General features: G+C 60.2%; 54 protein-coding genes and 1 pseudogene. 26 read left to right on the top strand and 29 right to left on the bottom strand.

All coding sequences use genetic code 11. The features are described 5' to 3' along the window. Positions 1-41: 41 nt before the first annotated feature. Positions 42-605, bottom strand: a complete 564-nt coding sequence (locus IB254_RS12915; protein WP_192417537.1) for a helix-turn-helix domain-containing protein — start codon at positions 603-605, stop codon at positions 42-44. On the opposite strand from IB254_RS12915, the gene IB254_RS12910 reads away from it, so the two are divergent. The 7 genes from IB254_RS12910 (at position 600) to IB254_RS12880 (ending at position 8,728) form a co-directional block, all read left to right on the top strand. Beyond that, a complete protein-coding gene (locus tag IB254_RS12910) occupies positions 600-1,619 on the top strand; it encodes a DMT family transporter (RefSeq protein WP_192417536.1) in 1,020 nt (339 codons plus the stop codon). The genes IB254_RS12915 and IB254_RS12910 overlap by 6 nt on opposite strands. 1,045 nt (positions 1,620-2,664) lie before the next feature. Then, positions 2,665-5,583 carry a monovalent cation/H+ antiporter subunit A gene (locus tag IB254_RS12905; protein ID WP_192417535.1) on the top strand — a complete coding sequence of 973 codons (2,919 nt, stop codon included), beginning with the start codon at positions 2,665-2,667 and terminating at the stop codon, positions 5,581-5,583. Then, complete coding sequence (locus IB254_RS12900; RefSeq protein WP_003202835.1) at positions 5,583-5,927, top strand: Na+/H+ antiporter subunit C; 345 nt, start codon at positions 5,583-5,585, stop codon at positions 5,925-5,927. Before IB254_RS12905 ends, IB254_RS12900 begins: the two co-directional genes overlap by 1 nt. After that, positions 5,924-7,609, top strand: coding sequence for a monovalent cation/H+ antiporter subunit D (locus tag IB254_RS12895; protein ID WP_192417534.1), 1,686 nt, complete (start codon positions 5,924-5,926; stop codon positions 7,607-7,609). Before IB254_RS12900 ends, IB254_RS12895 begins: the two co-directional genes overlap by 4 nt. Continuing rightward, a complete protein-coding gene (locus IB254_RS12890; protein WP_192417533.1) occupies positions 7,606-8,094 on the top strand; it encodes a Na+/H+ antiporter subunit E in 489 nt (162 codons plus the stop codon). The genes IB254_RS12895 and IB254_RS12890 overlap by 4 nt, the downstream gene beginning before the upstream one ends. After that, positions 8,091-8,369 (top strand): K+/H+ antiporter subunit F, encoded by a 279-nt coding sequence (locus IB254_RS12885; protein WP_008029179.1) that lies wholly within the window; start codon positions 8,091-8,093, stop codon positions 8,367-8,369. The genes IB254_RS12890 and IB254_RS12885 overlap by 4 nt, the downstream gene beginning before the upstream one ends. After that, positions 8,366-8,728, top strand: a complete 363-nt coding sequence (locus IB254_RS12880) for a Na+/H+ antiporter subunit G (RefSeq protein WP_192417532.1) — start codon at positions 8,366-8,368, stop codon at positions 8,726-8,728. Before IB254_RS12885 ends, IB254_RS12880 begins: the two co-directional genes overlap by 4 nt. A gap of 102 nt (positions 8,729-8,830) precedes the next feature. On the opposite strand, the gene IB254_RS12875 is transcribed toward IB254_RS12880, so the two are convergent. Beyond that, positions 8,831-9,268: a DUF3995 domain-containing protein gene (locus IB254_RS12875; protein WP_192417531.1), complete on the bottom strand. Its 438-nt coding sequence runs from the start codon at positions 9,266-9,268 to the stop codon at positions 8,831-8,833. Between the two features lie 91 nt (positions 9,269-9,359). On the opposite strand from IB254_RS12875, the gene IB254_RS12870 reads away from it, so the two are divergent. Beyond that, positions 9,360-9,746, top strand: a complete 387-nt coding sequence (locus IB254_RS12870) for a DUF2946 domain-containing protein (RefSeq protein ID WP_192417530.1) — start codon at positions 9,360-9,362, stop codon at positions 9,744-9,746. Between the two features lie 85 nt (positions 9,747-9,831). Beyond that, positions 9,832-11,964, top strand: a complete 2,133-nt coding sequence (locus tag IB254_RS12865; protein ID WP_192417529.1) for a TonB-dependent receptor — start codon at positions 9,832-9,834, stop codon at positions 11,962-11,964. An 898-nt stretch (positions 11,965-12,862) separates the two neighbouring features. Here IB254_RS12865 and IB254_RS12860 read toward each other — a convergent pair. From IB254_RS12860 to IB254_RS12850, 3 genes are all read right to left on the bottom strand, one after another. Then, positions 12,863-13,876: an ABC transporter substrate-binding protein gene (locus IB254_RS12860; protein ID WP_008035842.1), complete on the bottom strand. Its 1,014-nt coding sequence runs from the start codon at positions 13,874-13,876 to the stop codon at positions 12,863-12,865. 116 nt (positions 13,877-13,992) lie between these two features. After that, positions 13,993-14,196 carry a hypothetical protein gene (locus IB254_RS12855; RefSeq protein WP_192417528.1) on the bottom strand — a complete coding sequence of 68 codons (204 nt, stop codon included), beginning with the start codon at positions 14,194-14,196 and terminating at the stop codon, positions 13,993-13,995. Then, a complete protein-coding gene (locus tag IB254_RS12850) occupies positions 14,196-14,666 on the bottom strand; it encodes a hypothetical protein (RefSeq protein WP_008035847.1) in 471 nt (156 codons plus the stop codon). The genes IB254_RS12855 and IB254_RS12850 overlap by 1 nt, the downstream gene beginning before the upstream one ends. A 413-nt stretch (positions 14,667-15,079) precedes the next feature. On the opposite strand from IB254_RS12850, the gene IB254_RS12845 reads away from it, so the two are divergent. Both IB254_RS12845 and IB254_RS12840 read left to right on the top strand, forming a co-directional pair. Then, entirely contained in the window at positions 15,080-15,328 is a 249-nt protein-coding gene (locus IB254_RS12845; protein WP_192417527.1) for a hypothetical protein, read from the top strand. A 158-nt stretch (positions 15,329-15,486) separates the two neighbouring features. Beyond that, positions 15,487-15,717 (top strand): hypothetical protein, encoded by a 231-nt coding sequence (locus tag IB254_RS12840; RefSeq protein ID WP_192417703.1) that lies wholly within the window; start codon positions 15,487-15,489, stop codon positions 15,715-15,717. Positions 15,718-15,890: 173 nt separating this feature from the next. On the opposite strand, the gene IB254_RS12835 is transcribed toward IB254_RS12840, so the two are convergent. Together IB254_RS12835 and IB254_RS12830 are read right to left on the bottom strand one after the other, a co-directional pair. Next, on the bottom strand, positions 15,891-16,469 hold the full coding sequence (locus tag IB254_RS12835) for a hypothetical protein (protein WP_192417526.1): 579 nt from the start codon (positions 16,467-16,469) through the stop codon (positions 15,891-15,893). Further along, a complete protein-coding gene (locus IB254_RS12830) occupies positions 16,462-17,094 on the bottom strand; it encodes a hypothetical protein (RefSeq protein ID WP_192417525.1) in 633 nt (210 codons plus the stop codon). Before IB254_RS12830 ends, IB254_RS12835 begins: the two co-directional genes overlap by 8 nt. 342 nt (positions 17,095-17,436) lie before the next feature. Here IB254_RS12830 and IB254_RS12825 point away from each other — a divergent pair, with 342 nt between their 5' ends. Then, positions 17,437-17,676 carry a DUF2789 domain-containing protein gene (locus tag IB254_RS12825; RefSeq protein WP_192417524.1) on the top strand — a complete coding sequence of 80 codons (240 nt, stop codon included), beginning with the start codon at positions 17,437-17,439 and terminating at the stop codon, positions 17,674-17,676. Here the strand turns inward: IB254_RS12825 and IB254_RS12820 are convergent, their stop codons facing one another. The 3 genes from IB254_RS12820 to IB254_RS12810 form a co-directional block, all read right to left on the bottom strand. Next, positions 17,677-17,880, bottom strand: a complete 204-nt coding sequence (locus IB254_RS12820) for a hypothetical protein (RefSeq protein ID WP_008035852.1) — start codon at positions 17,878-17,880, stop codon at positions 17,677-17,679. Between the two features lie 1,049 nt (positions 17,881-18,929). Further along, a complete protein-coding gene (locus IB254_RS12815) occupies positions 18,930-20,153 on the bottom strand; it encodes a methyl-accepting chemotaxis protein (protein WP_225602348.1) in 1,224 nt (407 codons plus the stop codon). Between the two features lie 581 nt (positions 20,154-20,734). After that, a complete protein-coding gene (locus IB254_RS12810) occupies positions 20,735-21,139 on the bottom strand; it encodes a TraR/DksA family transcriptional regulator (RefSeq protein ID WP_007907888.1) in 405 nt (134 codons plus the stop codon). A 372-nt stretch (positions 21,140-21,511) separates the two neighbouring features. Between IB254_RS12810 and IB254_RS12805 the strand changes: the two genes are divergently transcribed. Then, positions 21,512-22,123 carry a glutathione S-transferase gene (locus IB254_RS12805; RefSeq protein WP_008043540.1) on the top strand — a complete coding sequence of 204 codons (612 nt, stop codon included), beginning with the start codon at positions 21,512-21,514 and terminating at the stop codon, positions 22,121-22,123. Between the two features lie 206 nt (positions 22,124-22,329). Here IB254_RS12805 and IB254_RS12800 read toward each other — a convergent pair whose 3' ends face one another. Both IB254_RS12800 and IB254_RS12795 read right to left on the bottom strand, forming a co-directional pair. After that, entirely contained in the window at positions 22,330-23,262 is a 933-nt protein-coding gene (locus IB254_RS12800; protein WP_192417522.1) for a hypothetical protein, read from the bottom strand. A gap of 187 nt (positions 23,263-23,449) precedes the next feature. Next, entirely contained in the window at positions 23,450-23,785 is a 336-nt protein-coding gene (locus IB254_RS12795; RefSeq protein ID WP_318653016.1) for a hypothetical protein, read from the bottom strand. 148 nt (positions 23,786-23,933) lie between these two features. Here IB254_RS12795 and IB254_RS12790 point away from each other — a divergent pair, with 148 nt between their 5' ends. Continuing rightward, positions 23,934-24,617, top strand: a complete 684-nt coding sequence (locus IB254_RS12790) for a response regulator transcription factor (protein WP_008028105.1) — start codon at positions 23,934-23,936, stop codon at positions 24,615-24,617. Beyond that, complete coding sequence (locus IB254_RS12785; RefSeq protein ID WP_192417521.1) at positions 24,595-25,989, top strand: sensor histidine kinase; 1,395 nt, start codon at positions 24,595-24,597, stop codon at positions 25,987-25,989. Before IB254_RS12790 ends, IB254_RS12785 begins: the two co-directional genes overlap by 23 nt. A 645-nt stretch (positions 25,990-26,634) precedes the next feature. Here the strand turns inward: IB254_RS12785 and IB254_RS12780 are convergent. Genes IB254_RS12780 through IB254_RS12770 form a run of 3 tightly spaced genes read right to left on the bottom strand, consistent with a single transcriptional unit; the run spans position 26,635 to position 28,889 of the window. Further along, on the bottom strand, positions 26,635-27,045 hold the full coding sequence (locus IB254_RS12780; RefSeq protein ID WP_192417520.1) for an SRPBCC family protein: 411 nt from the start codon (positions 27,043-27,045) through the stop codon (positions 26,635-26,637). A gap of 27 nt (positions 27,046-27,072) precedes the next feature. Further along, entirely contained in the window at positions 27,073-27,870 is a 798-nt protein-coding gene (locus IB254_RS12775) for an SDR family NAD(P)-dependent oxidoreductase (RefSeq protein ID WP_192417519.1), read from the bottom strand. A 2-nt stretch (positions 27,871-27,872) separates the two neighbouring features. Continuing rightward, a complete protein-coding gene (locus IB254_RS12770; protein WP_192417518.1) occupies positions 27,873-28,889 on the bottom strand; it encodes an aldo/keto reductase in 1,017 nt (338 codons plus the stop codon). Positions 28,890-29,096: 207 nt separating this feature from the next. Here IB254_RS12770 and IB254_RS12765 point away from each other — a divergent pair, with 207 nt between their 5' ends. Together IB254_RS12765 and IB254_RS12760 are read left to right on the top strand one after the other, a co-directional pair. Beyond that, entirely contained in the window at positions 29,097-29,984 is an 888-nt protein-coding gene (locus IB254_RS12765) for a LysR substrate-binding domain-containing protein (protein ID WP_192417517.1), read from the top strand. Between the two features lie 257 nt (positions 29,985-30,241). After that, complete coding sequence (locus IB254_RS12760; RefSeq protein WP_192417516.1) at positions 30,242-31,162, top strand: LysR substrate-binding domain-containing protein; 921 nt, start codon at positions 30,242-30,244, stop codon at positions 31,160-31,162. Here the strand turns inward: IB254_RS12760 and IB254_RS12755 are convergent. The 3 genes from IB254_RS12755 to IB254_RS12745 form a co-directional block, all read right to left on the bottom strand. Next, positions 31,083-31,676, bottom strand: a complete 594-nt coding sequence (locus IB254_RS12755; protein WP_192417515.1) for a DinB family protein — start codon at positions 31,674-31,676, stop codon at positions 31,083-31,085. The two genes, IB254_RS12760 and IB254_RS12755, sit on opposite strands and share 80 nt — an antisense overlap. A 71-nt stretch (positions 31,677-31,747) precedes the next feature. Beyond that, positions 31,748-32,857 carry an NAD(P)/FAD-dependent oxidoreductase gene (locus IB254_RS12750; RefSeq protein ID WP_192417514.1) on the bottom strand — a complete coding sequence of 370 codons (1,110 nt, stop codon included), beginning with the start codon at positions 32,855-32,857 and terminating at the stop codon, positions 31,748-31,750. 24 nt (positions 32,858-32,881) lie between these two features. Further along, positions 32,882-33,670: an SDR family oxidoreductase gene (locus tag IB254_RS12745; protein WP_008043517.1), complete on the bottom strand. Its 789-nt coding sequence runs from the start codon at positions 33,668-33,670 to the stop codon at positions 32,882-32,884. Between the two features lie 96 nt (positions 33,671-33,766). Between IB254_RS12745 and IB254_RS12740 the strand changes: the two are divergent. Next, a pseudogene (locus IB254_RS12740) lies at positions 33,767-34,076 on the top strand (helix-turn-helix domain-containing protein); the annotation flags it as partial. A 39-nt stretch (positions 34,077-34,115) separates the two neighbouring features. Here IB254_RS12740 and IB254_RS12735 read toward each other — a convergent pair. After that, positions 34,116-36,815: a C2H2-type zinc finger protein gene (locus IB254_RS12735; RefSeq protein WP_318653015.1), complete on the bottom strand. Its 2,700-nt coding sequence runs from the start codon at positions 36,813-36,815 to the stop codon at positions 34,116-34,118. 214 nt (positions 36,816-37,029) lie between these two features. On the opposite strand from IB254_RS12735, the gene IB254_RS12730 reads away from it, so the two are divergent. Next, the gene (locus IB254_RS12730) at positions 37,030-37,347 is read left to right on the top strand and encodes a DUF2388 domain-containing protein (RefSeq protein WP_192417512.1); all 318 of its coding nucleotides are present in this window, start codon (positions 37,030-37,032) and stop codon (positions 37,345-37,347) included. 69 nt (positions 37,348-37,416) lie between these two features. Here the strand turns inward: IB254_RS12730 and IB254_RS12725 are convergent, their stop codons facing one another. Then, positions 37,417-38,346 (bottom strand): pyridoxal-phosphate dependent enzyme, encoded by a 930-nt coding sequence (locus IB254_RS12725; RefSeq protein WP_192417511.1) that lies wholly within the window; start codon positions 38,344-38,346, stop codon positions 37,417-37,419. Positions 38,347-38,448: 102 nt separating this feature from the next. Next, a complete protein-coding gene (locus IB254_RS12720) occupies positions 38,449-39,240 on the bottom strand; it encodes an SDR family NAD(P)-dependent oxidoreductase (RefSeq protein WP_192417510.1) in 792 nt (263 codons plus the stop codon). Positions 39,241-39,364: 124 nt separating this feature from the next. On the opposite strand from IB254_RS12720, the gene IB254_RS12715 reads away from it, so the two are divergent. Both IB254_RS12715 and IB254_RS12710 read left to right on the top strand, forming a co-directional pair. Then, on the top strand, positions 39,365-40,309 hold the full coding sequence (locus IB254_RS12715) for a GlxA family transcriptional regulator (RefSeq protein WP_192417509.1): 945 nt from the start codon (positions 39,365-39,367) through the stop codon (positions 40,307-40,309). Between the two features lie 396 nt (positions 40,310-40,705). Beyond that, positions 40,706-41,365, top strand: a complete 660-nt coding sequence (locus tag IB254_RS12710) for a methyltransferase family protein (protein WP_192417699.1) — start codon at positions 40,706-40,708, stop codon at positions 41,363-41,365. Between the two features lie 123 nt (positions 41,366-41,488). Here the strand turns inward: IB254_RS12710 and IB254_RS12705 are convergent, their stop codons facing one another. The 5 genes from IB254_RS12705 to IB254_RS12685 form a co-directional block, all read right to left on the bottom strand. Continuing rightward, entirely contained in the window at positions 41,489-42,157 is a 669-nt protein-coding gene (locus tag IB254_RS12705; protein WP_192417508.1) for an HAD-IA family hydrolase, read from the bottom strand. A gap of 76 nt (positions 42,158-42,233) precedes the next feature. Next, positions 42,234-42,641, bottom strand: coding sequence for a response regulator (locus tag IB254_RS12700; RefSeq protein ID WP_192417507.1), 408 nt, complete (start codon positions 42,639-42,641; stop codon positions 42,234-42,236). 271 nt (positions 42,642-42,912) lie between these two features. Further along, positions 42,913-43,176: a pentapeptide MXKDX repeat protein gene (locus IB254_RS12695; protein ID WP_192417506.1), complete on the bottom strand. Its 264-nt coding sequence runs from the start codon at positions 43,174-43,176 to the stop codon at positions 42,913-42,915. Between the two features lie 71 nt (positions 43,177-43,247). Further along, positions 43,248-44,027, bottom strand: coding sequence for a molybdopterin-dependent oxidoreductase (locus tag IB254_RS12690; protein WP_192417505.1), 780 nt, complete (start codon positions 44,025-44,027; stop codon positions 43,248-43,250). Next, positions 44,024-44,632, bottom strand: coding sequence for a cytochrome b/b6 domain-containing protein (locus IB254_RS12685; RefSeq protein ID WP_192417504.1), 609 nt, complete (start codon positions 44,630-44,632; stop codon positions 44,024-44,026). The genes IB254_RS12690 and IB254_RS12685 overlap by 4 nt, the downstream gene beginning before the upstream one ends. A gap of 189 nt (positions 44,633-44,821) precedes the next feature. Between IB254_RS12685 and IB254_RS12680 the strand changes: the two genes are divergently transcribed. Next, positions 44,822-45,757 (top strand): class I SAM-dependent methyltransferase, encoded by a 936-nt coding sequence (locus IB254_RS12680; RefSeq protein WP_192417503.1) that lies wholly within the window; start codon positions 44,822-44,824, stop codon positions 45,755-45,757. Positions 45,758-45,873: 116 nt separating this feature from the next. On the opposite strand, the gene IB254_RS12675 is transcribed toward IB254_RS12680, so the two are convergent. Continuing rightward, positions 45,874-46,647: a helix-turn-helix transcriptional regulator gene (locus IB254_RS12675; protein ID WP_192417502.1), complete on the bottom strand. Its 774-nt coding sequence runs from the start codon at positions 46,645-46,647 to the stop codon at positions 45,874-45,876. 111 nt (positions 46,648-46,758) lie between these two features. Between IB254_RS12675 and IB254_RS12670 the strand changes: the two genes are divergently transcribed. Both IB254_RS12670 and IB254_RS12665 read left to right on the top strand, forming a co-directional pair. Continuing rightward, the gene (locus IB254_RS12670; protein WP_192417501.1) at positions 46,759-47,862 is read left to right on the top strand and encodes a polyamine ABC transporter substrate-binding protein; all 1,104 of its coding nucleotides are present in this window, start codon (positions 46,759-46,761) and stop codon (positions 47,860-47,862) included. Between the two features lie 127 nt (positions 47,863-47,989). Beyond that, a complete protein-coding gene (locus tag IB254_RS12665; RefSeq protein WP_192417500.1) occupies positions 47,990-49,105 on the top strand; it encodes a P1 family peptidase in 1,116 nt (371 codons plus the stop codon). A gap of 1,671 nt (positions 49,106-50,776) precedes the next feature. Here IB254_RS12665 and IB254_RS12660 read toward each other — a convergent pair. After that, positions 50,777-51,394 (bottom strand): TetR/AcrR family transcriptional regulator, encoded by a 618-nt coding sequence (locus tag IB254_RS12660; RefSeq protein WP_008034573.1) that lies wholly within the window; start codon positions 51,392-51,394, stop codon positions 50,777-50,779. 162 nt (positions 51,395-51,556) lie between these two features. Here IB254_RS12660 and IB254_RS12655 point away from each other — a divergent pair, with 162 nt between their 5' ends. After that, entirely contained in the window at positions 51,557-51,997 is a 441-nt protein-coding gene (locus IB254_RS12655) for a hotdog fold domain-containing protein (RefSeq protein ID WP_008034574.1), read from the top strand. Between the two features lie 159 nt (positions 51,998-52,156). Here IB254_RS12655 and IB254_RS12650 read toward each other — a convergent pair whose 3' ends face one another. Continuing rightward, complete coding sequence (locus IB254_RS12650) at positions 52,157-52,849, bottom strand: GNAT family N-acetyltransferase (RefSeq protein ID WP_008034576.1); 693 nt, start codon at positions 52,847-52,849, stop codon at positions 52,157-52,159. 350 nt (positions 52,850-53,199) lie between these two features. On the opposite strand from IB254_RS12650, the gene IB254_RS12645 reads away from it, so the two are divergent. Beyond that, complete coding sequence (locus IB254_RS12645; protein ID WP_192417499.1) at positions 53,200-56,583, top strand: Ig-like domain-containing protein; 3,384 nt, start codon at positions 53,200-53,202, stop codon at positions 56,581-56,583. The last annotated feature ends 128 nt before the right edge of the window (positions 56,584-56,711 follow it).

The raw sequence follows: 56,711 nt of genomic DNA, 5'->3' as shown, positions 1-56,711 counted from the left end.
ATAACAGGTAGCGCATCATTTCAGATGAGCGGTATCCGAAATCAGATCACCACATTTCGCACAAATCGCGTCGCCACTTCCCCATCGTTGCGATAGGAATGAGGCTGGTTGCTGGCGAACATGAAAAACTCCCCCGCGCCGATGTTATGCGGCGTGTCGCGCACCATCAGCGTCAGGCAACCTTCGAACACGTAGATCTGTTCGCTCCAACCCTCTGCATCCGGTTGCGACGGATAAATCTCCCCCGGTTGCAGGCACCACTCCCACTGTTCCACCTCGCGGGTGGCGGTGGCTTTGGACAACAACACGGCTTTGCTGCCCGGAATCACCCCGGCCCAGGCCACTTCATTGATGCGGCTCGGGTCGCGGGCGTCCGGCGCCTGGATCAGGTCGCTGAAGGCCACGTCCAGCGCTTCGGCCACGCGGTCGAGGGTGGTCAGGCTGACGTTCTTCTCGCCGGCCTCGATGGCCACCAGCATCCGGCGGCTGACCCCGGACTTTTCGGCGAGCGTGGTCTGGCTCATGTCAGCGGCGTGGCGCAGGCGCCGAACGTTCAGGCTGACGTGCTGAAGGACCGAAGCCCGCTGCGTTGAATCTTTGTGCACTATATTGCTCACTTATCGGGGTTGGGCAGTATACTGCGCAACATTCGGCGCATTGTGCGTCGCCCTCAGGTAGCGCGCAAGGTCATGACGTCGTTGAATTCCTCCCCGGCTTCTTCCCGCAAATTCAGCAAGGCCGAGTGCGTGCTGGTGCTGATCACCATGGTCTGGGGCGGGACCTTCTTGCTGGTGCAGCACGCGATGACCGTCAGCGGCCCGATGTTCTTCGTCGGCCTGCGCTTTGCCGCCGCCGCGTGCATCGTCGCCCTGTTCTCCTGGCGTCATCTGCGGGAAATGACCCTGTTCGAACTCAAGGCCGGCGCCTTTATCGGCGTGGCGATCATGCTCGGCTACGGCTTGCAGACCGTCGGGTTGCAGAGCATTCCAAGCAGTCAGTCGGCCTTTATTACCGCGCTGTACGTACCCTTCGTGCCGCTGCTGCAATGGCTGGTGCTGGGGCGGCGTCCGGGGTTGATGCCGAGCATCGGGATCATGCTGGCGTTTACCGGGTTGATGTTGCTGTCGGGGCCGGCGGGCGCTTCGTTCAACTTCAGTCCGGGTGAAATCGCCACGCTGATCAGCGCCATCGCGATTGCCGCGGAAATCATTCTGATCAGCACCTACGCCGGCCAGGTCGATGTGCGCCGCGTGACAGTGGTGCAATTGGCGACCACCTCGGTGTTGTCGTTCTTGCTGGTGGTGCCGACTCAGGAAGTCATTCCTGACTTTTCATGGTTATTGCTGTGCAGCGTCCTCGGCCTCGGCGCAGCGAGCGCGGCGATTCAGGTGGCGATGAACTGGGCGCAGAAGAGCGTTTCTCCGACCCGGGCGACGTTGATCTATGCCGGTGAACCGGTGTGGGCCGGAATCGTCGGGCGAATCGCCGGGGAGCGGTTGCCGGCGATTGCGTTGGTGGGCGCGGGGTTGATTGTGGCGGCGGTGATTGTGAGTGAGTTGAAGACCAAGGGTAAGGCAGTTGCGGTCGAGGAAGAGTTGGAGCGCGAAACTCAGAGGTAAGTCTCAAGATTTGAAGCGCCTGATAAATCGTCTTCGCCCCTTGCGACCACGTCGACCTTCACCTCTTTGCCGTACAGCCCCGCATCCCGCTGCTCGACGCTCCGGAACATGCCAAACATATGATCGGCACCGCGCTCACGGGTACAGGCCTCTATTGACGGCATGCACGCCGCTCAAGCGGAAGGTGACGCATGAACCCGATGACCAACAATGATTGCGATATTCCGGTGTTGCTGGTCGCCATGTACACATCCCTCCTGTAGGAGCCGGCTTGCTGCGGGCGGCGTTCCGATGATAGTGGTGGGTCAATCAAGGCATCTATTGCCTGAAAGGACGCCATCGCCAGCAAGCCGGCTCCTACAGTTGATCGTATTTATCCAAACGCATATGCATTTCCCTTGTAGTAGCTGGCTTGCCGGCGATGGACGTTAACGATAACGCGGGCTGCCTGAATGAACGCGTTATCCGGTCGTTTTTCGCGGGCAAGCCTCGCGCCTACAGGGAATCGCGTTTGCTTTTGCTTTTCACCACTCATCAGGCCGAGCGTTAGCTCGCCTTCCGCTTTTGATCTGAGCGCCCCCTCGAGAGGCCAAGCGCAGGTTCTGCGCAGTGTGCAACCCGGCAAGGATGCCGGGTTAGCCGCCCCCGGCCATGGATGGCCGATGGCGGCGGGCCCACGGAGCAGGACCGGAGCGAGGGCATGCCGAGCCTAGGCGAGGCACCGAACGAAAGGGGCAAGAGCCCTTGGTTACTTGGGGCTTTTCCAAGTGACTCGCTGTAAAAGCGAAACCATAAGTGGCCGATACCGCAGCAATGGATATGTACACCATCAAAAAAACACGCCAGCCATAAGTACGCCATCGTCGGAACGCCGCCCACAGCAAGCCCGCTCGCAAAGGCTCCAGCCCCGCTGAACACAGCCCTCTGAAACAATGTGAATCAGGCATTTTCCGTCTACCTTGTAGGATTCTGCCACAGCTTGCCGTTTGGTGATCCGGGGACTGGCACGTATGATGCTTCACAAACTTCCGCAGATTAGAAGCCTATGTCCCTGATAGTTCTACTGCTTCTGCCCTTTGTCGGCAGCTGTCTGGCAGCCGTGCTGCCGCACAACGCGCGTAACACTGAATCTTTGTTGGCTGGCGTCGTTGCCCTCATAGGCACCGTCCAGGTCGCACTCCTGTACCCGCAGATCGCCGATGGCGGCGTCATACGCGAAGAATTTTTCTGGCTACCCAGCCTCGGCCTGAACTTCGTTCTGCGCATGGACGGGTTTGCCTGGCTGTTCTCGATGCTGGTGCTGGGCATCGGCACGCTGGTGTCGCTGTACGCTCGCTACTACATGTCGCCGGACGATCCGGTGCCGCGCTTCTTCGCGTTTTTCCTGGCGTTCATGGGCGCCATGCTTGGTCTGGTGATTTCCGGCAACCTGATCCAGATCGTATTTTTCTGGGAACTGACCAGCCTCTTTTCATTCCTGTTGATCGGTTACTGGCACCACCGCGCCGATGCGCGACGCGGCGCCTATATGGCGTTGATGGTCACCGGCGCAGGCGGTTTGTGTTTGCTGGCGGGGGTCATGCTGCTCGGCCATGTGGTCGGCAGCTATGACCTGGACAAGGTCCTGGCCGCCGGCGATCTGATTCGCACACATGCCCTCTACCCTGTTCTGCTTCCCCTGATTCTGATCGGCGCCCTGAGTAAAAGCGCACAATTCCCCTTCCACTTCTGGCTGCCCCACGCGATGGCGGCGCCGACACCGGTCTCTGCGTATCTGCACTCGGCGACCATGGTCAAGGCCGGGGTGTTTCTGCTGGCGCGGCTGTGGCCGTCGTTGTCCGGCAGTGAAGAATGGTTCTACATCGTCAGCGGCGCCGGTGCCTGCACCCTGTTACTTGGCGCGTACTGCGCGATGTTCCAGAACGACCTTAAAGGCCTGCTCGCGTACTCGACCATCAGCCACCTCGGCCTGATCACCCTGCTGCTGGGCCTGAACAGTCCGCTGGCTGCCGTGGCCGCCGTGTTTCACATCCTCAACCACGCCACCTTCAAGGCGTCGCTGTTCATGGCCGCCGGGATCATCGACCACGAAAGCGGCACACGCGACATTCGCAAGCTCAGCGGCCTGATCAAACTGATTCCGTTCACCGCGACGTTGGCGATGGTCGCCAGTGCCTCGATGGCTGGCGTGCCGCTGCTCAACGGTTTCCTGTCGAAAGAGATGTTCTTCGCCGAAACCGTATTCATCAACGCGACCGCCTGGATCGAGTTGACCCTGCCCATCGTCGCGACCATCGCCGGCACGTTCAGCGTTGCCTATTCATTGCGCTTCACGGTTGATGTGTTCTTCGGCCCGACCGCCACCGACCTGCCGCACACCCCGCACGAACCGCCGCGCTGGATGCGTGCGCCGGTGGAATTGCTGGTGTTCACCTGCCTGATCGTGGGGATTTTCCCGGCACAAGTGGTCGGTTCATTACTGGCTGCCGCTGCCCTACCCGTCGTTGGCGGCACCCTGCCTGAATACAGCCTGGCGATCTGGCACGGCTGGAACGCGCCGATGATCATGAGTCTGATCGCCATGTCCGGCGGCATCGTGCTCTACCTGCTGCTGCGCAACCAGTTCAAGCACGGACGCTTCAAATACCCGCCGGTGATTGGCCTGTTCAACGGCAAGCGCCTGTTCGAGCGCAGCCTGGTGATCATGATGCGCCTGGCCCGTCGCCTGGAGCGACGGATCAGCACCAGACGCCTGCAAACCCAACTGTTCCTGATGGTGCTCGCCGCCGTGCTGGCCGGGTTGATCCCGATGCTGCACAGCAGCCTGAGCTGGGGTGACCGGCCGAAGATTCCGGGCTCGATCGTGTTCGTGACCTTGTGGCTGCTGGCGATTGCCTGTGCCCTCGGCGCGGCGTGGCAAGCCAAGTATCACCGGCTCGCGGCACTGACCATGGTCAGCGTCTGTGGACTGATGACCTGCGTCACCTTCGTCTGGTTCTCCGCGCCGGACCTGGCGCTGACGCAACTGGTGGTTGAAGTGGTGACCACGGTGCTGATCCTGCTGGGCCTGCGTTGGTTGCCGCGACGGATCGAAGAAGTCTCGCCGCTGCCGAGCAGCCTGCGCAAGGCACGCATCCGGCGTCTGCGCGACTTGCTGCTGTCGATCGCCGTCGGGGGCGGCATGGCGCTGCTGTCGTACGCAATGTTGACGCGCCAGACGCCCAACGACATTTCCTCGTTCTACCTCAGCCGAGCCCTGCCGGAAGGTGGCGGCAGCAACGTGGTCAACGTAATGCTGGTGGACTTCCGTGGCTTCGATACCCTCGGCGAAATCACCGTGCTGGTGGCCGTGGCGCTGACTGTGTTCGCGCTGTTGCGACGCTTCCGCCCGCCGAAAGAAAGCCTGCAACTGCCGGCGCAACAGCGCTTGCTCGCGCCCGACGTGGTCACCGATCTGGTCAACCCGCGTCACGCCAGCGACACCGCGCTCGGTTTCATGATGGTCCCGGCGGTGCTGGTGCGCATGCTGTTGCCGATTGCGTTCGTGGTCTCGATCTACCTGTTCATGCGCGGCCACAACCAGCCGGGCGGCGGGTTTGTCGCGGGGCTGGTGATGTCGGTGGCGTTCATCCTGCAATACATGGTCGCCGGCACGCAGTGGGTCGAGGCACAAATGAGCCTGCGCCCACTGCGCTGGATGGGCACCGGTTTGCTGTTCGCCACGGTCACCGGGCTCGGGGCGATGGCGGTCGGTTATCCGTTCCTGACCACCCACACCTGGCATGCCGAACTGCCGGTATTGGGCGACATTCACATTGCCAGCGCACTGTTCTTCGACATCGGCGTGTACTCGGTAGTAGTCGGCTCGACCCTGTTGATCCTCACCGCCCTCGCCCACCAATCGGTCCGGGGTCACAAGACCGCTGCCCTGCCCAAACCCGCTGCCATGAAGGAGGCCGTCTGATGGAAGAAGTCATCGCAATCGCCATCGGCGTACTGGCCGCGTCCGGCGTCTGGCTGGTGTTGCGGCCACGGACGTTCCAGGTGGTCATGGGCCTGTGCCTGCTGTCCTACGGCGTCAACCTGTTCATCTTCAGCATGGGCAGCCTGTTTATCGGCAAAGAGCCGATCATCAAGGATGGCGTTCCTCAGGACCTGTTGCATTACACCGACCCGCTGCCGCAAGCGCTGGTGCTGACCGCCATCGTGATCAGCTTCGCCATGACCGCGCTGTTTCTCGTCGTGTTGCTGGCTTCGCGTGGCTTGACCGGCACCGACCATGTGGATGGCCGGGAGCCTAAAGAATGAATGCGATGACGCACCTGATCGCCGCGCCGATTCTGCTGCCGCTGCTGACCGCAGCCATCATGCTGATGCTGGGCGAGAAGCACCGCCCGTTGAAGGCCAAAATCAACCTGCTCTCCAGCCTCTTGGGGTTGGGCATCGCCGTGCTGTTGCTGCAATGGACGCAAACCACTGGCGTGCCCGGCTCCATCGGCGTCTACCTGCCGGGCAACTGGCAAGTGCCGTTCGGGATCGTGCTGGTGGTCGATCGCCTGTCCGCGCTGATGCTGGTGCTGACCGGGATCATCGGCGTCAGCGCCCTGCTGTTCGCGATGGCCAGATGGGACGGCGCCGGTTCGAGTTTCCATGCGCTGTTCCAGATCCAGATGATGGGTTTGTATGGCGCGTTCCTGACGGCGGACCTGTTCAACCTGTTCGTGTTTTTCGAGGTGCTGCTGGCGGCATCTTACGGCCTGATGCTCCACGGTTCGGGCCGGGCGCGGGTGTCGTCGGGGTTGCATTACATCTCGATCAACCTGCTGGCCTCGTCGCTGTTCCTGATTGGCGCGGCGCTGATCTACGGCGTTACCGGCACGTTGAACATGGCCGACCTGGCGCTGAAAATTCCGCTGGTGCCGGAAGCCGATCGCGGCTTGCTGCATGCCGGCGCGGCGATTCTCGCCGTGGCGTTCCTGGCCAAGGCCGGGATGTGGCCGCTGAATTTCTGGCTGGTGCCGGCCTATTCCTCGGCCAGCGCACCGGTGGCGGCGATGTTCGCGATCATGACCAAGGTTGGCGTCTACACCTTGCTGCGCCTGTGGACCTTGCTGTTCTCCGGTCAGGCCGGCGCGTCGGCGTATTTTGGCGGCGACTGGTTGATCTACGGCGGCATGGCAACCATCGTCTGCGCCGCCGTGGCGATCCTCGCCGCGCAACGTCTGGAGCGCATGGCCAGCCTGAGCATTCTGGTGTCGGCGGGGATTCTGCTGTCGGCCATCGGTTTCGCCCAGCCGAACCTGATCGGCGCGGCGCTGTTCTATCTCGTCAGCTCGACCCTGGCGTTGAGCGCGTTGTTCCTGCTGGCCGAGTTGATCGAACGTTCGCGTTCGGCCAACGAAATGCCACTGTTCGATGACGCCGACCTGATTGCGCGGCCGATGGAGCCCCTGCAACCGCTCAAAGGCATCAACCTCGACGATGAACAGAAAGCCGTGGTCGGCCAGGTGATTCCCTGGACCATGGCCTTTCTCGGCTTGAGCTTCATCGCTTGCGCGTTGCTGATCATCGGCATGCCGCCGCTGTCCGGTTTCATCGGCAAACTCGGTTTACTGCACGCCCTGCTCAACCCGCTGGGCCTGGGCAATGGCGCGGATGAACCGGTGTCGAACGCCGCGTGGGGTTTGTTGGCGCTGCTGATTCTCTCCGGGCTGGCGTCGTTGATTGCCTTCTCGCGCCTGGGCATCCAGCGTTTCTGGACGCCTGAAGAACGGCCATCACCCTTGCTGCGACGGCTCGAGTGCGTGCCGATCATCGGGCTGTTGGGCCTTAGCATTCTGCTGACCTTCAAGGCTGAGCCATTGCTGAGTTACACCCAGGCCGCCGCACAGGCCTTGAACAATCCGCAGCAATACGTGATGGCGGTGCTTGGGACTCGCGCAGTTCCAAGCCCGGAAGCCAAAGCCGCACTCGCGGAGGTGCAACCATGAAGCGTCTGTTTCCTGCACCTTGGTTGTCCCTGGCGCTGTGGTTGTTGTGGCTGGTGCTGAACCTGTCGATAAGCCCCGGCAATCTGCTACTGGGCGCCGTGCTCGGGTTTTGCGCGCCGTTGATGATGCGCAAATTGCGCCCCCTGCCGATCCGCATTCGGCGTCCCGGTGTGATTCTGCATTTGTTCTTGATCGTCGGTCGCGACGTGCTGGTCTCCAACCTTGCTGTGGCCTGGGGTGTCTTGAACGCCGGTCGGCGCCCGCCGCGCTCGCGATTCATCAAGGTGCCGCTGGATTTGCGCGACGCCAACGGCCTGGCAGCACTGGCGATGATCTGCACGGTGGTGCCCGGTACGGTCTGGTCCGAACTGGCGCTGGACCGCAGCATTTTGTTGCTGCACGTCTTCGATCTGGATGACGAAGCGCTGTTCATCGAGCATTTCAAGGTGACCTACGAACGCCCGTTGATGGAGATTTTCGAATGAGCCCGTTGCTGTCGAATGCGGTTCTGCTGAGCCTGTTCATTTTTTCGCTGGCGATGGTCCTGACCCTGATCCGCCTGTTCAAAGGGCCGTCGGCGCAGGACCGGGTTCTGGCGCTGGATTACCTGTACATCATCGCGATGCTGATGATGCTGACACTGGGTATTCGTTATGCCAGTGACACGTACTTCGAAGCGGCGCTGCTGATCGCGCTGTTCGGCTTCGTCGGCTCGTTTGCCCTGGCGAAATTCCTGCTGCGTGGCGAGGTGATCGAATGAACGCTGAACTGTCTATGTGGGTGGAAATCCCGGTGGCGATCCTTCTGGTACTCAGCAGTGTTTTTGCACTGATCGGGGCGATCGGGCTGGTGCGGATGAAGGATTACTTCCAGCGCATGCACCCGCCGGCGCTGGCCTCGACATTGGGTGCGTGGTGCGTGGCGCTGGGGTCGATCATCTACTTTTCGGCGCTCAAGTCCGGGCCGGTGCTGCATGCCTGGCTGATCCCGATCCTGTTGGCGATTACGGTGCCGGTGACCACGTTGCTGCTGGCGCGGGCGGCGTTGTTCCGCAAGCGCATGGCGGGGGATGATGTGCCGGCCGAGGTGAGTAGTCGGCGGACTGAGAGCGGGAGTTAGGGTCACGGATTTGTGTTGATTGTTCGGGCCTCATCGCTGGCAAGCCGGCTCCTACAAAGGGTTTGTGTTCACCTGTAGGAGCCGGCTTGCCGGCGATGCTTTTCAAATCCACGCGACGACCAACAACCCCGCCCCCAACACCACACACAACGGCGAATACACCCACGTATCCAGCCGGGCAAATTCCGATCCCTTGACCTGCTTGAAAAACCCCACCAGGTTCGAATCGCCAATCGCCCGGGCGAACATCAGCATCGCGATGGCGCTGATCACCCATTGCAGCGATTGATGGGACACCGCCGGCACCCACCAGCCAACGCGCAAACACACCAGCGCTGCAATCAGCAGCAATCCGAAAGCCACCAGCAACGTCAACCACCCCGAGGGCTTGAACGCAGGCTGCGATCTCGCGCTGCCCTCCACCGGCACCTGCGGCACGGCCGCCACGGCAGCCCACTGGCCACCCAGCGCCCAGTAGACATGGATCAGGCTGATCACCGCGAAGATCGTCACCAGCCCTTGAGCCAACACAAACGTCATGTCGAGGATCCTAGAAAAGTATTTAACAGAATCATCCTAGTCGGCATTTTTAGAAGTGCGCGGCTGATCAACGATGTTAAAGTGCCGCCCCATGAAGCTCGCCCGGACCGATCGCTCACTCATTGCATGGATGCTTTATTGCTGCGTCCTGTTCAATGTGTTCGCCTGCAGCATCGGTCACGGGCAAATGGTCGGGATGCAGCTCAACGGCCTCGGTGGCCAGTTCTGTACGGTTGACCCGCGCACTCAGGCACCTGCGTCCTCAAACACGTCCGAAGAGCAACTGCCGACACTGTCGAAAGCCTTCGGCTGCCCGTTGTGCTCCACCGGCGGCATGGGTCCGGCGCTCAATTCCAGCCTGACCCTGGCGATCCTCCCGCAAACACACAGCCCACCCTTGGCGGTCGTCGCCAACGCTGACCTCCCTGCCCGCTTCACCTGGCCCTCGGCCAACCCCCGCGCCCCGCCGTTCGCCTGAATCCTTCGCCATTCAATCAGCTCACTTCGCCAACGCGAGGCGTTTGCCTGTGCGCTGTTTCCTAGCAAGCATTCAGGATTCATCGATGAAAACCATTCCTTTGCTGGCCAGCCTGTTCGGCTGCCTGTCCGTTAACGCCTGGGCACAATCCACAGTGGACCTCGCACCAATCACCATTGATGGCGAAGCACCTGCCGAGCCGGGTCTGAGCCTGGACCAATCCAGCGGCATGGCCTCGCGCCTGGGGCTGAGCGTGCGTGAAATCCCGGCGTCGGTGGCGATTGCCAACCGCAACGACATCGAACGCCACGGCGCGCAGAACTTCCAGGACGCCGCCAACACCTTGCCCGGCGTGAATGCCAGTGCACCACCAGGTTTCGGCGGGTTCGTCTCCTACCGTGGTTTCACCAGCAGCCAGATCACCCAGATGTTCAATGGTGTCAACGTCTCCGGCGGCCTTGCCCGGCCCGTGGATGCGTGGATCTATGATCGGGTGGAACTGGTGGGCGGCCCGTCATCGCTGATCAATGGCGCCGGCTCCGTGGGCGGTTCACTGAACTACGTGACCAGACTGGCGACCCGTGAAGAGCAAGCGGTCGAAGGCCGGGTCAGCTACGGCAGTTACGACACCGCCGAGACCGCGTTCGGCCTCAACCATGCCCTCAGTGAAGCCGGCGCGGATGTGCAGCATTACGCGCGGCTGGACGTCAGCCACAACACCGGCAACGGCTACATCGATCGCCAGGAACGCGATGCGTGGAGCGTGGCGTTTTCGCTGCTCAGTGACCTGACGCCGAACCTGTCCCACACCCTGGCGCTGGAATATCAGGATGAACACGAAGACAGTCCGTACTGGGGCACGCCGGTGCTGAATCCCAAGGCCGGTGAACTGAAGATCGACAAGCACAACCGCTTCAACAACTACAACGTCGAGGACGGTCGTTACGAACAGCGCACGATTTGGGTGCGCTCGATCATCGATTACCGGATCAACGACAGCACCACCCTGCGCAACACCCTTTATCACCTCGACAGTCAGCGCGATTACCGCAACCTGGAAACCTATCAGTACAGCGCCAACAACCGCGCGGTGAACCGCTCCACGGCGTACCAGGTGCGCCATCAGGGCGAGCAGAACGGCAACCAGTTCGAACTGCGTCACGACAACACGCTGTTTGGCCTGGACACCACCTGGTCCGGCGGTTTCGAGTACAAGGTCAACCAGACCACCAATTCGCCGCTGAACGTCAAAGGCGCAAGCACGGTCGACCCGAACAACTTTCAGCCGGGGCATTTCTACGACATCCCGGGCACCCGGCCGGGGTTTGTCAGCGACAAGACCAACGACGTCACCACCAAGGCGCTGTTCGCCGAGAACCGCCTGGCGCTGACCGATAAATTGTCGTTGCTGACCGGCCTGCGTTACGACGACATCGATCTGGACGTGACCAACCACCGGGAAGTGACCGCCAGCAATCCACGTCATCTCAAACGTAGCTGGGAACCTGTGACTGGTCGCGTCGGCCTGACGTACCAGTTCATCCCAAACGCCAACGTCTACGTGCAATACAGCACCGCTGCCGAACAACCCAACGGCACACAGGATTTTGATGTCTCGACCGGCAAGCAATGGGAAGTCGGCAGCAAATTCGACTATCTGGACGGTCGCGGTTCGGCGACGCTGGCGGCGTACACGATTGAGCGCAAAGACTTCGCGGTGACCGATCCGCAGGACCCGACGCTTAGCGTTCCCGTGGGTCAGCAGACGTCCAAAGGCATCGAATTGGCCAGTTCGCTGCGGATCACCGACAAGCTGTTGGCCGAAGGCAACTTTGCCTGGGTTGACGCTCAGTACGATGAGTTCACCGAGAAGAATGCCGCGGGGGTGGTGGTTTCACGCAAGGGCAACACACCGACCAACGTGCCGGACCGGGTCGGCAATCTGTGGCTGACCTATGACTTTGCGCCGCAATGGCAAGGGGGCGTCGATGCACGGTACGTCGCCTCGGTGTTTGCCGACAGCGCCAACACGATGACCGTGCCGTCTTATACGCTCTATGGCACGTTTCTCAACTACAAGGTCGATCGGCACACCACCGTCACTGGCCGGGTACGCAACCTGACCAACGAGGTGTATGCCGAGTTTGCGCACGTGTCGCCGGCGTATTACCTGGGTACACCGAGGACTTTTGAGCTGGCCGTGCAAACCCGGTTTTAGTGCTCGATCCACACTCCCCGTAGGAGCCGGCTTGCCGGCGATGAGGCCCGAGAGTTCTGCATCGATTTGAAGGCCGCCATCGCCAGCAAGCTGGCTCCTACAAGGCGGGTTGTGGCAGGCCTGAATAAGGTGAACAACACGACCCACTGTAGGAGCCGGCTTGCCGGCGATGAGGCCCGAGCGTTCTGCATCGATTTAGAGGCCGCCATCGCCAGCAAGCCGGCTCCTACAAGGGGGGTGTGGCAGGCCTGAATAAGGTGAACGACACGACCCACTGTAGGAGCCGGCTTGCTGGCGATGAGGCCCGAGCGTTCTGCATCGATTTGAAGGCCGCCATCGCCAGCAAGCTGGCTCCTACAAGGGGGGTTGTGGCAGGCCTGAATAAGGTGAACAACACGATCCACTGTAGGAGCCGGCTTGCCGGCGATGAGGCCCGGGAGTTCTGCATCGAAATGGAGGTCGTTATCGCCAGCAAGCCGGCTCCTACAAGGGGGGTTGTGGCTGGCCTGAATAAGGTGAACGACACGATCCACTGTAGGAGCCGGCTTGCCGGCGATGAGGCCCGAGCGTTCTGCATCGAATTGGAGGTCGTTATCGCCAGCAAGCTGGCTCCTACAAGGGGGTTGTGGCAGGCCTGAATAAGGTGAACAACACGATCCACTGTAGGAGCCGGCTTGCCGGCGATGAGGCCCGAGCGTTCTGCATCGATTTGAAGGCCGCCATCGCCAGCAAGCTGGCTCCTACAAGGGGGGGTGTGGCAGGCCTGAATAAGGTGAACGACACGACCCACTGTAGGAGCCGGCTTGCTGGCGATGAGGCCCGAGCGTTCTGCATCGATTTGGAGGCCGCCATCGCCAGCAAGCTGGCTCCTACAGTCCGGTGATATCAGCGGCCCCCATCATTTCAACTCGGCGGAGACTTTATCCGCCACATCCTTCGGCACCCACGCCTGCCACACATCCGGGTGCGCCTTCATGAACGCCTCCGCGGCCTGGCGCGGTGGAGTGTGTTTCTCGCTCATATCAGCCAGCGCCTTGTTCAACGGGCCGATGGGAAAATCGACCTTGCTGAAGAACTCGGCAATCTGCGGATACTGTTTCTGGAACGGTGTGGACACGCCAATCGACAGTTTCGAGGGCAGTGAGCGCGTCGGTTTCGGATTGGGGTTGTCGGCGTCGGTCAGGGTTTTCCAGGCTTCGGCGTCGAACGGCGGTTCTTCCAGTTGAACCAGTTTGAAGCGCCCGAGCAAGGGTGTCGGCGACCAGTAATAGAACAGGACCGGCTTGCCACGACGGATCGACGAACTGATTTCCGCATCCAGCGCCGCCCCGGAGCCGCTGCGAAAGTTCACATAGCTGTCGTTCAAGCCATAGGCCGTGAGCTTCTGCTTGTTGACCACCTCCGAGGTCCAGCCGATCGGGCTGTTGAGGAAGCGTCCCTTGCCCGGGCTTTCCGGATCACTGAACACGTCCTTGTATTTCGGCAGGTCACTGACACTGCGCAAGCCGGGGGCCAGCGGCTTGATACCCTTGGCCGGATCGCCCTTGATCACGTATTCGGGCACCCACCAGCCTTCGGTGGCGCCCTTGACCGTATCGCCGAGGCTCGCGACTTTACCCTCGGCCTCAGCCTTGACCCAGACCGGGCTGCGACCGGCCCATTCTTCGCCAATGACCTGAATGTCATTGTTGGCCAGGGCGGTTTCCAGGGTGATGGTCGTTCCCGGCAAGGTATCGGTCTGCAGCCCGTAGCCCTTCTCGACAATGATCCGCAGGATATCGGTGATCAGACTGCCGCTTTCCCAGTTCAGGTCGGCGAAGTGGATCGGCGCCTGGGCGGCGAATACCGGAATGGGCGAACCCAGACCGAAAGCGACCAGAACAGTGGCCAGCAACCGTCGAAATCCGTTCATGCTTTTGCACCTCGTGCTGTTCACAGCAATAGCAGGATGGCCTGATAAAGACCGCAAGCCTCAAAAGACTCAGTCAATTGACTGTAGTAGAGGTTCCTGCTTTCGAGGGGCGAGGATTATTTTTCGGAAATTCCCTGCAAGCGCGCCAGCTCTCTTCTGACCATGCTGGCGTATTCCGCCGGGCGCAATGTGTAGATCTGCGACGCCACCCACCCCAGCCAGGCCCCTTGCAGGATGGCCTTCTGCTCGAACAGTCGCTGGGCCTCCACCTGGGCGCTGGCCTGGTTCTGTACGTGGAAATCGGCGCGGGTCAGGGGCATTACTCGCTGGCCTTGAAGGTCACCAGTTCACCCTTGCGCCACTTGGCGGCCTTGGCCGTCACGGCTTTCAGGGTTTTGGTCAGGCCTTCCTGCAATTGTTGGTGGGCGGCAAATACCATCACCACGCTGTGTCCTTCCTTGAACACGATCCCATGACCGTCGGCGGTGGTCACGAACGCGTAATCGCCCAGGCCATACACCGTCAGTTTGATTTCGCGGAACTTGATGTCCAGCTTGCCGCCTTCGCGACTGGGCAAAACCGAAGCGCTGAAATGATCGCCGACTTTAAGTTTCAGGCCTGGCTTGTCGTCCACCACCAGTGCTGATTCGGTGTCGATCTCGGCAATGTAAATGCCTTCGGCGTTCTGTTCGGTGATGTAAACAAAACGTGACTGGAACTGCTTGACCAGCTTTGCGCGCAAATCACCCAGCACGAACAAAGCATGCATATCGAGATTACTTACTGCCAAGGAAACATCCCCACATCTGAAAATGATGCCGCACGCCTGCAAACAGCGCACAGCAGAAAAAAGCGGCAATGCCGAAGGTGTCGCCAAATGACCCGTGTTGAAATCCTGAAACGAGCAGAGGGCTCATTCATCGCGAGGCGTAAGAAGACTAATGGAAAGTCACTCGCGCCGTCTTGCCTGGAGTTCGTCAGAGGCTGAAGGAAAAAGCCCTTCTGACTGCCAGAAAAAACGGATTACCAACCTTAGGGAAAAAACTCTTTAAAAAAAGCACTTTTCCGACATATCGCCGGCAAAAAATTGCTTTAGATAACCATCAATCGCCCACCAGTGACGGTGATTCTAGAGCAGCGATGCTCTTCGAGACTACCCAAAACGATGTACACACGTCGGCAAAATAACGAAAAGGACTTCATATGTGCACCCTGACACACTTCACCCGTCCCCTGGCGCCTTACTCAAGCAACCCGTCGACGCTGTACGCGGCGGGGTTTCAACACCCTGAACTTGACCCTGAAACGCTTGCCACACCGCGTTTTCAGGTTGTTCTGGCCGGTAATGCGTTCTTCCACATCAAAGAAATTTCCACTGGCCATGTCAGAGGTTTCCGCAGCGACCACAACGAAGCATGCGCGCTCGCCCGTCAGCTCGAATTTCATCGCTAAGCGTTACGCTCAGTCCCTTCTTATAGACGTTTCGTCATGCCGACGACTTAACTCAGCCGTCGGCAGGCAACTGCTGCCATACTGCCGAACCAATGAAACCCGTTCCCAAGTCGGACGGCGTTCAACACAACAGGACATTTCCAGGGGAAGGCTGCTACGTGACGGAATTTGATATCGGTGAATTTTTTATCCGGGGCGAAGCCAGAGAAGTCGAAGGCGAATTCCAGGCGGTCATTGTCATGCGCGCCAAACCGCCGCTGACCACGGTGACGTATCACCAGGTCGAGAAGGATCGTTGGTTCAAAACCTCGGACGTCGCCGAAATCGCCGCAAAGGAAGCCGCCAAGGCACTGAAGCTTGCGGTCGATGAAGGGGCATTGAAAGCCTGAAATGGGGGGTGGGCAAGTCCGGGAGCCGGCGCTGGACAGCGCGATTTTCATGACCGCCAGCGCGCTGTATCAGGCCAGAACGGGCCTCGCCGACAAGGTCGGCACCTCGGCCCGAGAGGTGTCAGCGGCGTGCCAACCTTGCACAGGTTGCACGCCGTCATAGCGACAATCGATCAGATCAGCTTGCGCTTGACCGCTTCATCCAGCGTGCTTTGGGTTAAGTGCTTGAGCAACACGTCCCCTCGTTCATTGAACGGCGCCCCGACAATCAGCAGAATCTGCAACCAGGTGCGAGTGCTCTCCTGCTTGACGATTTTGCCCAGCACGTTGCCTTCCTGATCCTTGAACACCGTTTCCAGCGTGAAGGTATTGCTGTACGTAGTCGGGATCACGAAAAACGTGAATCCCGTCAGCCAGGCACTGGCGATATTGCCTTGTTCATTGTTGGTCAACGTACTCGTGACGTACAAGTTCGAGTCAACTTTGTCCGTGGTCACGCTTTTGAACTGTCCGGATTCCTTGAAGGTTTCCAGCATGTTCTTTTCCACCAGCGCCGCATTGTCCCCGGCGCCCGACAGTTCGCCGTTGAACTTCTGCTGAATGGTCACGTGCAGATAAGCACTGGGCTTGTCTTGCCGGGCCTGGGCCGGTGGCCACTGATCCACCGGTGGCAAGCTGTGCTGGGAGTAGGAAATGCAGCCCGTCAGGACGCTACTGGCCATCAACAGCAAAACCAAAAGGTACTTATTCATGTGCAGCCAATTCCTTTGACAGTGGACGCAGTTGAGGGGTGGCACCGGCCAGCAATTGAGCGATCAATTCGCGCAGCTGAGTACCGCCCAGGCGGGGATTGAGATAATCGGCATTCCACATGCCGACATTCTTGTCGAGCTTCACCTTCTCGACCGACCTGGCCAGTTGCTTGCCCTGACGGTCTTCGATGATCAGTTCACCCGCGAGGTCGTATTTGTCGACGTAAATAGGACCGTCGACCCAGATCCAGAGGGTCAAGGTCAACAGCGCACCTGGAAGGTAAGCCGGGTGCATGGTGCGTTTGCCTGCCAGCGAGGTCAGGTTGAACTTGAGCACCACGTCGTCCTCACCGGCCTTGGCCGGGAACGCCACGATTCGCTTGAAGTAATCGCTTTTGTCGACATAGACGCTGATCTGCTCGGTCAACTGTTGGCTGCCGGCGACACGCACCTTGTCGTCCAGATCGGGGGCGGAAATCACGACGTCGCTGATCTCGGCACTACGATCAAGGGTGGATGGCGCGGGGTTCAAGGGTTCGCCAATGGGGCCCAGCGGTGTGAACGACACACAACCAGTCAGCGACAGGCCAAGCGCGATGGCCATCAGATAAACAAGACGCTTCACTGCTTACATCCTTTTCATGCGGGATCGGGGACGCGTCGACTCGAAAGAAAATCGCGCAAGGGATGGGCAATTCAGCACTGAAAGGCGGAAATCCTGGGGGAGCGAGTGTCGCCTACATCCTTGTTCGAACTCTTTGAATGGCGGCTCTGTGACGCCAAAAACGCGACAGCATCGTAATCGTTGAGGCCCTGACAGACAATAGCCCATTGCCATCATTGTGGCGATTCCGGAGAAAGCTGCTAAACCCCTATCGAACTCTTGGCGTGCGGCTCCCTCAGATGCAATGACACTGCATTGCCGATTCCACACTCGATGCGACTGAATGACCTGAAGGAGATGCAGATGGATTCACCTACACACGACTTGAAAGGCTTGTTCGACCAACTCGGTCTGGACTCCAGCGAGAAGGCCATCGACGATTTCATCGCCAGTCATTCGCCTATGCCCGATGATAAAAAGCTCATCGATGCCGAGTTCTGGACGCCGCAGCAGGCCGGTTTCCTGAAAGAACAATTGCGTGAGGATGCTGATTGGTCACGGGTGGTTGATGACCTGAATTTGCGTATGCATCAGGTTCACTAGTCAATGCAGGCTGTCGGGGGCTTCGGCGCTTAATTGGGCCAACCAGGCAGCCTTGCACTCCTCCGCTTCATCGCGACGGGAGAATGCCGTCCCCCGGCGTTCGCCGTTCAGCAGCACGACCCAGCAGACGCTCTGCCCCTGCGCTCGCAAACTGGCGGGCACACCGCTGCCGATCATGACGGCGACATCGACTTTGCTTTGCATGCTGACCTCTTTGACTTCATTAGCAACCTAACTATGAAGGTATGGTAATGAGTTCATGTGCGAGGAAACAGCAACTGTGTTGCATAGATTAGTTGCTGGAATCGCAATAATGGTGGGGTTGGGGGGCATATCCTTTGCTGCGGTGATGGCGTCTATTGGTTTCGCCCTTACGGCGAGTCACTTGGAAGAGCCCCAAGTAACCAAGGGCTCTTGCCCCTTTCGTTCGGTGGCTCGCTAATGCTCGCCATGCCCTCGCTCCGGTCCTGCTCCGTGGGCCCGCCGCCATCGGCCATCCATGGCCGGGGGCGGCTAACCCGGCATCCATGCCGGGTTGCCCACTGCGCAGAACCTCCACTCGGCCTCTCGAGGGGGCGCTCAGATCAAAAGCTGAAGGCGAGCTAACGCTCGGCCTGATGAGTGGTGGGAATCAAAAGCGTATGAGATTCCCTGTAGGAGCCGGCTTGCCGGCGAAAAGCGTCGGGGCAACGCGTTCATTCAGACAGCCCGCGTTATCGTTGACCTCCATCGCTGGCAAGCCAGCTCCTACAATTTTGAATCGTGTGAACCCAATCCCGTGTAGGAGCCGGCTTGCTGGCGATAGCGGCCGTCCAGCCAACACATTCATTGCCTGACCCACCGCCATCGCCAGCAAGCCGGCTCCTACAGGGGATTGGTGTACATATCGGGAATGAGTGAACTCATCAGAGAAGGACAACGCAGACAGCTGAAGAGCCAGGTCGGCTTTCAGGCCGCCTCGGCGGCTGTGGCGGTAGTCGCCCCCTCGAGAGGCCGAGTGGAGGTTCTGCGCAGTGGGCAACCCGGCATGGATGCCGGGTTAGCCGCCCCCGGCCAGGGATGGCCGATGGCGGCGGGCCCACGGAGCAGGACCGGAGCGAGGGCATGGCGAGCACTAGCGAGGCACCGAACGAAAGGGGCAAAAGCGCTTTGGTTACTTTCGCGCTTTTCGAAAGTGACCCGCTGTAAGAGCGGAACCAATAGAAGCCATCACCGCAGAAACGGATATACACACACCCCTAAAACAATACCAATCAACGAGCCCCCTGCGGCTTATACCCCAACCGCAAACCACCCCAATGCCGCCCCTTGAGCATGATCGGCACCGAAAGATCGTGCATCAACTCCCCCGTGTCCCGCGTATAGGTTTGCAACAAAACAGCCTGTTGATGGCTGCCACAACGAATCCCGGTACGGTCGGCAAATTTGCGTTTAGTGCGGTTTTGCAGCGTATCGACCTGCGCATCACCGGTCAGTGGCTGACTGAAAACCTTGTTATGGGTCGGCACATAACCTTGCTGCGTGCAGGCGATGGCAAACACCAGGCCTTCATGGCGCGGCAGCAACGGTTCCTGAATCGCCGGCAAAACCTTATCGGTGTAGCGGTCGAAACGGGTCTGGTACTTGGCCGGACTGGTGTCAGGAATGGCCTGATAACTGCGGTCGAACAAGTCATCGAGACTGACAAGCCCCTGGTCGATATCCGCCTCAAAGCGTGCCGTAATCTGACGCGCGCCTTCGCGGGCCAGGTCATAAATCCGCTGGTGATAGTCATCCAGTCCGACCTCGGCCAGACGCTCGCTGATGGTTTCGGCCTGACCTTCCATTTGCACCGCGGCTTGCGCCAGACGCTGAGTCTGTTGATCGCTGATCGCCAGATCGCTGCGCATCTGTTCGATGGCGTGAAACAGGCTGTCGAGTTGTTCGCGGTTGGTGTCGGCCCCCTTGGCAATATCGCCGACCTGACTTTCGACGCCTGCCGCCAGGCGGGCAATGTTTTCCAGGTGCTGGCCGGTGTGTTCGACCTGCTGGACACCGATGTCGAGGTCGCTGGACAGCTGCCGGATCTGCTCCACCACTTGCGCGGTGCGTTGCTGGATATCGGCAACCATCTCGCCGACTTCGCCGGTCGCCGTCGCTGTGCGCGCGGCCAGGCCGCGAACCTCGTCGGCGACCACCGCGAACCCGCGACCGTGCTCCCCGGCCCGTGCTGCTTCGATGGCCGCGTTCAATGCCAGCAGATTGGTCTGGCTGGCAATGGACTGGATCACCAGCGTGACCCGCTGGATATCGTCGCTGCGCAGGCTCAGGGCTTCGATCAGCTCACGGCTGTTGCTGGCGCGCTGACTGAGTTGATGCATGCGGGTGATGGATTCGACCAGCTCCGTGCGCCCTGCCGCGCTGCTCTGATGCGCTTCGCTGGCGGCACTGAGGGCCGTTCGACTGAGTGTCGAGGTGGCTTGTTCGGTGGCGATCATCACTTCAGCGTTGCTGACAATCTGTGCCGCGGCACCGAGTTGCGATTGGAGTTTGTCAGCCAGTTGCTTGACCGAAAAGGCCACGCCGGCGGCCGACAAGGCGTTATGACTGGTGGTGTAGGAAAGATCGCGAGTCAGTTCGGCGATGGCGCTGGAGTTGTCGGCAGATGGTTCTTCGGGAATGGCACGAGAACGTAGCCGAGGTAGCCAGATAATCAGGACGGCCAACGGCAAGCCAACGTAAAGCGGCCAGCCACCCAGCGCCACGCCGCACAGCAAGAGCATCAGGGCAATGCTTTGCAACGTCGGCGTCAGCCAGCGGGTCTTCGGTGCAAACACTGGTGCAGGCAATGCCCCAACCAGAGATCCGTCTCTCGTCATCTTCGTCACCCCATGCGTCTTCTAATTGTTGTGACTGCATTAAACGCCACTAGAGGGCCATTATCCATGGTCCATTAGTAGTGGTCGTTGCAGCAGATCAATAGAAGTGCGCGAGGTTTTTCGCAGACGAAAAAAAGCATCGCGGGCAAGCCTTGCTCCTTCAGGAGTGAGGCTTGCCCGCGATGCGGGGCGCTACGAAATCAGGCCTGACGCTGGTGCTTGTCGATCTGTTCGTGACGCTCTTGCGCTTCGATGCAGTACTTGGTGGTCGGGCTGATCAGCAGACGCTTCAGGCCAATGGCCTCGCCGCTGTCGTCGCACCAGCCGAAGCTGTCTTCCTTGATGCGCTCCAGCGCCTGTTCCAACTGAGGCAGCATGCGCTGGTCGCGATCGATCGCGTTCACCAGCCAGGTGCGCTCTTCTTCGACAGAAGCTGCGTCAGCCGGATCGGCCGGGGTGTCCAGGCTCTCGATGGCGATGCGGTTCTGTTCGATGCGCTCATGGGTTTCGACTTTCATGTTCTGCAACAGCTCAGAGAAAAAAGCATGTTGCTCGGCATTCATGTAGTCATCCGCCGGCATGGCCAGCAACTTGTCCTTTGTCATTGATATCTCTATAAAAAAACGTGCATTAAGGCGAATTAGGGAGCGTTCCGGCGGACCTGGTCTGGCCATCGGAAAGGCGCCGTTTATTCCAAGCGCCACCCGGCACTCAATTTACGAGGGGCGGCAGTCTAAGGCCGACTTGAGGCCTCAGCAACTGAAAAGACAGCGAATTTGTCCGACAAAGCCCCGAAAGTGCTCTATGTCAGCCTTTACGGTGGTTATCGGAGTGCGTTTATAGCAAGAAATTCAACCGAGCGGCTGTATATAGAAGACAAATGGCCTCAACGGTGGTGTTTACCGAGCACATTTGCAGGGCAATGAACCTCAGCTAAGGTTGTCCTCCCGAAATGGCAAATCTTGAGGAGAGGTTCAATGAAGCTGATCGGCATGCTGGATTCGCCCTACGTGCGACGCGTTGCCATTTCCGCCAAACGCCTGGGCATCGACCTCGATCATCAGTCGGTTTCGGTGTTTCGGCACTTCGAGCAGTTCCAGCAGATCAACCCGGTGGTCAAGGCGCCGACGCTGGTACTGGATGACGGCGAGGTGTTGATCGACTCGACGTTGATCATCGATTACCTGGAGGCACTGGCCGGACCGGGTAACAGCCTGATGCCAGAGGACCTGAACCAACGCCTGCGTTCGTTGCGCTTGATCGGCCTGGCGTTGGCAGCCTGCGAGAAGTCGGTGCAGCTTTATTACGAACGCAACCTGCGGCCCGCGGAAATTCAGTTCGAACCGTGGGTGGAACGGGTCGAGGGGCAATTGGCGGCCGCGTATTCGGCACTGGAGCGGGAGCTGGAACTGCGACCGTTGAAGACTGACGGTTCGATTGATCAGGACGGGATTACATTGGCGGTGGCCTGGAGCTTTACCCGACTGGTGGTGCCGGATCAGGTGGATGCCTGGCAGTTTCCGCTGATCAGTGCGTTTACCGATTATGCCGAGGGGCTTGAGGCGTTTGTGAGTACACCGATTGAATAGATAGTTGTGTCGCGCCTGCCTTGCCGCCTTCCACATCAATCTGACAGCCAGTCCGCCCAAATAAAAACGCCGCTCCTGCCCAGGGCAGAAGCGGCGCAGGCATGAGCCTCAGCGGATCAATGCATGAACAGCGCGATCAGGATGATGATCGGGATCGGTACACCGAGAAAAAACAGCAGTAATGAGCGCATGATAATTCTCCAGGGTTAGCGAACAGGTACGGTGGTTACATAAGCGTCGGATTCCAGATACACCACCGCATCCCGACGACGGCCGCCGTAGGTAGCGGCGAGGCTGGCGAAAAACGCACCGATCAGCAGCGCGATAAACATCCACAGCGACGTCCACGCAACGACTTTGGCGGCCGTGTCTGCCGCTTGTTGGGCCGCCAGTTTGGCGTCGGCGACGGCTTTTTGCGTGCGGGCATAGACTTCGTCGACACGACGCTCAGCGTCCGCTTGCGTCAGGTTGGTCCGTTGAGCCACCAGTTGCGCCAGATACGTGCGGTCTTCGGCCGCCAGTTGACCGTCGTTGCTCAACGAGCGAACGAAGATGCGGGTCACGGTGCCACGCGCAGCGTCATCGCTGATGGCTGCGGGACGATCATCGCGGAACAGGCTGTCGACGAAATAGCCGTATTGATCGCTGTCGGCATTTCCGGCGGCAGTGCCCGCCGCTTGCGTGGCCACACTTGCGGCACCACCGACCACACTCGCCCCGGCTTGCACACCACCGCTGACAATGCCGCTAACCGAGCCGACGACCAGCGTCGCGGTCACCAGCGTCGCCACACACCAGGCCAAAAAGCCATGCGCCGTGTCGCGAAAGTAGACTTCATCGCCATGCATATTCGCCCATTTCACCCGCAGGCGACCGGCGATGTAACCACCAAGCCCGGAAGCGACGATTTGGGTGACGGCCAGCCAGACGATCGTTGAAATGCCCAGGCCCTTGGCGCTGACGCCTTCATGTGCCCATGGGGAAACCGCCGAGAAGCCCAGCCCGAAACCGAGCAACACCAGGATCAGCGACAACGCCGCCGCAGCAGCGGCCCCAGCGAAAATCGCCCCCCAGGAAACACCCGACAGCGTGCTTGACTCTTCTGCAGCAGGATAGAAACCATCGGAGGATTTATTCATTGTTATGTCGCTCCAAGCAGGAAAGATGTTGTTACAACTCGTCAGGTGAGGAATTGCAGTCAACGTGCCAGTCGCTCGATTTCAATAAATAGATATATTTCAGTGACCTATAAAATTTGAACTTCTTATGCCCATGCAATTTGCAAGGAACGGGCCGGTGCAACGGGTTTTATGCATTGCAGATGAGCTACTTGCGTTTGTAGCTCTTGTTACCGCTGGGTGTCAGGCAATACACCCCGCCTCGTGGGCCGGTGCAAAACGAACCTGAGCCGCAGGTGCAGCCATCGGAGCTCTGCATTAAGGTTTGCGGGCGAGCCTGGCTTGAATCGCCATAACGTGCCGAGCAACTTTTCTTCGAGGCGCTGATAGAGCCGTCATTACACAGGAACAGGTCGCCATCACAACGATCGATACCGCCCTTCTTTCCCGAACACGGAGTGTTCCCCGCCAAGGCACTCCCGCTGATGACACACAGCAACAACACAACAATCGACATCCCGCCACGGCGAATCAAAGTGCGCACAGTCGAACTCCCTTTCAAGGTTATGGCCAGATGATATCAATGTTCCGGGCCGCTCCATGAGCCACATGAAAGTTAATTTAAAAAGTCGCCGGCATTTCTTGGCAGAATGCCCACACACTTGCCTTGAACTGACTATCAGGTCCGCCCTATGACCCGCATCTTGACCATCGAAGACGACGCCGTGACCGCCCGGGAGATCGTCGCCGAACTGAGCAGCCACGGCCTCGACGTGGATTGGGTCGACAATGGCCGTGAAGGTCTGGAGCGCGCGGTCAATGGCAACTATGACTTGATCACCCTCGACCGCATGTTGCCCGAGCTCGATGGCCTGGCGATCGTCACGACGCTGCGGACCATGGGTGTCGCGACACCGATTCTGATGATCAGCGCCCTCTCCGATGTCGATGAACGCGTGCGTGGTTTGCGCGCCGGCGGTGACGATTACCTGACCAAACCGTTTGCCACCGATGAAATGGCCGCCCGCGTCGAAGTGCTGCTGCGCCGGCAAAACACCGTGACCGCCCAGGCCACCACGCTGCGGGTCGCGGACCTGGAACTGAACCTGATCAGCCACGAAGCCAGCCGCGACGGCCAGTTGCTGACGCTGTTGCCCACCGAGTACAAGTTGCTGGAATTCCTGATGCGCAACACCGGGCAGATTCTGTCGCGGATGATGATTTTCGAAGAGGTCTGGGGCTATCACTTCGACCCCGGCACCAACTTGATCGACGTGCACATCGGCCGCCTGCGCAAGAAGATCGACCCGCCCGGCAATGTCCCATTGATTCGGACCGTGCGAGGCTCGGGTTATGTCATTGCCGAACCCCTCTAAAGGCTGGCGCTCTTCCAGCAGCCGGTTGCTGGCGCTCTACAGTTCGCTGTTCGTGCTCTGGAGCGGGATTCTCATGGGGGTCATGTATTACGAGGTGTCCGCCTACCTGGACAACCTGGCCAAGCACTCGCTGATGCAACGTCAGCATTTGTTCTCGCGTTTTTCAGGCGAGCAATTGGTGGACGCCCTCGCTGTCAGCATGACTTTCGATATTCGCGGCATCGACGCCTATGGCCTGTTCGATGCCGAGCATCGATACCTCAACGGTGCCCTGCGCCACATTCCTAAAGGTTTGCCGCTGGACGGCAAGATTCACATGCTCAGCGATTGCGCCGACTCCGATGACCCGACGCTGCCCGCCGACAGCTGCGACGCCGTGGCGACCCAGACACGGGACGGTCGCTGGCTGATTCTGGTGCGCGACAACGGTTCGCTGTTCGCCGTGACCCGCATCATTCTGCACGCGCTTTTCTGGGGTGTGACCCTGACCATTTTGCCGGGCATCGTCGGATGGCACCTGTTGCGCCGTCGACCGTTGCGACGCATTCGCGGGATTCAGGCCAGCGCCGAAGCGATTGTTGCCGGTGACCTGACCCGACGTTTGCCGCTGTCCAATCGCCGCGACGAGCTGGACATGCTCGCCGCCATCGTCAACGCCATGCTCGAACGCATCGAGCGTTTGATGAACGAGGTCAAGGGCGTGTGCGACAACATCGCCCACGACTTGCGCACGCCGCTGACCCGCTTGCGGGCGCAGTTGTACCGCATGCAGCAGCAGGCCGGCGAAGGGTCGGCAGAAGCGACACAACTCGATTCGGTGCTCGCCGAAGCGGATACGCTGATGGCGCGTTTTCGCGGGTTGCTGCGGATCTCCGAGCTGGAGGATCGTCAGCGGCGTTCCGGTTTTGTGCAGTTGGATCCGGTGCCGTTGTTGCAGGAGCTGCACGACTTTTATCTGCCGTTGGCGGAAGAAGGCGAACTGACGTTCAAGCTGCAATTGCCTGACACTCTGCCGCCGCTGAACGGCGACCGGGCGTTGCTGTTCGAGGCGCTGGCCAACCTGTTGAGCAACTCGATCAAATTCACGCCGCCGGGCGGCGAGGTGATTTTGCGCGGGATCAACGAAGGTGGGCATACGCGGATCGAAGTGCTCGACTCCGGCCCCGGCATTGCGCTGGCCGAGCGCGAGGCGGTGTTTCAGCGCTTCTATCGCGCCGAGGGCGGCAATCAGCAAAGCGGCTTCGGGCTGGGCTTGTCGATCGTCGCGGCGATTGTCAGCCTGCATGGGTTTACGCTTGAAGTGGCTGACAGCGAATCGGGCGGCGCACGGTTGGTGCTCGATTGCCGGCAGAGCCTGATTGCTCAAACTTGACGCGATTTCCCTGAACAGACACAGCCCCCCCCTTGTAGGAGCCAGCCTGCTGGCGATGGCGATTTCACGGACGCCATCGCCAGCAGGCTGGCTCCTACAGAATTGGAGGATGTTTGAGATGTTGGGTTAACACAAAACCTGTAGGAGCCGGCTTGCTGGCGATGGCGATCTTGCGGACGCCTTCGCCGGCAAGCCTGGCTCCTACAGGGTTGGGGGATGTTCGGGATGTTGGGTTAACACAAAACCTGTAGGAGCCAGCCTGCTGGCGATGGCGATCTTGCGGACGCCTTCGCCGGCAAGCCTGGCTCCTACAGAATTGGGGGGATGTTCGGGATGTTGGGTTAACACAAAACCTGTAGGAGCCGGCTTGCTGGCGATGGCGATCTTGCGGACGCCTTCGCCGGCAAGCCTGGCTCCTACAGAATTGGGGGGATGTTCGAGAGTTGGGTTAACACAAAACCTGTAGGAGCCGGCTTGCTGGCGATGGCGATCTTGCGGACGCCTTCGCCGGCAAGCCTGGCTCCTACAGGGTTGGGGGATGTTCGGGATGTTGGGTTAACACAAAACCTGTAGGAGCCGGCTTGCCGGCGATGGCGATCTTGCGGACGCCATCGCCAGCAGGCTGGCTTCTACAGGGGATCGGGTTTACACAGGGTAGTTGGCCCGCAGGGCTTCGAGGCCACCCTGGTAAATTCCGGCAAACAACGCCGCCACTTCATCTTCGGTCACACCGACCGGCGCAAACCGCCCCGACCAGGTCACTCGGGCGCCCTCGCCCTGCGCTTCAACGCGGATCGTCGCCAGGTAATCCGTCGCCGGAAACGGCGCCTGCAATATCGAGTAGCTATACGTCTTCCCGGCGTTATCAAACGACTCAAGCCGTTCCACCACTACCGCGCCATCGGCGGTTTGCAGACTGCGCACCCGCCCGCCTTCGCTCAGTTCGCTTTTGGGAATGAACGGCAGCCAGTCCGGCAGCGAGTTGAAACCGCCGATCAATTGCCAAACCTTGTCGGCCGAAACCGGGATGTCGATAGACGCTGATGCAGTTGCCATGTAGTCCTCTCTCCTCAATCAAAAAATTCAGATCGCCAGGCTGTCGACGACACCGCCGTCGACTCGAAGGGCGGCACCGGTCGTGGCCGATGACAGCGGCGAAGCGATGTAAGCCACCAGGTTGGCGACTTCCTCGACATCCGCCACGCGCTGGATGATCGACGTCGGCCGAGCCTTGCGCACGAACGCATCGGCTTCTTCGCGCACACTGCGCCCCGATTCGGCCGTGGCGTCCTTGAGCATCTGCTCCAGACCATCGGTCAACGTCGGGCCTGGCAGGATCGCATTCACCGTCACGCCCGTGCCCGCCAGCCGTTTGGCCAGGCCATGAGACACCGCGAGGTTGGCGCTTTTGGTCACGCCGTAGTTAAGCATGTCGGCCGGGATCGCAATCCCGGATTCCGAGGACAGGAAAATCACCCGGCCCCAGCCCTGCTTGACCATGTCCGGCACGTAATGCCGCGACAGGCGCACACCGGAGATCACGTTGACCTCATAGAACCGCGTCCACTCGCTGTCCGGCGTGTCGAAGAAATCCACCTCGTTAAAGATCCCGAGGTTGTTCACCAGAATGTCCGCTCGTGGTTCGGCGGCGAACAATTGCTCGGCGCCTTCGGCGGTGCCAAGGTCCGCGGTCAGGCCACGCAGTTGCGCGCCCGGCACGCTCTGGCGGATGCTCGCCAGCGCTTGCTCGACCTTGGCCGTCTCGCGGCCGATCACCACCACCGTCGCACCGGATTCGGCCAGTGCCTTGCTGATGCCCAGGCCAATACCGGCGGTGCTGCCGCTGACGATGGCGAGTTTTCCAGTCAGATCGATCTTCATGCTCAAACTCCTGCGAGGGGTAATGGAGCGCGTTCGGACACCAGTTTCGCGTCGCGCATGGCTTGCCAGAATGCAGCGGGAATGACGGCTGACAACGCAGCCACATCTTCAGCAATCCGGTCCGGACGGCTGGAACCTGGAATCACGGCGGCAACGGCCGGGTTCGCGAGGGAGAACTGCAATGCAGCGGCCTTGATGTCGACGCCGTGAGCCGCCGCGATACGTTTGATCTGCTCGACTTTATGGATGATCGCCGGGCTGGCCTTCTGGTATTCGAAATGCGCACCGCCGGCCAGAATCCCCGAGCTGTAGGGACCACCGACCACGATCTCGACGTTCTGCGCCAGCGCGGCGTCCATCAGGCGTTGCAAGGCACGGTCGTGATCAAGCAGCGTGTAGCGGCCCGCCAGCAGAAAACCGTCCGGCTGGGCTTCGGTCAGATCCAGGGTCAGCTCACACGGCTCGACCTTGTTCACGCCCAGGCCCCACCCCTTGATCACGCCTTCTTCGCGCAAACGGGTCAGCACTTTGAACGCGCCGGTGCGGGCCTGGTTGAAGTATTCCAGCCATTGATCACCGTAGAAGTCCTGCGCGATGTCGTGGACCCAAACGATGTCCAGACGATCGGTTTGCAGACGCTTGAGGCTGTCTTCGATGGAACGCATCGTCGCGTCGGCGCTGTAATCGTTGACGATCTTGTTTGGGCGGCCGTGTTCGAACACGCCGCTCTTCTCACCCAGATCACGGGCGGCTGCGTCTTCGACTTCATCCAGAATCACCCGCCCGACCTTGCTGCTCAGCACATAATCGTCGCGGTTGTATTGGGACAGCGCGGCGCCCAAGCGAATTTCCGACAGGCCCGAACCGTAAAACGGCGCGGTGTCGAAGTAACGCACGCCGGCATTCCAGGCAGCGTGCACAGTCGCCAGCGCTTCTTCTTCAGGGATGGCGCGGAACATGTTGCCCAATGGGGCGGTACCGAAACCCAGCGCGCCGGGCAGTTTGTCTTTCAAGCTCATGAAAAAATCCTCTCGAATGTCTCGTAAACCTGTAGGAGCCGGCTTGCTGGCGATTGAAGCGAAGCGGTGTGCCTGAAAGGACGCCATCGCCAGCAAGCTGGCTCCTACAGAGAGCGGTGTTTGCTTTACCGTTGAGCCAATCCTAGATTGCGAGGATCGGACCGTCCAAGACATAATGCGCAGCACTTGAGTCCCTATAGGTCTGACATGATCGACATCCGCCAATTGCGCTACTTCGTCGCCGTCGCCGAAGAAGAACACGTCGGTCGCGCCGCCGAACGCCTGCATATTTCCCAATCGCCCCTGAGCCGGCAGATCGCCCAGCTTGAGGAACGCCTGGGCCTGACCCTGTTCGAGCGCAGCCAGCAACGCATCCGCCTGACCCGCGACGGCCAGACCTTTCTCGCAGAAACCCGCGCCCTGCTGACCCACGCCAATCGCCTGGAATCCCTCGGCAAACGCCTGGGTCGGGGTGAAGAAGGCGGCCTGTGCATCGGCTACATCGAAAACGCCATGCACGCCGGCGTCTTGCCCAATGCCCTGCGCGTGCTGCGGGTCGACCGACCGAACGTGCACGTCGCGCTGTACAACCTCAGCTCCGCCGAACAACTCGAAGGCCTGCGTCAGCGTAGTCTCGATATCGCACTGGTCAGCGAACCGCCCGTCGCCGACGATCCGGACCTGCTGGGTTTTCAGGTGCTGGACGACCCAATGCTGCTGGCGCTACCCGAGCATCATCCACTGGCCTTGCAAGCGGAACTGACCCCGACAGATCTGGCCGATCAGGAATGGATCGGCGTGCAACACCGCCAGAACTGCGCGAGCCGCGACGACTTCATCAGCGCCTGCATCCGCGCCGGTTTCACCCCGGACATCCGCATGGAGGCGACTGAGCCGTTCACCGCGCTGGGGCTGGTGGCGTCGGGGCTGGGGATCGCGATGATTCAGAAAGGCTTGAGCCGCAATGCGCCGCCCGGTGTGGTGCTGCGGGAGGTGCCGTGGATTTCATTTACCACGCCGCTGTGGGCGGCGTGGCATCGGGTGAATTTGCGGCCGTTGGTGGAGACGTTCAGGAAGATGCTGACTGAGCCATAAACAAGGGGGGATGATCAGAATACCCATCCGCCAAACGCGATCCTTCTGTAGGAGCCAGGCTTGCCGGCGAAGGCGATCTCATGAACGCCTTCGCCGGCAAGCCTGGCGCCTACAGAATCGTGGGATGTTCAGCTATGGGGGTTCACACCAAACCTGTAGGAGCTGGCTTGCCGGCGATGGCGATCTCATGGACGCCTTCGCTGGCAAAGGTTTGGTGCTTTACTGGAAAGACCCCGCCCCCTGCGAGTAGCCCCGCCATGAACCGCAATGACCTGCGCCGCGTGGACATGAACCTGCTGGTGATTTTCGAAACCCTGATGTTCGAAAAGAACCTGACCCGGGCCGGGGAAAAGCTGTTCCTTGGCCAGCCTGCCGTCAGCGCTTCACTGGCCAAGTTGCGTGATCTGTTCGATGACCCGCTGCTGGTGCGTAACGGCCGTGTGCTGGAGCCGACCCAGCGCGCGCTGCAGATTCTGAAAGAGTTGCAGCCGGCGATGGACACCATTTCCGGCGCAGTCAGCCGGGCCAAGGATTTCGACCCGGCCACCAGCCGCGACGTGTTCCGCATCGGCCTGTCCGACGACGCCGAGTTCGGCCTGTTTCCGCCGCTGCTCAAGCAGATCCGCGAAGAGGCGCAGAACGTCGTGGTGGTGGTGCGGCGGGTGAATTTCCTGCTGATGTCGTCGATGCTCGCCAGCGGCGAAATTTCCGTCGGGATCAGCTACACCACCGAATTGCCGGCCAACGCCAAGCGCAAAAAACTGCGCGACCTGAGCGTGAAGATCTTGCGCGGCGACAATCGGCCCGGTGTTCTGACACTGGATGATTACTGCGAGCGGCCGCACGCGCTGGTGTCGTTTTCCGGGGACCTGACCGGGGCCATCGACAATGACCTGGCGCGCATCGGCCGTTCACGCCGCGTGGTGTTGGCGGTTCCGCAGTTTGCCGGGCTGCGCGCCTTGCTGGCCGGCACCGACATGCTCGCCACGGTACCGGATTACGCCGCGTGTGCGCTGATCGAAGGCAGCAGCCAGTTGCGCGCCGACGACCCACCGTTTGACATCAACCTGTCCGAACTGTCGATGGTCTGGAACGGGGTCAACGATAACGATCCGGCAGAACGTTGGTTGCGCGCGCGAATTGCCCAACACATGTCGGCGCCACTGCCGGGGGGTTGAGCGAATTGAAATCCGGATCGGTCTCGCGCAGGAAGATCGGCAGGTCCGTCATCGGCGGCATGGCCGGAATGTCGAAGTACATCTGAATCACCCAGCCACGGTGATAACTGGCGTGATTGACCACGTGCAGCAGCATCGCGCCGGCGCTCATGGTGCCGCTTTCGCCCGAGACGAACGTGAACTCCAGGGGCTTATCCAGCGAGGCGTCGGTCTGGCGTTCGCTCCAGTCGCAGTACCAGTGATCGATGTCTTTTTGTGCCATGCGCAGATCGGCGAGCTCGGGATGCAGCAGATCGTGCGAAGTCTTGAAGCCGTGCCCCCGGCCTTCGAGGTGGGCCTGCCAGATGCAGTCCACGACGTAGATGTGGTTCAGCGTGCCAATCATGTTCTTGAACACCGAGACCCGTTCTTTGTTGACCTCGCCCGGTGGCAAATCGGCCAGGCTGTCAAAGAGACGTTGATCGGCCCAGCGTTTGTAATCGGCCAGCATGCGGGCTGTGCGTACGTTAATCATTGGAGGTCTCCCATTGCGATGGGCGCACTGCAAAGCATAGTCCTCGTGAGGCGTGGCAGCTCAAACGCTGATCATCGGTCGCCCAGTGCCTGCGTTACACGCTCGGCCAGCGCCAGGCAACTGGTCAGCCCCGGCGATTCGATGCCGAACAGATTGACCAGTCCGGGCACGCCATGCGTGGCGGGGCCGCTAATGATGAAGTCGGCGGCGGGCTCTGTCGGGCCGGTGATTTTCGGGCGGATGCCGCTGTAGGCCGGTTGCAGGCTGTCATCGGACAAGGCGGGCCAGTAACGCCGGATGGCCTCGTAGAAACCATCGGCACGGCGCGGATCGACGCGGTAATCGACGTGATCGACCCACTCGACATCCGGTCCGAAACGCGCCTGCCCACCCAGATCGAGGGTCATGTGCACCCCCAGCCCGGCACTCTCCGGCGCCGGATAAACCAGGTGCCGGAACGGCGCGCGGCCGCTGAAACTGAAATAGCTGCCCTTGCACAAACGAGCCGTTGGCACGTGCTGCGCCGACAGCCCCTCAATGCGGCTCGCCACCTCAGGGGCGGACAACCCGGCGCAATTGATCAACTCGCGGCAGCTCAGGGTCATCGGCTGGACGCCGCCCATCTGCAATTCGAAACCGTGTTCGCTGCATCGGGCTGACATCAGTGGCGTATGAAACGCCATCGACGCCCCGGCGGCCTCGGCGTCCGCCTGAAGCGCCAGCATCAGCGCATGGGAATCGACAATCCCGGTGGAAGGCGACCAGAGCGCGGCGACGCAGGACAGCGCCGGTTCCAGGTCACGGGCCTGGTTGGCGTCCAGCCATTGCAAGTCATTGACACCATTGCGGATGCCCTGCTCCAACAACTTCTGCAACGCCCCGCGCTGGTCATCATCAGTGGCGACGATGAGCTTGCCCAGTCGCTGATAACCGACGCCACGCTCATCACAAAAGGCGTAAAGGCGTTGTTTGCCCTCCACGCATAATTGCGCCTTGAGGCTGCCGCTCGGGTAATAGATGCCGGCGTGGATTACTTCCGAATTGCGCGAACTGATGCCCACGCCAATGCCCTCGCCGGCTTCGACCAGAATCACTTCGCGCCCGCTGCGGGCCAACGTTCTGGCCACCGCCAGCCCGACCACGCCGGCCCCGACCACCACGCATTCGATATCGACACTCACCTGCCCTGCGCTCCTTTTAAACGATCAAAACGTGCCGGGATAACTGCCGCCGTCCAGCAACAGATTTTGCCCTGTCAGGAAACCAGCGTGGGCGCTGCAGATGAATGCGCAATAAGCCCCGAACTCATCAGGCTGGCCAAAGCGCTGGGCCGGCACGTTTTTGCGCCGCTGTGCGCTGATGCTCTCGACGCTGGCACCATTGGCCTCGGCGGCGGCGCTCAGGGTTTTGTGCAGGCGCTCGGTCTCGAACGGGCCTGGCAACAGATTGTTGATCGTGACGTTGTGCCCGGCCAGCCGCGACTGCCGCGCGAGCCCGGCGATAAAACCGGTCAGGCCACTGCGGGCGCCGTTGGACAGGCCCAGCACATCGATCGGCGCCTTCACCGCGCCGGAGGTGATGTTGACGACGCGTCCAAAACCGCGCTCCGCCATGCCATCGACACAGGCCTTGATCAGCTCGATGGGCGTGAGCATGTTGGCATCAAGCGCCTTCAACCAGTCTTCGCGTTGCCAGTCGCGGAAGTCACCCGGCGGCGGGCCTCCGGCGTTATTGATCAGGATGTCCACCTGCGGGCAGGCCGCCAATACTTGTTCGCGGACGGCCGGCTCGCTGATGTCGCCGGCCACCGTGCGCACTTCGATGCTCGGCGCCAGGCCACGTAATTCTGTGGCGGCGGCTTGCAATGTTTCGTCGCCACGGGCGTTGATCACCAGGTTCACGCCCTCCTTCGCCAAGGCTCGCGCACAGGCCAGCCCCAAGCCCTTGCTGGCGGCGCAGACAATCGCCCAGCGACCCGATATGCCCAATTCCATGACGATGCTCCCGACGGTTCGAAAACCTAACGTTACCACCGTGCGCCGTCGGGATACTCCAGGGAATCAGGCTTGTTCGGCAATTCAATTGTTCCGGATTATCACGAGTGGATCGCCCAGAACCTCAGCCACGCTAACCTCACGATTGAAGTGCTGGCCCAACACGTGCAAATGAGTCCCGCGAAACTTTGCCAGGGTCTACAAACTCAAGACCGGTCGCAACCCGGCCAAAGCGGTTGAAGTGCTGAGGTTGGAAGCGGCCCGGCAGTTGCTGGGAGAGTCAGAGCGCAATATTGAGCAGATTGCCCGGGGGGTGCGGGCTGGGGATGAGGAGCGGATGCGGTTTACGTTTCAGCGCAATTTGGGGGGTTCGCCGAGGGAGTATCGGAGGCGGTTTTCGCGGTGATTTGGACGTTTAGGGCAAACTTAATTAGTACCGGCACGGCTACCCCCCGGTGTGAGCGCGTCGCAGATGGCGCTTCAAGCGATCGTTAGTCGTAAAACCCTTCTGGCAAATCGGGCAGCTGTGGTTCTTTTCTCCAGCGTGGGTTCGTTCATGCCTCACCAAGTTAGAACTGGCTGCAGATTTATAGGAGCACTGTGAGCAACTGAACGGCTTTTCGTTGGTATGGATTCGTACATGTTTCGTCAAATCACTGCTGCGCGCAAAACTTCGAAAGCACTGCGAGCAGATTAACGGCTTTTCTCCGGTGTGGATTTGTATGTGTTTCGTCAAAGTATTTTTCTGCGAAAAACGCTTCTCGCAAATCTCGCACGGGTAAGGCTTCTCTCCGGTGTGGATTCGTTGATGAACCTTCAAAGCATGTCTCTGCGAATATGTTTTTTGGCATTCAGGACACCTGAACCGCGTATTCCTGACGCGCGCCTGACCCGTGCCGGTCCCATATGCCACGGCGGACGTCGAGGGTCGAGGGTCGTCGGTCTGACTCAGGGAAGGCGCCGCTTGACTGGTTGCGAGCATCGGTGACGCCGGAGCCAAATCCATCGCTAGGGTAGGAGAAAGTGGCAAAAACATGACGGGCGTTGGGGGAGGTTCAGGGATCTCGAGAGCAAGTCGTTCGGAAAGCCCTGGCACCAATTCGGACGCGGCGAACTCGGTGAAGATATCGGTTGCAGCAGGGTCACCTTGTTCAAAACCTTCCGCAATTTCTCTGGCGATTTGCAGCAAGTACTGGTCGGAATACGGAGCAAGGGGCTGCCCGTCATTCTTCACCAGCCCATCCCTATCGAAATACCGCAGCGGCGAATTCCCGACAAACCCATACCGATTCACCCCGTCCACCTCCCCCGCAGGGTCCGGATTGAGCCAGCCATGCTGCCACGCTGCGTAATACCGATAACCGTAGTAATACAAACCAGTGGCGTCACGCTCCTTGCCCGAGTAACCCTTGGTCTTGTACGAGGCCTTGGCGGCGTGATGCGCCACCCACCACGCCCGGCCACCAAACGGCAGATAGCCTTCGTCACTGATCACCGCGCCCTGCTCGTCCAGTTCCAGCTGGCTAGAACCGAGGTGATCGCTGACGCTGTAACTCAAATAATCGTTGTCCACGCCGGAGGGCGGTGAGCCGACCCAATGCCGCAGCCGCACCGTGTTGCGCCCGGCTTCGATGTCCAGCACATGCCGCTCGGCGCCATCGGCGGTGCGGTGGATTTCCAGACCCGGCAGGTAGCGGACGTCGGCGATCAAGGTGCGGCGTGAGGTCAGTTCGCAGCGCACTTTGCGCAGGCGTTTGCCACCGCCGCCGTAGCGATAGAATTCACAGTCGTCCGAACCGTCTTCGCGGGTGACTGGCGACACCTGACTCAACTGATTGCGCGCATCCCAGCGCAGCGTTTGCCCGCGCAGCAGGTGAAGCTGATTACCGTTGCCGTCGAACTCGCGGGCGAAATCCGGCGGTGGATCGCCATCATGCGCGATCACCCGGCGGTTGCTGCCCACGTCCACCGCCCAACGACGGGTGTACGGTTGCGCGCCGAGGTGCCGCAACTCCAGCGGGTTACCGCCAGCGTCGTAATCGTATTCTTCGCGGTAGTTGACCAGCGCATTCGGGTCGTTGGCGGCGCGGTAGACCTCGCGGCCGGTGGCGCAAATCAACCGGTACAGGCTGTCATAGGTGCAGGTGCTGACGGGGTCGACGCGCTGGTTTTTGAAATAGGTGGTGGTTTTGGCCTGGTCATCGATCCGCAGCGGATTGCCGACCGGGTCGTAGGTGTAATGCAGCTTTTGCAGCGGCGGTTGATTGGGCAGGCCGGCACTCAAGTGCAACAGACGCGCGTCTTCCGGGCTGAACTCGGCACGGGTGATCACGCCGTTGCCTGCCGTTTCCTGCTCGACCAGCCCGCCAGCGTTGTAGCGGATCTCGCTGACCAGCGTCACCTCGGCCTCGCCCTGGCACTGCAAGGAAACCGCACGCAATTGCCCGGCGCAGGTGCGGCTGAACCGTCGGCGGTTGAGCATGGCATCGGTCTGCGTCGCGACCTCGCCCAGCGCGTCGTAGGTCCAGTGACTGTCGAAGCCGGGTGTGGGTTCGAGCAAGGCATTGCGCGCTTCGATATCCAGCGGCCAGTGCACGGGATCGGGTGATGCAAGAAAGTGACTGCTTTCCAGCAACGGCAGGCCGCGCAGGTTGTAATCGGACATGTGCCGGGTGGTGCTCGGATCGTCGTGGCGGATCAGCTGCCCGCATTGATTGCGAGCGTTGCCGCCGGGGTCGCCGTACTGGAAGCGTTCAACCACTCGCGGTGTTTGGTCCTCAAGTTGTTCGGTCACCTCGATGGGGCGCAAGTGTTGGTCATAGGCGCGTTGCTCGGTGCTGCGACTGTCCCAGCGTTGCAGGATCTGACCCGCCGGGCCCAACAACGACAAGGTCCAGCCTGAATCGACGCTGACGTTCAGTAACTCGTTGCCGGACAACCCGCGAAGGGAGGTTCGATTCGGCCCACGCCCCGCAGCCCCCAATCGCGGATCAAAGCGCGCCACTTCCCGCCCCAACGGATCAAACACCTGCCCGGTGATCTGCGACTGCGCCGGTTGTCCCGCCGCAGAACGGCAGTAAGCCACTGCGCGCACCGCCAGACGTCGCGGGTCAAAGACCGCGAGATCGGGAGTGTGGGTGTCCACGCCAAGGCTGTTCATTCAGGTTGAATAACATGCGACGCAAACGGCGACTACTGACAGAAATAACAGGTCAATCCATGCGAATGCCATCAGCCGAGCGGATCCAAACCCGCGCATTGAAGTGATTGTGTGTGCGGCAAGGAACTCCTGACGGCCCCCGCGTATCCTAAATTATGTGGTACTTCCATTACGCTTCATGCTTTCAGAGGACACCGTCATGCGCCGTCTGATCATCATTTCTTCCCTCGTGTTGTGCGTACCCTTCGGCTCGGCTTTCGCGGATGTGGATGCGGGCGATGTGGCCACCTCGGCCGGGGTTTCCGCTTCGTTGTACTCGACGTTCAAGGACGACAAACTCATGATCCCCGCCCGGGATGATGCCTCCAGCTTCGTGGCCAGTGGCGGTGCGATTCGTGGGGTGTATCTGGAGTCGGTCATGCAGCAGATCCGTCAGGACAACCCCGGACTGAACGCCAGCGATGAAGACCTCGCCAGAGCGATTCTGATCCAGGACGGTACCGCTGCCGGGCAATGAAGGCTGAAACATTCGCGGTGGGGCTTGTGACACCTGACCAGGCGTTTACGGCCCTGCTTCACCTGCCGGCTACTTTGCGCTTTCAGCGGATGAACGCGCCCATCCGGCAACGAGTTGTGCGTTGATGCTGACGCCACCGCACACCACGATCACCACGTCATGGGCATCGGCAATGGCCGGGTGGTCCAGATAGCCGATTGCCAACGAAACACCGCACGCCGGTTCAACCAGCTGGCGCAAATCGTTGGCGTAACGCACCACGCCCATGATCGCTTCATCATCGCCGAGCACCACGCATTGGTGAGGAAAATCGAGGATGTGTTGCACTGGCCAGGCGGCCACTTTAGCCGCGCCGAGCGAGGTGGCAACGGTGTCAATGCGCGAAAGCCTGACCGGATGCCCGGCCTTGATCGCGGCCGAAAAAGACGCCGCGCCCAGGGTTTCGCAGGCGATGATGCGGCAATCCATACGGCCATGCCGAATCAATCCCGTAAGAATACCTGCCAACAAACCACCGCCCCCCACCGACGTCACCAGCGTATCGACTTGAGGGCAGTCCTCGAGAATCTCATCGATCATCGTGCTGTGCCCTTCCCACAACACCGGATGATCGAAGGCCGGCACGTATTCGGTGTCCGCCCCTTGTGATAGCTCCTTCGCCCGCTGATTGGCGTCGTCCCAGACCTTGCCGTGAACGATCACTTCGGCACCGGTTTTGCGAATCCTCGCGCGCGTGCTTTCCGGGGTGGTGTGTGGCACCACGATGCAGGCTTGCAACCCCAGGCTGGCCGCCGCGACAGCGGTAGCGAAACCGGCGTTGCCACCGGACGGACAGACCACCTTGCGTTTGCCCTCGGCCTTTGCCTGGCTGCACAACAGCCCCATGCCACGCAGTTTGAACGAGCCGCTGGGTTGGAGGTTTTCCAGCTTGAGCCAGATCCGCCGAGTGGGGGTCGACAAACCCGGGTGCAGGATCAGGGGGGTTCTGATGTGAAGCATGTTGGGTTCCTCGGGCGCGCACCGACCAGTCGAGTTTTTCAACCAGCCGGTGTTGCACGGTCCTTATCCAAGCTTAGATCACCCTGGCCCGAGCTTGCTGTTTCAACGATAACGCGGTGCCGCCGTGGAGTTGCCGAACAAGCCCGACAGGGTTTTGCGCTGGGCTTCGTAACGATCCCACTGCTCGCCATCGTGCAGGCCCGGAATGGTCACCACTTCCCCGCTCGCAAGCCCCACCAGCGCGGCATCGACCATGTCTTCAGCGGTCATCACGATCTCCTGCGGCAGGTTTTCCACCGGGTTGCCGGCCTCGCTCCAGAAGTCAGTCGCGGTGGCGCCGGGCAGCACGGCCTGAATTCGGATGCCTTTGTCCGCCAATTCGTGGTGCAGCGATTGGCTCAGACCCAACACAAATGCCTTGGTCCCGCCGTACACGCCGTTGAGAATTTCCGGCGCAATTGCGACGATCGAGGAGATGTTGATCACGGTTCCGGTGCCACGGGCGACGAAACCTGGCACAACCGCATAGGCCAGGCGCATCAGCGCGGTGACGTTGAGGGTGATCATGTCTTCCATGTCATCCACCGGGCTGCCCAGCAGCGGCATCACGGCGCCGACCCCGGCGTTGTTGACCAGCAATGTAATGCTGGCGTCGTTACGCAGAATGCCTTCAACCCGGCGCAGATCGGCCCGGTTTTTCAGGTCAGCGGCGACCACTTCCACGGCGCGCCCGGTTTCGTTGCTCAGGTGATTGGCCAGGGCGTTCAGTTTGGCCTGGCTGCGGGCGACCAGAATCAAGTCATACCCCTGACGGGCGAGACGGTCGGCGTAGACCGCGCCGATGCCGGAAGAAGCGCCCGTGATCAGGGCGGTGCCTTTGGACGAGAGAGCCATGTTCAGTTTCCTTCACGGTGAGGCGAGGTGTTCGCCGGGTGTGAACAGTTATAAATTGACTGACGCTTGTCTCAAATGACGTTTAAAGTACGTTTTCAGGACATATCCTTTTGAGGAGCCGGCAATGACTTCCGTAGCGTTTGTGGTGTTTGAAGGCTTCCAGTCCATGGCGCTGGCGGCGATGCCGGTGTTCGAATACGCCAACTTCAGCGCTGGCGAGACGCTTTATACGGTGAGTGTGGTGTCCGAAGACGGCCGCACCTTGCGCGCCTCCGGTGGGTTGAGCGTTGGCACCGAGGCGTTTGGTGAGCGGGTGTTCGACACGGTGATCGTGGTCGGCGGCGATGCCATTCTCGAGCAGGCGCCCGAGGGGGTATTGAATTACCTGCGCGCCAGCATCAAGACCGCACGGCGCACGGCGTCGATCTGTTCCGGTGCCTTTGTGTTGGCCCAGGCGGGTCTGCTTGAAGGACGTCGGGCGACCACGCACTGGGCGTACGCACGGGAACTGCAGGCGCGGTTTCCGTCGATCAAAGTGGAAGAGGATCGCATCTACGTGGTCGACGGTTCGATCTGGACGTCCGCCGGGATGACCGCCGGTATCGACCTGGCGCTGGCCATGGTTGAAAAGGATCACGGCGCCGAACTCGCCCGCGCCGTGGCGCAGAAACTGGTGATGTACCACCGGCGCGCAGGCGGCCAGTCCCAGCACTCGGCGCTGCTGGAACTGGAGCCGAAATCCGACCGCATCCAGACCGTGCTCGGTTATGCCCGCGAACACCTCGCCGAAACGTTGTCGGTGGAACACCTGGCGGACGTGGCGAGCCTCAGCCCGCGCCAGTTCAGCCGGGCGTTTCGCGCCGAAACCGGGCAATCGCCAGCCAAAGCTATCGAAAACCTGCGCCTGGAAGCGGCTCGGCAGATGCTGGAACGCGGGCGGTTGACCCTCGATCAGATCGCCACCGAAACCGGTTTTAGCGACCGCCGGCGCATGCGCGAAGCCTTCCTCAGAGCCTTCGGCCAACCGCCACAAGTGATTCGCCGCAGCGCCCGAGCCGAGGTCCTGTAGGAGCCGGTCCACCGTCATGCACACTATTTGTAGGAGCCAGCTTGCTGGTGATTGGCCCTTGAGGCAGATGGTGATTTTGAAAATGCCATCGCCAGCAAGCCGGCTCCTACACGGTCTGGGACAATCCCCGTGTCCTCCGTCATATGCACCGTTTGTAGGAGCCGGCTTGCTGGCGATTGGCCCTTGAGGCAGGCGGTGATTTTGAGAACGCCATCGCCGGCAAGCCGGCTCCTACAGGGTCTGGGACAATCTCCGTGTCCTCCGTCATATGCACCATTTGTAGGAGCCGGCTTGCTGGCGATTGGCACTTGAGGCCGGCGGTGATTTTGAGAGTGCCATCGCCGGCAAGCCGGCTCCTACAATGAATGGTGTATTCGTTGAATGTGCGGGGTGACTATGAAGATCTCGGCCAGATTGGCGTTTTTCGCCATTGTCAGCACCCTGGCCTACCTCGGGCTCGCCGTATGGGGGCTCGGCGGGTGGGCCGCTTTTTTCTCTCACGGGGCGCTGGTGGTGGTTGTGTTGGCGACGCTGCTGATGACGGTCGCAGCGCTGTTCACCGAGGTCAACCTCAGCTCCGGCGAACGTGAAGACCGGGCCAATCGTTGGGTGCTGCCGGCCTTCGGGGTGATCGGGATAGCGAGCGGTTTTCTACCCGCCTACACCGACCGGATCGACTTCTGGACCTTCGGCGGCGAAGGCGTGCGTTGGTTCGGGGCGTTTTTGTTCATCATCGGCGGTGCGTTGCGCATGTGGCCGGTGTTTGTGTTGGGCAAGCGATTCAGCGGACTGGTGGCGATTCAGCCGGGGCATAGCCTTGTGACAGAGGGGATTTATCGCCGTTTGCGCAACCCCAGCTATTTGGGGATGTTGGTGATTGCGGTGGGTTGGGCGCTGGCGTTTCGTTCTGGCGTTGGCCTGTTGCTGGCAGCGCTGACGGTGATCCCGCTGATTGCCCGCATTCACGCGGAAGAGGCGCTGCTGCGGGCGCAGTTTGGCAGTGAGTATGAGGCGTATTGCAGCCGTAGCTGGCGGTTGATTCCTGGTATCTACTAACGCCGCGGCCCTTGTAGGAGCCAGCTTGCTGGCGATGGTGTGTCAGCCACATTGATATCGACTGATACACCATCGTCGGAACGCCGCCCGCAGCAAGCTGGCTCCTACAAGGGGATGGTGTTGTTACAAAGGAAGCAGGCGGAGATGGCCGTCGGGGTCGACCTGGACCGCAACCGACTCGTAGCTGACCATCGTCGCATGCGGCGTTTCGATCGGATGGTCGTGAGTCGAGGTAATGATCAACAGGTCTGCCCCTGCGGCTTGCGCGGCGAGAATGCCGACGATGGCATCTTCGAAAATCAGGCAATCAGTCACTTCAACACCTAACCGCCTGGCCGCCAATCGATAACCCGCCGGATCGGGTTTGCCGGCGCTGACGTCTTCCGCCGTGACCATCACCGCTGGTTCGGGAATCCCCGCCGCCGCCATCCGGCGAAGCGCGAGCGCTTTGGGCGCAGATGTCACGATGGCCCACTGGCTGGCTGGCAGCGACGTCAGGAAGTCCGCCGCCCTGCGCACCTCGACAATTCCCTCGACATCATCGATTTCCGCTTGGGTAATCCACGCTGCTTCAGCCTCGGCATCGACACCCGGCAATGCCTGGCGGTTGACGGTGTCGATGGCCCGGACGCCGTGAATGGTCGGCAGAAAAGACTCCACATCCACGCCATGGCGCAAGGCCCAGACGGTCCAGATGCGCTCGGCGGCGGCGATGGAATTGAGGACGGTGCCGTCCATATCGAACAGGAAAGCGCGATAAGGCTTGTTGAAAACCGATGGTTGAGCTGACAAGGATGAGCGTCCTTTTGCAAGAGCCTGGCGAGTTTTGCCGAGCAATGTAGCATTGGCTTGTCCGCCGCGTGTTGTTTCAGCCAACCGTCTTCGACTTCAACGCACCTTCCACGCAATCGAGCAACTGCCCAAGCGCCCAGGGTTTCTTGATGAACGACACCTCATGCCGCACGCCGGAAGTCTGCGGCGTTTCGAAGCCGGACATGATCATGATCGGCTTGTCCGGCCAGCGGTCGCCGAATTGATTGGCCAGATCGGCACCATTGAGTGTGCCAGGCATGGTGATGTCCGTCAGCAGCAACACCACCTTGTCTGCGTGCTGCTCCAGGTAACTTGCCGCAGCATCCGCACTGATCTGCGGTTCGACGGTGAAACCTTCCTCCTGAAGAACTTCGCAGAGAAACTCCAGGATCAGCGGGTCATCTTCAACCACAAGAATCAACCCGCCTGGAAGGTTCTCGCCCGCCGTCGATACTGGACACATGACTTTGCCACTCCCTGATTGCCGAATGAATTCGCGGGCTCAAATCCGCTGCCTACAGGTATGAGCAGCGGACTCGGCGGAAATTCATTTTTGATACAGGGAGTCGACGAAATCAGGCGTCCTGCAAAATCAGATCGGCGCCTTTCTGGAATGCAACAACCTGTAGGAGCGAGCCTGCTCGCGAAGACGGCTTAAAATTCAACATCACTGTTGACTGACATGACGCCTTCGCGAGCAGGCTCGCTCCTACAGGGGGTCGGGTTGTTTTGGCTTACTGCGACATGTTGTCCTTTTTCATGGTGTCCTTGGACATCTCGTCTTTTTTCATCCCGTCCTTGGACATGGCATCTTTCTTCATCGTGTCCTTGGACATCGAATCCTTTTTCATCATCGTGTCTTTTTTCATGGCGTCCTTGGACATCGAATCTTTGCTCATACTGTCATTGCTCATGCCGTTGGTGGTTTCGGCGGCAAACACGCTGGCAGCACCTACGGCGAGGCACATGGACAATACGACGGTGGTCAACTTTTTCATGATGAAACTCCTTGAAGCACAGGTTGCGATTGAACGCAGCGTGAGCCGCGCTGTGAAGTTGGCGGGTACCGTCAGCTGCCACCGAACCAGTTGTAGCCCTGGTCTTCCCAGTAGCCACCGCTGTAGGTGTTGCTGACGAAAATCGCCTGAATATGTTTGGGGTTTTTGTAGCCGAGCTTGGTGGGCATGCGCAGCTTCATCGGGAAGCCGTATTCACGCGGCAGCACCGCGCCGTCATAGGTCAGCGCCAGCAACGTCTGCGACTGCAGCGCGGTGGCCATGTCGATGCTGGTGTAGTAATCGTCGGCGCATTTGAAACCGACATATTTGGCATCGGTGTCGGCGCCGACCCGTTTGAGGAAATCGCTGAACCGCACGCCGCCCCAGCGCCCGATCGCGCTCCAGCCTTCGACGCAGATATGCCGGGTGATCTGTTCGTTCTGCGCCATCGCGCGCAACTCTTCGAGGCGCCAGCTGCGCTTGTCGGCGACCAGTCCGGTGACTTCCAGTCGATAGCTTTCTTCCTCTACAGTCGGTGCCTCGTCGATGCCGTAGAAGGCATTGAACGGAAACGGCCGTGTGATCATTGATGCCGGATAGGTCGGTGCCAGTGCATTGGGATTGAACAGCCAGCCCTGCACCCGATCATTGAACCGCGACATGGATGACAACGCAGTCTCGACGCTATCGTTGTCGGTCAGGTTGCAGCCCGACAACATGGCCACGCCACCGAGGGTCAGCCCACGCATCAGGAACGAGCGGCGCGAGCGGTCTTCGATCTGCGGCGCAATGATTTTCCGGGCGTCTTTGAGGATGGATGACTCATCCAGGCCTTCGATGGACTTTTTCATACGGGCTCCTTGCGACCGATAATCATGGCCAGCAGCGTTTTGGGAACGAGCGCGACCATCACCAGATGCACCGCGACAAACGCCACCAACAGCGCCATCGCGATGAAATGCACATGCCGCGCCGCTTCGTAACCGCCGAATAATTCACGCAACAACGGAAACTGGAGGGACTTCCACAACACCAGCCCGGAGACCACCAACAGCGTGATATCGAGCATCACGAACAGGTAAGCCAGCCGTTGCACCTGGTTGTAATGACTCAAGTCGGCATGCCCCAGCCGCCCGCGTAATGCGGCCCACAGGTCCTGCAGAACACCTTTGGGCGACACCGGGAAAAAACGTCGAGAAAGACGACCACTGACGAGGTTGATGATCAGGTAGACAAGGCCGTTGATGGCGAGAAACCACATCGCCGCGAAATGCCATTGCAACGCCCCACCGAGCCAGCCGCCCAGCGTGATGCCCTTGGGAAAACTGAAGTCGTAAAGCGGCGATGCGTTGTAGATGCGCCAACCGCTGGTGACCATGACCAGCACCGCCAGGGCGTTCAGCCAATGGGTCAGGCGCAGCCAGCGCGGATGGGATGAAGCAGGTATCGGCGACATGATCGGCTCCCGGCGGTTGTTGTTATTCGTTGGAACCGAGTATGGGAGCCGACAGATCGCCAAATCCTCACGTAAAGTTAAATTAACCGTGATAACTCAGGCCCCTGCTCCTACAGGGAATTGGGTTGTCAGCCCAAGGAGTGCATTTGTGGTTAAAATGCCGCCCCCTCAAATGACCGACACCGCCCGATGAACTCAGATGCGCTCACCACCCTCCACGACCATCTGCTGACCGCCCTGGCCGCGGCCCCCGCAGAAACCCGCCGACTGTTCCACGGTCGCGGACGGTGCTGGCCGGGGCTGGAGCAATTGACCGTCGACTGGCTGCAGGGCGTGGTGCTGGTGTCGCTGTTCAAGGAGCCCGAAGCGGCGCAACTCGATGAGCTGAAACTGCGGCTTATGGAAATCACCCGGTCACCCGAGTGGACGCAATCCGGCGCACATACCCTGGCGCTGCAACATCGCTACCTGCTGCAAAGCACCACCGAATGGCTGGTCGGGGAAGTCATCGATGACATGACCATCACCGAGGGAGGCCTGCGTTATCGCGTGGACCTGGGCCGCAAGCAGAACACCGGGCTGTTCCTCGACATGCGTTACGGCCGCGACTGGGTGCGCGCCAATGCCGAGGGCAAGCGCGTATTGAACCTGTTTGCCTACACCTGCGGTTTTTCCGTGGCGGCCATCGAGGGCGGTGCCGAACATGTGGTCAACCTGGACATGTCCAGCCCGGCCCTGAACCGTGGCCGCGACAATCACCGGCTCAACAGCCACGACATGAGCAAGGTGAGTTTCCTCGGCCACGACCTGTTCAAGTCCTGGGGCAAAGTGATCGGTAAAGGCCCTTATGACCTGGTGATCATCGATCCGCCGTCCTTCCAGAAAGGCAGTTTTCTGCTGACCAAGGATTACCAGCGCGTGCTGCGTCGGTTACCGGAGTTGCTCACGCCACAGGGCACGGTGCTGGCCTGCATGAACGACCCGGCGTTTGGCGCGGATTTCCTGATTGATGGCGTCATGCGCGAGGCGCCGAGCCTGCGGTTCGAGCAACGGCTGGAGAATCCGCCGGAGTTTCCGGATGCGGATGTCGAGTGCGGGTTGAAGGCGTTGGTGTTTCGGCAGTAACACCGCGCCGCGCCCATCGCGAGCAGGCTCGCTCCCACAGTTGACCGCATTCCAATGTGGGAGCGACGGTGCGACGATTCGACCTGCTCGCGAAGGCGATTGAACATCCAACGCATCTATCGCGGCTGCAACACCAACGCAAACAACTCCCCATGCCCGTTCACGTTGAGCTTGTGATAGACGTTGCGCCGATGCACTTTCACCGTTTCCGGTGAGATCCCCAATTGCTGGGCAATCGCCTTGCTTGAAAAGCCCTGAAGAATCAGGCGCGCCGTTTCGATTTCACGCACCGTCAAACGCGCATCGAAGCGATCCAGCAACGTCGCCAGATCCCCGGCCACGGCTTCGGCAACCTGGCCTTCTGGCGGCATCAATTGCAGGTGACGGCGCATCGCCGCCAGCACCCAGTCACGCACACAAAGCAGACAGCCCTGCTCTTCCAGGGTAAAACGCGTCGAACGACCGAGTGACAAACCAAGCACAGAGTCTTCGACGTTGATCATGAACTGCAGCTCGTCGTCGCCCACCACCGAGCGGAAGTAACTCAGGTAGTACTCGCTCTGCTGAAACTGGTCCGGCGCCAGCGATTCGAGGCTGTGCAAGCCATCGGCAATGCCTGCACACGCGGCCTGATAAAACGGATCGAGCAGGTACATGCCGGCGCTGTAACCGGCCAGTTCCTCATGCTCGTCGGCGCTGCCCTTGGCGTCGAAATCGATCAGCAGGCGCGGCACTCGCCCCGGCCTCATCACCGCAACCAATGCGTTGTCCAGCGGCACCAGCAACCGCAGCGTGTCGACCAGTGCGCGCCAGAAACCGTCCCGGCCCAACGCGCCAAACACCCGCGCCAGGCCCTGGTGCACCGGCAACTCTTTCAGCAACGCGTCCACGCTCTACCCCTTTCGAGTAACCCATGATGGGAATGGGTGAGTCCCCGGCCTGCCGATACGCTGCAAGCACCTGTTCATCACCGGCCTGCAGCAGGCCAGGAGTGCCGCATCATGAGTTGTCGCCTTCAACAGATCAATCTCGGGTTGAGCGCCTGTTTGTGCGTTTCGCTGTCGGCGTTTGCTGCCGAAGGCCCGACGGTTCACGTTTACAACTGGTACGACTACATCGGTCCCAACACCCTGCACGACTTCAAGCGCGACACCGGGATCGAGCCGGTTTACGACACCTTCGACAGCGCCGAAGTGCTGGAAGGCAAACTGCTCACCAGCCGCAGCGGCTACGACGTGGTGGTGGCCAGCAACTTCAGCCTGCCGACCCTGATCAAGGCCGGTGCCCTGGCACCATTGCCCCACGCGCAGATGCCTGACTTCAAAAACATGGATGCTGACCTGCTGGCGAAACTGGCCAACAACGATCCGGGCAATCAGTACGCCGTGCCGTATCTGTGGGGCACCAACGGTATCGGCTACAACGTCGATAAAGTCCGCGCCGCGCTGGGCGACAAGGCACCGGTGGATTCCTGGGAACTGGTGTTCAACGAAGCCAACCTGGCCAAACTCGGCCAGTGCGGCGTGGCCATGCTCGACTCGCCGTCGGAGATGCTGCCGGTGGCCCTGCACTACCTCGGCCTGCCGCCCAACAGTACCAATCCCGAGGACTACAAAAAGGCCGAAGCGCTGCTGCTCAAACTGCGTCCGCACATCGCCTATTTCAACTCGTCGAAATTCATCAGCGACCTGGCCAACGGCAACATCTGCGTCGCGGTGGGTTGGTCCGGCGCGATGCTGGAAGCCAAGACCAACGCCGAGCAGGCCAACAATGGCGTGAAGATCGCCTACAGCCTGCCGAAGGAAGGCGCGCCGGTGTGGTTCGACACCCTCGTGTTGCTCAAGGACGCGCCGCACCCGCAGCAGGGTCTGGCCTTCATCGACTACCTGATGCGCCCTGAAGTGATTGCCCCGGTCAGTGATCACCTCAACTACCCCAACGGCAACCGTAGCGCCACGTCGCTGGTGGCCGAAGCGACTCGCAATAACCCGGCGGTGTACCCGTCCGCGCAAGCCTTGGCCACGTTATTCACCCTCCAGCCGCTGCCGCCGGCTACCGAACGCGTGCGTACGCGGATCTGGAGCAAGGTCAAAAACGGTCAGTGAACCCGCTTTTGTAGGAGCCGGCTTGCTGGCGATGGCGTCCTCAAGAGCGCTTCGCCAGCAAGCCGGCTCCTACAGGTTCGAATGCCTCCAGTTATTTTTCTGCCAGGAATTGAAGATGAGAGAAACAATGAAACCACGTGCCCGCGACCTGAACCTCCAGTTCGGCCAACTGCAACCCGGCCCGCTCAATGCCATCACCGATGTGCCCGGCGTGCGGGTCGGCCACAGTGATGTGCGAGGTCGCACCGCCAACGGTCGCGACATCCTGACCGGCGTCACCGTGATCGAGCCGCGTGCCGGTTCCACCAGCCAGCAACCGTGTTTTGCCGGCGTCCATGTGCTCAACGGCAACGGCGACGCCACAGGTCTGGAATGGATCCGCGAAGCGGGCCTGCTCACCAGCCCGATCGCCTTCACCAACACCCACAGCCTGGGCGTGGTGCGCGATGCATTGATTGTGCTGGACCGCGAACAGCAACCGGACGACGGGCGACTTTACTGGAACATGCCGGTGGTGCTGGAAACCTTCGACGGCTTGCTCAACGACATCAACGGTTTCCACGTCAAACCCGAGCACGTGGCCCAAGCCCTGCGCACGGCGACAAGCGGGCCGGTGAAAGAAGGTGCGGTGGGTGGCGGCAGCGGCATGATCTGTCACGAATTCAAAGGTGGCATCGGCACCGCTTCGCGACGTTTGAATGCCGGCCAGGGTGGCTGGACGGTGGGGGCCATCGTCCAGGCCAACCACGGCATCCGTAACGAATTACGCGTCGACGGTTACCCGGTCGGGCGCTATATGGAAAAGGCTGACTCACCATTCCTCAAGGCATCGTTGCCGCATCCGGGCATGGGTTCGATTGTGGTGTGCCTGGCCACCGATGCACCGTTGCTGCCACATCAATGCACCCGCCTCGCCCAGCGCGCCAGTCTCGGTCTGGCGCGGACCGGTGGCGGTAACGAAGACCACAGCGGCGATATCTTCATTGCCTTTGCGACCGGCAACGATGTGCCACCGGCTGCTTATGAGAGCAAGAAGGCGCCGACAACCGAGAACCTGAGCATGGTCAACAACGACCACATCAGCGAGTTGTTCCTTGCCGCTACCGAAGCCGTGGAAGAAGCAATCATCAACGCCCTGCTGGCCTGCGACACCGCCGAGGGCAATGGCCATGCGGTGCCGGGGCTGGACGCCGAAACACTGCTCAACGCCTTGCGCCGTGCGGGCTGGCCGGGACGCGACTAGCGGTACTTGAGTGCCAAACTCCATCTTCCTACGATGATTCTACGCAGCCGTTTGTTTGCTCAACTCGAGCGGTTGCGTAGGTGGTGAGTGATCTGAACCCCTACCAAGCTCACCGCCTGTTTCACGTGCATCTTGAGCCTCAAGGGCTCTACTTTTTCCCCATCAAAGAGCCTTGAGGCTCTTTTTTTTTGCATGGGTGACAGACCAGAAAAAGCCCGGCATCTGATCTTAGTCATGCTGTTCAATTGTGATTTTTTTTGGATTGGATGGGGGGGTATATCCGTTGCTGCGGTGATGGCGGCTATTGGTTTCGCCCTTACGGCGAGTCACTTGGAAGAGCCCCAAGTAACCAAGGGCTTTTGCCCTTTTCGTTCGGTGCCTCGCTAATGCTCGGCATGCCCTCGCTCCGGTCCTGCTCCGTGGGCCCGCCGCCATCGGCCATCCATGGCCGGGGGCGGCTAACCCGGCATCCATGCCGGGTTGCCCACTGCGCAGAACCTCCACTCGGCCTCTCGAGGGGGCGTGTACCTCAAGATCAAAAGCGGAAGGCGAGCTAACGCTCGGCCTGATGAGTGGTGAAAATCAAAAGCATACGCGCCCCTTGTAGGAGCCGGCTTGCTGGCGATAGCGGTGGGTCAGTCGACGCATTTATCGCCTGAAAGGACGCCATCGCCAGCAAGCTGGCTCCTACAAGGGAAATGCAGATGTGTCTGGATAAATACGATCAACTGTAGGAGCCGGCTTGCCGGCGATAGCGGTGGGTCAGTCGACGCATTTATCGCCTGAAAGGACGCCATCGCCAGCAAGCTGGCTCCTACAAGGGAAATGCAGATGTGTCTGGATAAATACGATCAACTGTAGGAGCCGGCTTGCTGGCGATAGAGGTGGGTCAGTCGACGCATTTATCGCCTGAAAGGACGCCATCGCCAGCAAGCCGGCTCCTACAAGGGAAATGCAGATGTGTCTGGATAAATACGATCAACTGTAGGAGCCGGCTTGCTGCGGGCGGCGTTCCGACGATAGCGGTGGGTCAGTCGACGCATTTATCGCCTGAGAGGACGCCATCGCCAGCAAGCTGGCTCCTACAAGGGAAATGCAGATGTGTCTGGATAAATACGATCAACTGTAGGAGCCGGCTTGCTGCGGGCGGCGTTCCGACGATAGCGGTGGGTCAGTCGACGCATTTATCGCCTGAAAGGACGCCATCGCCAGCAAGCCGGCTCCTACAAGGGATCGGTGTACATGTCCGGAATGGTGAACGCAGCAGTGAAGGAGTACGCGTACGCAAATGAGCCAGGTCGGCTTTCAGGCCGCCTCGGCGGCTGTGGCGGTAGTCGCCCCCTCGAGAGGCCGAGTGGAGGTTCTGCGCAGTGGGCAACCCGGCATGGATGCCGGGTTAGCCGCGCACGGCCAAGGATGGCCGATCGCGGCGGGCCCACGGAGCAGGACCGGAGCGAGGGCATGCCGAGCCTAGGCGAGGCACCGAACGAAAGGGGCAAGAGCCCTTTGGTTACTTTGGGGCTTTTCCAAAGTGACTCGCTGTAAAAGCGAAACCATTAGTGACCATTACCGCAGCAACGGATATGCCCCCATTCAAAACCTCCCATTAGCGCATGCCCTCCCTGAACCCAAGTGAACAGCATTACCGCATCAGACCAGGCTTTTTGCAGGTCAACCGCCGGAAATCGATCGCCACGCAGCCTGAGCAAGCTCGTCCCTGTAAACCTTCGGACTGCCCTTCACCCGGCCCGATAACCAAGTCCTGCAATAGTTGTCTGCCTGACCAATAATCAGCGACAGCATCAATTCAGCCGGAAAACCTTTCAATTCATCGCCTCTGGCCGAATCCGACAGCCATTCCAGCAATTGCTTGTTGCGCATCTTGTTACGGGTAGCCAGTTCGTCCTTCAAAGGCCCCTTGGTGACAGCAAATCGCGCGTGGTACTGGAAACGCGCCCATTCGGGTTGGCTGTCGACCCAATCCACGTAACTGTGCACCAGCGCATACACGCCCTCTTGCGTGGTTTTCGCCTCGCTCAAATAACTGTCGCGCAGCCTGGCCTGATCATCCAGGGCAGTGAAAAACAGCGCGGCGACCAACCCTTCCTTGTTCCCGAAGTGGTGATAAATCGCACCCACGCTGGTGTCGCATTCGGCGCGGATCATTTCAATGGTCGTGGCTTCGATCCCCTGTTCGTTGAACAGGGCGAGGGCCTTTCGAAAAATATCGCGCTTGAGTTCGGCGCGTCTTCCGGGGTAGCAGCGCTCGAGTAAATCTGACGTTTCCATGCTCAACACAGTCCCAAAAAATCGATGGAGAAGGCAGATGACTGCCATCGGACACGTGGCGACAGGTTGACAGATTTCCCGCCGACAGAATACTGTTCCGTCACAGAATATTATTCTGTAACGGAACACAATTCTGTTTTAAACCCCTCAGAGAGGTTTCAAATGAGTCAGTTTCTCAGCATGTTCAACAGCGTGGGCCCGCAAGCATTCAGCAAAATGGCCTGCCAGGTTGCGCCCTACTTCAGCACCATCAACCCGCTGGTCACGGAGTTGCGCAAAGGCTGCGCGACGGTGCAGGTGCCGTTCGCCAAGGAAATCACCAACCACTTGGGCACCGTGCACGCGATCGCGATGTGCAATGCGGCTGAATTGGCGGCGGGAATGATGACCGACGTGTCAATTCCCGAAGGCGCACGCTGGATTCCAAAAGGCATGACAGTGGAGTACCTGGCGAAGGCAAAAACCGACGTGACGGCGGTGGCCGATGGGGGTTCCGTGGACTGGACCACGGAAGGCGACAAGCTCGTGCCGGTGGATATTCACGACGTCGAAGGGAAGAAGGTGTTCACGGCGCGGATCACCATGAACGTGAAGCTTTCTTAAACGCTGACCGATTGGCCTCAGTGAACGCAAAACAACTGTAGGAGCGAGCCTGCTCGCGATAGCGGTGGTTCATTCAATATCAATATCGACTGGTCCGACGCCATCGCCGGCAAGCCGGTCTCACTCCTACAGTTGATCGATTTGACTGGTGGGGCGCGGTCAGCGCGGCGACTCGCCCAACCGCTCGCGGACAAATTCATTGGCCTTGTGCGTCAATTGATCCAGATGCCGGTCACGCTGTTTTTCCGCATCAAGCATCGCCCGCTTGCCGTGCTTTTGCAGCAGGTACGTATGAATCTGCCGCACCTCCAGCGAGCTGTAGATCGACGCCACGTCGAGCAGCCCCATCAACCCGTCAGAGCGATGATCGCGGGTGTTCATCAACACCTGCGTACCGCGCGTGCCCAGCACCTGAAAGCCCATCGATTCAAACCACGGCACCTTGGCCACCGCGCAGGTCAGCTCGGCATGCGGATAGCGGCCGACCATTTCCCGCAGCATCCGCCGCGCCACGCCCTGACGCCGATGGCCGGCCTGCACCGCCATGTATGCGACGCCGCACGCCTCGGGATCGTCCTTGATCGGCAGGTACAGCAAGAAGCCGATGACCTGTTCCGGATCGTCCACATCGGTCGCGACCAGTAACTCCACCGCCACCCCTTTCGCCCCGTTCAGCGCCTCCAGATAGAGGTGAACCTCATAGCCGATCGCGTACTGGTAAACGTTGTACAACAGGTTGCTCGGCGGGATGGCGACCATGCTGATGTCGGTCAGGTTATCGACCACCATCTGCAGAATCTGGCTGGTGAGGTGCTCGGGGCACGGAGTTTTGAAATGGGTGATCTGGGGCATTGAGGCTCTGCTCTGACTCTGGCGGCGGACGCGCCTATCATAACGCGCCGACGAGACCGCGGTGGCGTGTCAGTTGACAGTCATGCCGAGTGACTATGGAAATCAACTGTAGGTGCCGGCTTGCCGGCGATGAGGCCAGCGGCAACACCTCCTCACCGGGCGGGTCAATGGGGAATAACACCCTCCCCAAGACTGAGGAATATCCCCCAACTGTTAGCTCTCGTTAACACTTCCCACGCATCTCATTGAACCTAACGCGATGATTTATCTAACAATCTCGTTAGTGGCTCAGCTTTTGCGTCGATTTTTGCGCATGTGTCGACACCACGACACGCCCCCAGAGAACCACCATGAAAAGCTCAGCTCCTGTGAACAAGTCTCCCGGCTTTTTCCGGGCGCTGGGCATTACTTTGGTGATGCTGATGACTTTCAGCCTGTCTGCGGTGAATGCTGCTCCACTCGATGATTTCGGGCCACCGTCTCCGACTGATCCGTCAGCCTTCCATAACCCGCCTGCCGACCCTGCGGCAGCCCTGGAAGCACTGAAAAACCTGCCCCCGGCCAATCAAGGAGCCCAGGCCTTGCCCAACGGCGTGTTCGGCGACCGAAACACGCCGCGTGCCGACAACATACTGCCGCCCGCCGCGCAGACGTCGTTCAACTACCCCACCAACGGCAAACCCAGCCCCTTGTTCGGGGCCGAACCATTCACTCAACAACTGCTGCTGTTCGAAGAGTTCGGCTCGGAAACACTCGACCCGACTACCCCGCCGCAGACGCTGACATTCCCCGTGCCAACCCTCGGCCCGGCGCCCCAGCAGGATCCGAACAACGTCGCTCGCAGCGGCCCGTCGAGTGCAGCACTCGAAGCCTTCATGCGCCAGCCGGGGTTGTCCCCGTTTCCCTCGCAGTTTTCCAATGTACTGGACCGCAACCCGTGGAAAGCGCAGATCGAAGCCTTCCTCAACCGGCATCCGGTGGGCTCGCCGGCGGAGGGTCGGCCACCGGGAAAAGGCTGGTCGCATCAACGCTGGAACGAGTTCTTCCCACAGGTTCAGTTCAAGACAGTTCAAGCCGGTGCCAGAACCAATCAGGGCCTGCGTGACGCCCAACAATTGCACCACTACAACAAGGGTGAATTCGCCCCTGGCGGGCTCTACTACCAAACCTCGGACATCCCGGCGACAGCGGGCACCACTCGCGGTATCGACGTGCGTTTTCATTCAAGAATGCCGGTGCAGAATCACAACTCGCTGTGGACGTTCGACGGCACCGTGCCGGCAAAACTGCTGATGGTCCGCTACGGTCAAGCGTTGCTGATGCGCCATTACAACGCCCTGCCAATCGACCCCGCAGCCAACGCCGGGTTTGGCCTGCACACCCTCAGCACCCACGAACACAATGGGCACTCGCCGGCTGAAAGCGATGGCTTTACCAATGCATTTTTCTTTCCGGGGCAGTTCTACGATTATCGCTGGCCGCTGCAACTGGCCGGCTACGACACGATCAACACCAAGGCGCAGGATCCGCGTGCAGCCTTCCCCTGCTCACCGGGCGAAAAACTCTTCGTCAACGATGTCAGTCCGGGCCTCAAGACTTGCGAAAACGGCAGCATAAAAATCCGTGGCGACTGGCGCGAGACCATGAGCAGCCACTGGTTCCACGACCACATGCTCGATTTCACCGCGCAGAATGTCTACAAGGGCAATGCGGCAATGATGAATTACTACAGCGCTGTGGATCGCGGCAACGAAGCGATCGAGGACGGCGTCAACCTGCGTTTTCCCAGCGGTGCGGCAATGCCTTGGGGCAACCGCGACTATGACGTGAACCTGCTGATCGCCGACAAGGCCTGGGACCAGAACGGCCAGTTGTGGTTCAACCCGTTCAACACCGACGGTTTTCTCGGGGATCAGATGCTGGTCAACTGGCAGTACCAGCCGAGCCTGAAAGTCCGCGCGCGCAGCTATCGTTTGCGCATTCTCAACGGCTCGGTGTCGCGCTATTTCAAGCTGGCGCTGGTACGGGAAATCAGCGGCAATGGCGGTGAATTTCCGGGGCCTGCCGGCTCTGGGGTTTCCTATAATCGGGTGCCGTTCCACCTGATTGCCAACGACGGCAATATCATGGAACACGCCGTGCCGTTCGACGGCAGCATGGACCTGGATGGTGACGGCGACAAGACGAATAACAATGCGATCCTGCCATCCATGGGCATCGCCGAACGTTTCGACATCATCGTCAACTTCTCGAAAAACGGGATCAAGGTCGGCGACAAACTGTACTTCGTCAACCTGCTGGTGCACGAAGACGGCAAAGGCCCGGAAGAGCCCGCCCCCCTGGCTGACGTGCTGTCCGAGAAGTACAAGGCCGTCCTCAAGCAAACCAGCAAAGGCCCGAAATGGGACAGGGGCGACCCGGTGGTTGGCAAATTCCTGCAACTGCTGGTTCAGCCCTACAGCGGTCAGGACGTGGCCATGGACCCGGCAGCCTTTGTGCCTGGCGGCAAGACGATGATCCCGTTGCCCATCGATCGCAACACCCCGAATGACCAGGCCAGGCTCAACGTGGCGCGGCATCGGGAGTTCATTTTCGGTCGCTCCGATGGCACCGATGAAGCACCTTGGACGATCAAGACCGATGGCGGCCTAGGATTTCCCATGGACCCGCGCCGCATCAGTGCCGCACCGCAACTGGCCACCGGCCCCACGGACGCCGGGTTCTCCGGCGACGGCACCCTCGAAGTGTGGAAAATCAAGAACGGCGGCAATGGCTGGAACCACCCGGTGCATGTGCATTTCGAAGAAGGCGTCATTCTCAGTCGCGACGGCAAGGCACCGCCGGAATGGGAAAAATGGGCACGCAAGGACGTCTTTCGTATCGGCGAAGGCATCGACAGTTCAGTGGATGTCGACGTGGCGCTTCAATTCCGCGAGTTCGCCGGCACTTACATGGAGCACTGCCACAACACTCAGCACGAGGACACGTCGATGCTGCTGCGCTGGGATTCCGAGCATCCGGGGCAGTTCCAGTTGATGCCAACGCCGATACCGGGTTGGGACGGCGTCACCTTCGTCAACTCCGTGGCACTGCCGACTTTCCGCACTGGCGTTGACGGCGATGATAATGAAGGCCCGAACAAAAAACCCGTGGCCAACAATGACAGCGCCACGAGCAGTAACGGCCTGCCAGTGACCATCAGCGTGCTCGCCAACGACACCGACCCGGACGGTAACCTGCCGCTCAAGGTTGTCGGCCTGACCCAGCCGGATTCGGGCCAAGGCTCCGTCAGCACCGACGGCATTCGAGTGTTCTATATGCCACCGACCATTGTTGCGGCGCCGTTCACTGCGGTGTTTACCTACGAAGCCAGTGACAACCTTGGCGCCGTCTCGGACAAACCGGCGACGGTGTCCGTGGCGGTCAGCGCTGCGGCGGCGGTGAATGAAACATTGTTGGTCACCCGCGCTTCCGTCAACGTGCGCAGCAACAATCGCTATACCTGGGACGTGACCGGGACGACCTCGCGGGCAGCGGGCAACAGCATCACCGTCAGTGCGTCGACCACGGGCGGCCAGCTCAATCTGGGAACCGCGACGCTCACGCCGAACGGTACGGGTGCACGCTGGAGACTGTCCGTCAGCACCACCGGCAACGGCCCGACACCGAGCCCGACCATCACCGTTCGCTCAGCGCTCGGGAAGACCGTTACAGCGCCTGTTGCCGTGCATTAAAACGGCCACGCTTTGACGTCTGGTCAGTGACATCGCGCCGCCTGGATCGCCAGCAAGCCGGCTCCTACAGGTTCGGTGGTGTGTCAGGTGAATACAGATCCTTGTAGGAGCCAGCTTGCTGGCGATGG

Origin of the sequence: Pseudomonas sp. PDM03 (genome assembly GCF_014852385.1) — a bacterium.
Lineage (GTDB): Bacteria > Pseudomonadota > Gammaproteobacteria > Pseudomonadales > Pseudomonadaceae > Aquipseudomonas > Aquipseudomonas migulae.
This window is presented reverse-complemented; position numbering and strand designations above follow the sequence as displayed.

Coding starts and splice junctions, on each gene's coding strand:
- IB254_RS12905 (WP_192417535.1), top strand. CDS start 2,665: ATGTCCCTGATAGTTCTACTGCTTCTGCCCTTTGTCGGCAGCTGTCTG.
- IB254_RS12900 (WP_003202835.1), top strand. CDS start 5,583: ATGGAAGAAGTCATCGCAATCGCCATCGGCGTACTGGCCGCGTCCGGC.
- IB254_RS12895 (WP_192417534.1), top strand. CDS start 5,924: ATGAATGCGATGACGCACCTGATCGCCGCGCCGATTCTGCTGCCGCTG.
- IB254_RS12890 (WP_192417533.1), top strand. CDS start 7,606: ATGAAGCGTCTGTTTCCTGCACCTTGGTTGTCCCTGGCGCTGTGGTTG.
- IB254_RS12885 (WP_008029179.1), top strand. CDS start 8,091: ATGAGCCCGTTGCTGTCGAATGCGGTTCTGCTGAGCCTGTTCATTTTT.
- IB254_RS12880 (WP_192417532.1), top strand. CDS start 8,366: ATGAACGCTGAACTGTCTATGTGGGTGGAAATCCCGGTGGCGATCCTT.
- IB254_RS12875 (WP_192417531.1), bottom strand. CDS start 9,268: ATGACGTTTGTGTTGGCTCAAGGGCTGGTGACGATCTTCGCGGTGATC.
- IB254_RS12870 (WP_192417530.1), top strand. CDS start 9,360: ATGAAGCTCGCCCGGACCGATCGCTCACTCATTGCATGGATGCTTTAT.
- IB254_RS12865 (WP_192417529.1), top strand. CDS start 9,832: ATGAAAACCATTCCTTTGCTGGCCAGCCTGTTCGGCTGCCTGTCCGTT.
- IB254_RS12860 (WP_008035842.1), bottom strand. CDS start 13,876: ATGAACGGATTTCGACGGTTGCTGGCCACTGTTCTGGTCGCTTTCGGT.
- IB254_RS12855 (WP_192417528.1), bottom strand. CDS start 14,196: ATGCCCCTGACCCGCGCCGATTTCCACGTACAGAACCAGGCCAGCGCC.
- IB254_RS12845 (WP_192417527.1), top strand. CDS start 15,080: ATGTGCACCCTGACACACTTCACCCGTCCCCTGGCGCCTTACTCAAGC.
- IB254_RS12835 (WP_192417526.1), bottom strand. CDS start 16,469: ATGAATAAGTACCTTTTGGTTTTGCTGTTGATGGCCAGTAGCGTCCTG.
- IB254_RS12825 (WP_192417524.1), top strand. CDS start 17,437: ATGGATTCACCTACACACGACTTGAAAGGCTTGTTCGACCAACTCGGT.
- IB254_RS12820 (WP_008035852.1), bottom strand. CDS start 17,880: ATGCAAAGCAAAGTCGATGTCGCCGTCATGATCGGCAGCGGTGTGCCC.
- IB254_RS12815 (WP_225602348.1), bottom strand. CDS start 20,153: ATGATCGCCACCGAACAAGCCACCTCGACACTCAGTCGAACGGCCCTC.
- IB254_RS12810 (WP_007907888.1), bottom strand. CDS start 21,139: ATGACAAAGGACAAGTTGCTGGCCATGCCGGCGGATGACTACATGAAT.
- IB254_RS12805 (WP_008043540.1), top strand. CDS start 21,512: ATGAAGCTGATCGGCATGCTGGATTCGCCCTACGTGCGACGCGTTGCC.
- IB254_RS12800 (WP_192417522.1), bottom strand. CDS start 23,262: ATGAATAAATCCTCCGATGGTTTCTATCCTGCTGCAGAAGAGTCAAGC.
- IB254_RS12790 (WP_008028105.1), top strand. CDS start 23,934: ATGACCCGCATCTTGACCATCGAAGACGACGCCGTGACCGCCCGGGAG.
- IB254_RS12785 (WP_192417521.1), top strand. CDS start 24,595: ATGTCATTGCCGAACCCCTCTAAAGGCTGGCGCTCTTCCAGCAGCCGG.
- IB254_RS12780 (WP_192417520.1), bottom strand. CDS start 27,045: ATGGCAACTGCATCAGCGTCTATCGACATCCCGGTTTCGGCCGACAAG.
- IB254_RS12775 (WP_192417519.1), bottom strand. CDS start 27,870: ATGAAGATCGATCTGACTGGAAAACTCGCCATCGTCAGCGGCAGCACC.
- IB254_RS12770 (WP_192417518.1), bottom strand. CDS start 28,889: ATGAGCTTGAAAGACAAACTGCCCGGCGCGCTGGGTTTCGGTACCGCC.
- IB254_RS12765 (WP_192417517.1), top strand. CDS start 29,097: ATGATCGACATCCGCCAATTGCGCTACTTCGTCGCCGTCGCCGAAGAA.
- IB254_RS12760 (WP_192417516.1), top strand. CDS start 30,242: ATGAACCGCAATGACCTGCGCCGCGTGGACATGAACCTGCTGGTGATT.
- IB254_RS12755 (WP_192417515.1), bottom strand. CDS start 31,676: ATGATTAACGTACGCACAGCCCGCATGCTGGCCGATTACAAACGCTGG.
- IB254_RS12745 (WP_008043517.1), bottom strand. CDS start 33,670: ATGGAATTGGGCATATCGGGTCGCTGGGCGATTGTCTGCGCCGCCAGC.
- IB254_RS12730 (WP_192417512.1), top strand. CDS start 37,030: ATGCGCCGTCTGATCATCATTTCTTCCCTCGTGTTGTGCGTACCCTTC.
- IB254_RS12725 (WP_192417511.1), bottom strand. CDS start 38,346: ATGCTTCACATCAGAACCCCCCTGATCCTGCACCCGGGTTTGTCGACC.
- IB254_RS12720 (WP_192417510.1), bottom strand. CDS start 39,240: ATGGCTCTCTCGTCCAAAGGCACCGCCCTGATCACGGGCGCTTCTTCC.
- IB254_RS12715 (WP_192417509.1), top strand. CDS start 39,365: ATGACTTCCGTAGCGTTTGTGGTGTTTGAAGGCTTCCAGTCCATGGCG.
- IB254_RS12710 (WP_192417699.1), top strand. CDS start 40,706: ATGAAGATCTCGGCCAGATTGGCGTTTTTCGCCATTGTCAGCACCCTG.
- IB254_RS12700 (WP_192417507.1), bottom strand. CDS start 42,641: ATGTGTCCAGTATCGACGGCGGGCGAGAACCTTCCAGGCGGGTTGATT.
- IB254_RS12695 (WP_192417506.1), bottom strand. CDS start 43,176: ATGAAAAAGTTGACCACCGTCGTATTGTCCATGTGCCTCGCCGTAGGT.
- IB254_RS12690 (WP_192417505.1), bottom strand. CDS start 44,027: ATGAAAAAGTCCATCGAAGGCCTGGATGAGTCATCCATCCTCAAAGAC.
- IB254_RS12685 (WP_192417504.1), bottom strand. CDS start 44,632: ATGTCGCCGATACCTGCTTCATCCCATCCGCGCTGGCTGCGCCTGACC.
- IB254_RS12680 (WP_192417503.1), top strand. CDS start 44,822: ATGAACTCAGATGCGCTCACCACCCTCCACGACCATCTGCTGACCGCC.
- IB254_RS12670 (WP_192417501.1), top strand. CDS start 46,759: ATGAGTTGTCGCCTTCAACAGATCAATCTCGGGTTGAGCGCCTGTTTG.
- IB254_RS12665 (WP_192417500.1), top strand. CDS start 47,990: ATGAAACCACGTGCCCGCGACCTGAACCTCCAGTTCGGCCAACTGCAA.
- IB254_RS12660 (WP_008034573.1), bottom strand. CDS start 51,394: ATGGAAACGTCAGATTTACTCGAGCGCTGCTACCCCGGAAGACGCGCC.
- IB254_RS12655 (WP_008034574.1), top strand. CDS start 51,557: ATGAGTCAGTTTCTCAGCATGTTCAACAGCGTGGGCCCGCAAGCATTC.
- IB254_RS12650 (WP_008034576.1), bottom strand. CDS start 52,849: ATGCCCCAGATCACCCATTTCAAAACTCCGTGCCCCGAGCACCTCACC.
- IB254_RS12645 (WP_192417499.1), top strand. CDS start 53,200: ATGAAAAGCTCAGCTCCTGTGAACAAGTCTCCCGGCTTTTTCCGGGCG.